Below are 52,485 nucleotides of genomic sequence, written 5' to 3' on the forward strand. Positions count from 1 at the left end.
ATTGCTAAATGAAGGAGGTCTTGTTATTAAATGGGAGCGTAAGATTAAAAACAAAGGTAATGCTGTTTATTAAATTTAGCTGCGTAGCAGCTTACCAAAAAATAAATCATCTGATTTTTATTTGTAGGTTGGGTTAAGTAACAGCGAAGCCCAACTTTATATATTACCGATAAGGGGAAAAGGGGAAAAGGTAAGGGGTAAAGGGAAAAAATTAAAAACTTTTCCCTACGAGTATAAAGCCCCTCTTTTTAAAGATGGAGAGCAAAAAAGAAGATTTTTGAGACACGCAGTACGATAAAAATCAGCGTCCATACTTGAAACCCCTGCTTTGAAGTATGGGGTTCCTTTTCCCCTTTTCCCTTTGCCCATTCCCCCTCTTCTTCATAATGCTTCAACCTGACATAGCTTTCGTTAAGCAATGACAGTAATATTTATATTACTCAGCATTGTCTGATTCAATAACTGGGCTATTTGAACTTGTGCAGCTTTACCAATCCCATCTGCGTCAAATAAAAGATTACCTGTAGTTTGATCGTAGATAAAGCGATCGCTTGCTGTTGTCGCACTAATTCTAAGTCACTACAAACTGGAATTGAGTGTATTATTATAAGATTGAACCAGTCCAAATATGCCTTGGAAACAAAGATAGCACATTTCCAAGACTAAAAAAGTTGTCAAGCGATTGGAGTAATTGGATCGTTGAGTTACTCTTGAATCTCAAACCTTTACTCAAATGTTAGCTGTGGTTAGATTTTCAAGTCAGTATCAGATCATCCTTGAACCAATCTCCCCTTTCCACATCCGGTGAAAGGCGATCGCAATATGGTTGTAGCAATAATAGTTACTATATTTCTGACTTTGGTTTCTATCTCACGATCCAAAGGTTGAAGAAGTGTCTGCACCTCGCCCAAAAAAGCCGTATTTTTACCCTCCTCGATTCTGCCAACACCCGGTCTTATCCAGACTATAAAGATATCACGTTAACCTGACGGCGGATTGTACACGAATGCAACTTCCGTCAAACGCTTTATTAGCTCGGACAAACTTCAGTGCCAATTCTGCCACTTGTAGGCATTCCGATATCTCTAGTACTGTTCCCAAAGTGTCTACTGACCAGTTAAGCATTTAAAGAAATGAAAAATCATTATAATGCTCCTCTCCAACGCAAAGAGGATCTGGAGAGAGGTTAGTTGAACTCACGTCAGTTTTTCAGCTTTGGGAATTTAGAATTTTGCCCAGTTTACACAGTTAGTTGTACTAGTCTTCTTTTTCACCAAAAGCCGTCTGTAAAACCACTGCAATACCACCGTCTTGGTGATATTTGTCTGCCCAGGCACGAATAACTTCATCCAATTCTTCCATAGCTTGCTCTATTTTTTCTGGGAGGATATCAAGTTCTTCCAGCAAGCGCATGGCGTTTCGTCGCCGTTCTGCCCAATTTTTCATCATGCGGAAATACCGAGCAGTATCTTCCACGGTGATGTGTGTACGTTCTTCATCATCTGTTGGGGTATAAGAAAGACGGGTAAGCGCGTAGAAGGGCATTCCCCAAGGAGAATCAATCCGCGTTACGGTTCCTGAGTAAAGCAGACGGCGCTTGATATGCTCACCCAAAGCTTCACTCAAAGGCATTTGGTGTTCGGGTGGTAAGTCTTCTTGCGATCGCTTGTGTAAAAATTCGATCAAATCCAGAAACTCAAAGGAGCTAACTAACTGAGCATCAGGTAAGTTACTAGGCAGTTTCTGCTCAATTTGTCTTTTTTCTTCACTTGTCAGACTAGTGCCAGGAACGCGCGATCGCCCCGGTTGCCAAGGATATTTTTCTAGCCAGACATAAGGCAATTGAATCAGATAGCGAGGTTCTTGGGAACCCAGCATTTTTAACAGTTTGCCTTCTGTTAGCGCCTGCCTGACTTCTTCTACAATAATTTTTACCCGTTTCGGCTCCAGGTGGTGCAAATGTCCTGTCATCCGCAGGTTTTGTCCCTGCTCTAGATAGGTCATGTAAATTGCACACTTTGCTGCTGTTGCGGCTGCATCTAAAAATGCCCCATGCCTGTGCCCACTCGTCCGCATGGCACTAAAAGCCAGATAAAGCATGATCTGATCCATCGCACTGGGATCAAGACGTTTGATCAGATCTATGTCGTTACTCATATTACAGACAATTGAATAGCACGTTTACAGAATTTTTAATCAAGTGAAAATAGGTAGTATACACCTGGCTGAAGGCTGTCTTTACTTCAAACTATATTAGTATGCGATAACGATGATATCGGTGGTAGCACAAACTACCATTTTCGCATATTTCCTGGTACAAAAGCAGAGTCGGTAGTTGTGACTATAACTGTCTAAAGCATTTAACCAGAAAATTAAAGACACTACCAAATTCAGCTTAACGGCGGTTTATGTCCCAACAGTCAACTATGCTGCAATTAATCTACAAAGCCTTTCAGTTATCTGGTTTTTTCATCTTTCAAGAGCAACAAGAGTAAAAACTAGTTTGCGCCGTTAATCTGGGATATGTGTTACTAGAAAAAGATGCTTTTTTTCAGCTTTGGCGAATTATTTGTAGTACACAATTGACTATAAATAATTGGGAATAGTCTCAAAACAAATCATTTACCAGGTGTAGCCACATTTAGAGGTTGAGCTATACAGCTTATTGTGAACTATCATTCCGTTCACAACCTCCTATGATGTCTCGGCACTATCAGCCGTTGGCTTGAGAAAAAATAGTAGACATCAAGTAGAGCAAATAATTCCAATTTCAAAACACCTGTTATTTTTCAAATATTGTTCATTATCATATCACTATTTTTTGTTCTTGAAATAAAATTTCGCATTTTAAATTTTCTAAATGATGACTATTTAAATACTTTGATTTCGCTTTTATCAAAGTTTGATGATGTTTTTATATCTACTCTTAAATTCAAGTTTTGTTTAGTTTGAGAAATTGATGATTGGACACTAAAAGTTGCGATTAATTACGGCAGAATCGCGTATCTATAAGGTTTTATCGCTCGTGCTAATAACCGAAAGATTAGTTAATAACCATACATAGAATAAAACATCTTAGGTTCAATCTAATGATTATTTAGAGATATTTTGGCAATAAATTTATATTTATTTCATGAGAAAATTTTAATTTTTCATGATTTAACTAATTTATTGGCTACTTTCAAGTATGTTTTTACCTCACTATTTTATATATTTGATAAACTTAAATTACGTAGATGGTTTGTTGCTATATAAAGGATAATTATCTGCAACAAGCTACGATATCAGCTTTTTTTCTAGGTGTCTTGGCGATACCTACGGTGGGCTACGCCTACGCAGATTAAGTTGACTAGTATAAAACGACAGAAATAAACATACCATCTTACGAAGCACAATTAGTAAGTGGGTGTGAATAATTAAATATTTGTAGTGACTTAGCGCCGTCTGAGGTCTTTTCCATAAGCGACAAATAAAACCGAAGTATAAGGGCTTTAGCCCTCACTATAAGAAAATTTAAGAAATTTACACTGCTTAACATAAGTTAGTTTATTCTTGCCTACTTATTTAGCTTCCCACACGGAAAAAAGAAGCAGTCCAGCTGCTTAATATCAACAAAGGGATTGTATTCTCAATAAGTTCCAAAATAGTTGCATTAAGAACTGCTTATTGATACAGATTTTGCGTGGGTGCAGTCTACCGTAGACATCGCTTTGAGTCTAGGAAACTACCAAATCTAACGAAAAATGCTGATTTTGTGGTTGGTTCTTAACATTGGTTGCGATCAAAAGTAATTAATTTAGATCCGCTTCTATAAAAAACGGGGCACTCTAAACATTTGTGCGACTTCTTCATCTCTTAGTTCCAAAATGTGCTGCAATGGTCTTAACTCCTTGTGAATCTTCTCTTTAAGCAAGTACTCGTGCTCAATTGCTGGAGTCAGTACTAACTCAAGTTGCTTACATATACGTGTTTTCCCTATCTGTATCAGGTCAAATTCCTAGAAATATATTACAAGTTAATTTCTTGTGAATACTATTTGCTGATCTATTAAGTGTGAGCTGCACTTATACAGCATTCTCAAATCATTCATAAAAACATAAATCCCCGACTTCTCTAGTAAGTCGGGGATCTTGTTTGTCACAGATGATTTAGAGAAGTTACAAGTAAGCGCATTAGCGTCAAGATTGATGCTGAGAGTGATGGGAGGTAAAGTAGCTCTCATCACCCTGAAGCTGATTGAACTCGCCATTTAATTCGTGGGACTAGAGGGTTTAACCTGATTTCGCATTGTTTCAAAGCTGAAAGCAGCAGCGCCAAAGGTTACAAATAACACTCCCAGAATTTGCACAATATCCAAATTCTCCTGAATAATTAACCCAGCAAAAATTACGGTTAAAACTGGGATGCTACCACCGATGAGCGCCGATCGTGAGGCTCCTAGTTTACTAATACCAACATTATTGAGCAAATAACCTGCAAGAGTCAGCACACCCAAAATAAACGCGCTCAAAACCAGCTCCAGTATTTTAGAGGGGTCAACTATTACCAAGTTCCAACTGCTTGGCAAAGGTAGCATCAAACAAATAAAGCTTAACAACAACATGGTAGTGAAGTTAATTAAAGTAAAAGTTACGGGATGCAGTTTGCTAGCACAGACTCGCGTCAGAATTATGTAGGCAGCAAAAGCCACACCTGAAAGAATAGCGGTGCTGCTTCCCATTGAAGTATTACCGATACCGATGCTGGGAGAACCCCATAAAACTAACAATTCACCGCAGCAAATCGCGGCGATCGCAGCGATGCGGAATAGAGTCGGGCGATCGCGAAACAGAAACCATGAAAATAGACCACTAACCATTGGATATATAAAGAACAGTGCGATCGCCATTCCAGTTGTGACTTGAGCGATCGCAATATAAATTAGTACCTGAGATAAAAACAAAAAGCACCCACTCACAATTGACAACACCAAAATCTGCTTGGTAGCTGCATTGGCAGGTGTGGCATTTCCTCGGACTGAAGCAGACAAATTTTCCAAGTCTTGCCACAGTCTTGGATGCAATATAGGAGATAAAAGTACCATCAGTGGTACGACTACCATAAACCGTAACGTCAAAATTAACAGAGTATTGCCCAAAGTCGGCGGTAGCAATTGCTCTACGTCTAATACTCCAAAAATCTGGGAACCTTCGTGGAAAATCACCTTGATGGCTACGTTATAAAGTGATGATATCACTGCCGATAAGACAATCAACAATAAACCGATTTGGAGTGTCGATGAGCTAGAAGAATTAGGCGATCGCAATTCCAGGGGTTTTGCTTTTGCTTGTGGTTCTAGTAGCGCAGTGGTTGATGAGGATTTAGCTTTGGTTTGCGATACGTTCTTGCGGCGGACAGCAATTGGTTCATTAGGATCTTTTGGAGAAGGTCGGATCATTCTCGGTTGTAGCAAAGATCCGAGCAAACCCTCTGATTTCGTTTCGTTTTCCGGCGATTCTTGATTTAAGACAGAAATTGGTTCGGTAGCATCATCCTTTGGTGGCGGAACTACAGCCGCAGTAGGTTTTGATGGCGTTTCCCTTGACGACAAATCCTTGCTGGGGACAGAAGTTGGATTCTTGACGCTTTCTTTAGTAATTGGCGGCTTTGATATTGTTTCCCTTGGCGACAAATCCTTGCTAGGGACAGAAATTGGATTCGCGACGCTTTCTTTAATAATCGGCGGCTCTGATGTTGTTTCCCTTGGCGACAAATCCTTGTTGGGCACAGAAATTGGATTCGCGACGCTTTCTTTAATAATCGGCGGCTCTGATGTCGTTTGCCTTGGTGAAAATTTATTAGAGGTCGGGGAAATTGGCTCAAGGGAATTTCTTACTACTTCCTCAAACTCTGGTAGGGATGTTTCAACAGAACTGTTTTTTTGTGGCTCCGTAAACTGCAAAACAGTAGGTTTACCTGCTGTTGCTGGTTTGCGTGAAGTTTCTTCTATAGTTTTTTCTAGTTCTCCATGCAGGCGATCGACAAACTCCGTCAAAATTGTTTCCCCTTGCTGCTGCTGGCTATACATCCGTGACAGCTGTTGGGAAAGATTACTTTGATAGTTCTTTAGCTCTTGTTGTAAAGAATTAAAGGTAATAGTAACGGTGTCATCCAGACTGTCAAACATGTGTTCGACTTTTTCATTAATTTCACCTACTACATTGCTGCTCACTTCAGCAGATTTCAGTGCAGCTTGTTCGTAAGATTTGCCCTCTATACCTTGATTTGCTAAAGTTGCTAGAGAGGATTGCAGTTGTGAAGATATATGCTTTGCCAGAACTTCTGCCAGTTGCCGAATTAACACTTGCTGCTCAGTAATTTGGCGCACTTGTTGTAAATGCTCTTTTTCCTCTACCAAGCTTTGAATCTCATCAGATAACCGATTTTTTTCTGACTGAAGCCGCTTTACGTCTTCCTGCAAAGCTCTGAGGACATTCTGCTGAAGATTTTCTAAGTCTTCAACTACAGCCCAAAGAGCATTTTCTGCTGCTCTAGATAGCTCCCCTCTGATTCTTGGGTTTGGGTTTTCTGGTTGCTTCTCGAATCGCCCCATTAGCTTCTAACCTCTAACACTTTGACGATAAAGCTGCTTTCGGTACACTTTATTGGCGGTCATCCTAATTTCCTGTATCTTGTCAGATAAATTAAAAATTTTAACAGTACTTCCGCATTTCAACGTAATTCTGTCATAGTAGACACAAGTTAGCAAAGCATTTAAGTTTGCCACACAGCTTACTACACCGTGTTATCTTCAGCATTGATAAGTATTTAACCATTAGATTTGGAATTTTGGTGAGGTAGCATCGGTCTTGGTGAGTCCACTTGCCGTCTTGGCGCTATTGCGTCGTTAGCGCAGCGTTAGCGAGCTTGCGTTCGCGCAGCGTCTCGTAGAGAGCCTCACCCGAAGGGCGATTCCCATTGTTAGCAACGCCAGAGTGTCTGGGAGATTGCCTAACCGAAGGGATTTTGGCTTGATCGCTACATCTAGAAGTTTCTTAGATAGAGACTTTTTGATTTTTGGTCAGTTTAATTTTCATAAATTATTTGCCAATGAAATTTTTACTTTTAAAGAAATCTCACTCCAAATAAATATTTATTATTTTGCTGCCAATAATAATTGTCAAAGATTTACAGATGCGTGTGCGTAGGCGACTCGTCGTTAGATATCCCCACCAAATTGTCTGACTTGCGAAACTAACTATAAATTTGTGTGGAATGTAACTTGTATGACAGTTTATCTCTCTAAATGGAGATTAAAGTATCTTCTGTGGAAATTCAAAGTTACGCTATCCCCTGCACAACATTCTAATGAATGAACAGCAATTCTGCAAAAGCACGCTTTTTTCGGCGTTGTTGCAGTCTGGGTTTTGCTTTGAATAAATTATAGTAGAAGAAAAGTTTGGAAAATATTAATAATTCTTAGAACAATAAAATCTGAGTGATGCTGAAAATAGCAGCGCTAAGGGCAGCACTCACAGGGATTGTAATTAGCCATGCGGCAGCAATGCCTTTTAGTGTTTGAAACTTAATCGACTTGAAATTTTGCACTAGTCCAATACCAACTACACCACCGACAAGAGCGTGGGAGGTGGAGACTGGTAAACCTAGCCGGGAAGCGATGAGGATGGTGGTAGCAGTTGCTAGTTCGGCACAAAATCCACTACTGGGTTGCAAGGCAATGATATTTTCGCCAATGGTAGCGATGACTTTTTTTCCCCAGACAGCTAAACCACCAACAATACCAGCACCACCAAGGATTAAAATCCAAAGGGGGATAGTTATACCATCGGTAGGTACGCTACCAGTGCGATTGATGTAAACGATCGCAGCTAAAGGAGCAATCGCATTTCCCACATCATTAGAACCATGAGCAAAAGCGACAAAGCAAGCACTTAGTAGTTGAAATCGGGCGAATAAGCGCTCAACGGGACTGGGGACTGGGGAACTCGGGGCCCCCTCTGGGGATAAGGGGCAATGGGGACTGGGGACTGGGGACTGGGGAGTGAAAAATACTTCTTTCGTTTGTTCTAACTGTCGCCAACTAATTATTGTGAGTCCAACTGCTGCTACTGCACCAGTTAAGAGTGGGATGTCATGAGAAGGGATTGTAAAACCAACTTGCTCAATTACAAAATTGGTTAGCGGTTCTGTTAGTGATGGTAAGACAATTACGCCGAAGACACCTAGCAGCGCAGTACTCAACCAGGGAATCCACTCTTGTAACTGTACTACTTGATTTGGTTGATCTAAAATCCAGTGCTTAATTTGACTGTAGAGTAAAGCAGCGATCGCACCACTAATTAACGGCGTTAAAATCCAGCCAATGGTAATTAAGCCAATTGATGACCAATCAATTGCATTTACTCCCAAAGCTACCCAACTAAATCCAGCGATCGCACCTACAACCGCATGAGAAGATGACACTGGTAAACCGCGTGATGTGGCAATTTGTAACCATATACCACACGATATTAGTACCGTTACCATTCCAACAACGAATATTTGGGGTGTAGCTGCAAATAACGCGGGATTAGCAATTTTCGTTGCTAGAGTTTCCGTTACCTCATGTCCAAACAACACAGCACCCGTAAACTCTAAAACCCCAGCAATTATTAGCGCTTGTTTGAGGGTGACAGCTTTGGAACCTACAGAGGTTCCCATCGCGTTAGCGACATCGTTTGCTCCGAGATTCCAGGCGACGTAAAAAGCTAGTAGAGCTACGAAAAGTAGGGTAATAAGCATTTTGTTGGGGGACAAGGGGAAAGTGAGAGAGATGAGGATGAAACTTGAGCTTTTAAGCGTGAACTTTGAACCTCTGAGCTTCGTTGTTGAATCTCAGAACTTTAAACTTCTAGTTTTAACATCCCATCTCCCTAATCTTCCTTTTAAGGATAAATTAAGATTTTATAAGTATCCGGTGTGGGTGCGATCGCCACTTCTACAGCTGCTGATAAATCTTTTAATGGATAGCGATCGCTAATCAATGCTTGTACGTCAATTCGCTGATTAAATACAATATCGGCTGATAGATTCTGAAGCCGATAAGATGAGCTATAACTGCCGATCAAGTCAATTTCCCGACGGTAGAGGATGTTCGGGTTAATGGGAATTTCCACCTCATCAGGAAATTCCGCGAAAAATAAGATTTTACCACCTTTGCGGGTACTATCAAGTGCTTGAAAGAAAGCTTTCTCACTCGGAACAGCTAGCAGTGTAACATCAACACCTAGTCCACCAGTTAAGGCAGAGATTTTGGCAGATAAATCGGGATCGCGAGCATCAAAAGCCGCTTCTGCACCAACACTCAAGGCTTTATCAATTCTAGAAGGTAGTAAATCGGTAGCGATCGCTTTTGCTCCGAAATACTTCACCAACATAATAAACATTAACCCAATTGGCCCAGCACCAGTAACTAACACAGTTTGTCCGGGAGCAATTTGGGCTTTTTTCACTGCCTTCAAGCAGCAGTTAGTTGGTTCTACAAAACTGGCTTCTTCAAAACTGATGTTATCCGGGATGGGAATCAACCCACCATTTTCCACAATATGTCCAGGAACCTTGACATAATCAGCAAAACCACCGCCACTGGCGTTAAAGCCTGCGGTAGTGGAGATGTTTTTGTAAACTTCGCACATGGAGAAATTATCATTTAGGCAGTAGGCGCAATGCATACAAGGGATGTGGTGCATCACTGCTACACGTTGTCCAACTTGCCAACCTTTGACATTATTGCCTAGTGCTGCGATCGTGCCGGCAGTTTCATGTCCAAAAATGCGCGGCGGTTCATATAGCGGATAACGGATTTTTTTTATATCTGACTGACACAACCCCACAACCTGTACCTGTACCAGAACTTCATCTGGTTCCAGACTTGGAACTGGGATATCTTCGTAAGACAGTTGATTAACGCCTCTAAATACCTGTGCTTTCACGTTGGTTTTTCCCCGCTCAACGATACTAGATGTAACATTAGCAGTCAACGTTAAGCTATCAAAAAAGAGAAACGGTTTTGAAGCACTAACAATAATTATTTGCAATAATCTCTAGAACATTGTGAGCTTTTCTCAAATATATTGAATATTTTTATCAATAAATTTTTGCAAGAGGCTTGATACACTAGTAAGCATGACTGGAAAAATCAAATGGAATCAGATATAGCAACTTTTGATTATTAGTTACAAAAATTATTAATTAGCAAATTAAGAGTTTATTCTATTTACAGGAAAATCAGGATGTCTAAACTGCCGGATGTTCTTTGGTTAAATACAAGCCCTAGTTTGCAATACTTTGCTCAACCACTACTTCGTTATCTGTCCGATCTAGTAATAATCCAAGAGTGGAAATATCGCCAAAGCCAAGATGAAGTAAGTTCCCTAGATGCTGCTGTTGTTCTGCTTCATGACTACCTGAAATCTTGCAATCGACCTGTTCACTTAATTGGTCATAGTACAGGAGGATTACTAGGGCTACTCTATAGCCGTCGCTATCCAGAAACAGTCAAATCTTTGACACTATTAGCCGTGGGTGTTGATGCGGCGGTTGATTGGCAAGCTCATTATTATATGCACCGTCAGTTTTTAAGTCGCCAAAAGCTTTTGACTGATATGGTTTATAACTTGTTTGGTTATCAGGATAAACGCACTCTCAAGAGTTTGACACATCTGCTGGAGCAAGACTTAGATTGTTCGCTCTCTCCTCATTCTCTGTTTGAGAGGGTGAGTATAAAGGCAAACAAAGTTGCAGTACCTTTGATGGTTTGCGGTAGCTTAAACGATATTATTGTGGAACCAGAGGCACTGCAAGGATGGCGATCGCCTCTGGTCTTGTTTAGAAGGAGGGCATTTCTTTCACTTTTCCCACTATCAGCTTGTAGCAGAACAGCTACTCGACTTCTGGAAGTTTATCCGGGTATCAGATTCGCTGTATTCCTGTTTGCGACTTTAGGCATAAATATAATGATAATACATCTCAAGAATGATTTGTTGAGCAAAACAAATGTGAGAGGTTAATAGTATCCTAAATTATTTGAGGCAAGTCTAGAAATGGTTGTAGCTTTAGATGATACCAAGCGTAAGGCGATCGCTACAGAGCTAGCAGATTTGAAAGCTATACAAGAGTTGCTAATTTCTAACGAACGAAAAGTACTACCTGCTGTAAGCAACGATCAAGAAATTAGCAAACGCCTAAACGACTTTCTCAAAGATGACCAAGAAAACCTGACAGTGATTGAGGGAGTTATTTCAAAATTTGGTGGTGGTGCAGCCCAGCCTAGAGACACTATCGGGCAGTACATTGAGCAAGTAAACCGGATAATAGATGGCGATGAGCTGACACTGTACCAAAAAGCTTCTATTCACGAAAGGATTAAGCACCAAGCCGTAATGACTGGTTTAATTATCCATAAAGCTGCTCAGGTAGTAGGTGATGACGTGAAAGAAGCTATTGGGCCGCTCAATCAAGTGAACTTTCAAAATCGCGCTCATCAAGAACAGTTGAAAGGTGTGTTAGAAGTTTTGGGTACAAGAGAACTTACAGGTCAAGACCCAGATCAAGGAGTTTGGGCGCGGACTCAAGATGCTGTTGCAGCTTTGAGGGGTGTGTTTGAGGGTTTGACAAAGTAAATCTAACTCAACACTGCCTTGACTTCTAGTAGCGTAAGTACTAATTGTTAAATAATCCTAATAATCTCTTTTGATTTCAGGAATCCGATCGCGATCGCACTCAGTTTGAGATAAAAACTGAAATGCGATCGCTTTTTTTTAGGAAAATATATCGGAATTCCAGTGAGGTTAAAGGATGGTTAATCAAACATACACGGCTGATGTCTTAGTTGTCGGTGGTGGAACCGGAGGGACTGCGGCTGCTATCCAAGCGGCGCGACGGGGAGCCAAAACCATTTTGGTGAGTGAATTTCCTTGGTTAGGAGGAATGCTAACTTCGGCTGGAGTGTCTGCACCCGATGGCAACGAATTAGAAGCCTTTCAAACGGGGTTATGGGGTGCATTTTTGCAGGAATTGCAACAACGACAGCCCGGAGGATTAGATAACAGCTGGGTAAGCTTTTTTAGTTACGATCCTCGGATTGGGGCAGAGATTTTTGCTGATTGGGTGCAGGAATTGCCGAATCTGCACTGGATTTCTGGACAAGTGCCAATGGAGGTTTACCGCCAAGGTGATTCGATTACTGGTGTCTGCTTTGCTGATTTTGCTGTCACAGCCAAGGTTATTCTCGACGCTACAGAGTTAGGAGATTTATTACCTTTAGCTGATATACCTTACCACTGGGGCTGGGAACTGCAATCAAAGTGGGGAGAACCCAGCGCCCCAGTGACTTTTAACTCTTTAACCCAGAAATATCCTGTGCAAGCGCCCACTTATATAGTGATTATGCAAGACTTTGGTGAATCAATTGCACCAGAGATTCTGGCTGCGCCTAACTATAAGCCATCTCAGTTTACAGGTGCTTGGGATGGCTATGGAGCAGAAACATTTTTAAATTATGGACGTTTGCCTGGTGGCCTGTTTATGATGAATTGGCCAATCTGTGGCAATGACTACGGCGAAGGAGTAGGGCGATTGATAGAGTCAGATGTATCCAGAGGCGAATTCATCCAAGAATCTCGCTGGCACAGCCAAAATTTTGCTCATTTTATCCAAAAACAGCTTGGTAGTCACTATGGTTTAGCAAAAAAAGTATTTCCTCACACCCATACAGCTTTTGCACTGCATCCCTATTACCGAGAAAGCCGCCGCTTGGTGGGGCTAACTACTGTCCGAGAACAGGATATTTTACCAATCGCCAAAGGTAGAGTTGCATCTATATTTAAGGATGCAATCGCAGTTGGTAACTACGCCAATGACCATCATTATCCTGGCGTTCAATTTCCACTACAACCAAAATCCATCCGTTGGGGAGGACGTTGGACGGGGACTCCTTTTACAATTCCTTACAGTTGTCTAATTCCAGCTACAACAGATGGTTTTTTGGTCTGTGAAAAGAATATTTCTGTCTCTCACATTGCCAATGGCGCTACCAGATTACAACCTGTGGTTATGGGAATTGGTCAAGCAGCAGGGATGGCAGCAGCAATATGCGTTGAGTTAAACTGCCAGCCGAGAGATTTACCTGTTAGGACGCTGCAAACGGCTTTATTAGAAGATAATCGCTCAAAAGTGCTCATTATTCCTTTGTTTAATCTTACTCCCAATCATTCGGATTGGCAGCACTGGCAACTGTATTACTTAGATAACCCACAAGCCTATCCAGTTAGTGGCGATTGTCCTGAATCTGCTTTTGATAAAGGATTAATTCAGGAAAGTAACTGTTTTAAAGGGATTTTTTACCGCAGGGAACAGCAGGAATACAAATTCACTGTCACAGCCCCAGCCGCATATCAAGGGCAGAGTTGGCAGCTTGTAACTTTGCGATCGCATATCGACAAGCAATTACGCGCTTATCCCCACGAACAATTAGTTACATTGTGGGGTCGTCACAATCACTCTGGTAATTGGTTATTAGTCGAACATTTAAACAGAGGATAAAAAGAGTTTATTTTCAGTAAAGCAGAATACTTTTTGATTAATTATCCGGATATTCTTCAAAAAGCTAAGTATCAGTGAACAGGAGAGTTCCAAAATAGACATCTGCTATGCGTGCTGCTATTTCACTTTTAATCTCTAGTCTGGTGTTCGGCCCCTTAGTTTTTAATTGCCAAGCAATGGTCAATCACTTATCAACAGGGCTGCCTTCCACGCCCACTTCGGAACAACGGCACTTGGCGGCATCTGAACAAGCTTCAGATGATGCGCCACGTCATCGCGGTAGTGGGCGTAGAGAAGTGACACAAAAAGCCCGAAATATCTATGCTGTGGTTTAACTACTGTAGAGTAATGCCTCTTTTCCCAAATGAACAGAATTACCAGAAAACAGGATGTTATGCTCACATCTGTTACACAGTTTTTCTGGCAGATATATATACAGTTGACACACGAAAGTCTTCAGCGATCGCTTAGTATTTCAGCTGCAAACTTTGTATATATAGTTGGTCTCAATCCTGCCACTCAAAAAGCAAATCAAATCAAGTGCTTTAATCGATAGCATCACCAACTCTTCAAAAGCTCTACAACTGTTGCTCATATTCGGTCGAAAGCTTTGCATTTCAATCCTCAACGGCTTTAGAAATAGACGTTACTTCTGCTATCAGTTAATCTAAAGCACATCTAATTCAGACATTTTGCTTGTTGAGGAAACAGTTTTAAGGCAACTTCACTTCATTCCCAAACAGATTTTCTCATACATTGAGTAACTGGCTATCTACATCGGGAAATAATTGCTTTTCGCTTTGGCGTTTGTTTAGCGTCCTTTGGCGAAGCATAAAATCTCTTTCGTTACATCTGAACTTATCTAGAGCATAGATTCGCACAAGTAGTATAGGTTTATTGCACTTGGCAGCGAATCTTACTATTCCTGACCTACTCTTGCCCCTGGTTCTTTTTTCTCACAGATGGGCCCGACAAAATAAATATTAAAAAGGATTTGCTAGCTTTTCTTAGTCCTTTTAATTATTCTACACCCAAGGGCAGATGCAAAATTTTGCATTTGCCCTTTTTGGGTATTTATTTAGAGAAAAGAGAATGAAAGGTTTTATCTCAAGCTGGCTTATGAGCAATGAAATACTTGCTCATAAAATGGACTTGCGTCTCAATATTCTCAAAGCCTACTTTCTGTAAACGTTCTAGCAAGTTATCACTGCTGTAATGCTTGTAATAGGGTTCATGGAATGTTTCGGGAAAAGAATCCATCATATATTCCAACTCAGGTGAATCACTCAACTGAATTGAGTCACAGATAATAAAGACTCCTCCTGGTTTTGTCACCCGGAAGCATTGCTCAATGACTGTCTGACGTACAGTTGCTGGTAACTCATGGAAAAGAAAAACAGAAGTTACAGCATGAAAATAGTTATCTAGATAGGGTAACTCTTCGGCATTTGCTTGTAAAAGTTGCGGCAATTCTCCTGGAATTTGGGATAGTAGTTCATTTGCTTTACGCAAATAAGCTGGTGACAAATCCGTACCAAACAGAGATGCTTGCGGCAAGGCTGCCCGAATCAACTTCAGAGTCCGCCCAGTTCCACAAGCTACATCCAAAATACGGGTTTGCCGTGGTGTAACTGAATCAATTGCTTTGAGTCCTTGCTTGAGGGGAGCGAGAATCCGCCGCCGCATTGCATCAGCTGCCCCACCAAAAACAATTTCTACTTGTAAGTCATATAAATTGGCTGACAAATCACTCAAGTAGCCATTACTTTGGTGATGGAAGTTCTGCACGTAGTAGCTGGGATAACCATCTGTATCAATTTCGGGCGAAAAATCTTGGTAATTCTGTTTTTGAACCCGCTCCCACATTTGAGGAAAATCTAGCCATAACAACGGATAGTAGCGGAAAAACTCATCCCAAGGGTTGTCAAACAGCAAACTTTCTGGATATACACCTTTTTCGGCATCTTGCCAGTCTGTTTCTAGCAACTGATTCAATCTCTGTTGAAGTTTGAGTAAAAGCTCATTGGGGATGGGTTTGGTCGTTTGCTCAAGTGTCGGATACACCAGGTTCCTCAACCGTGAACTTAATATTTTGTGAGCTAGACCAAAGTAATTTTTGCTCTGCTGAAAGGTTTGATAAGTCAGCTTAGTTAAACTCTCAGGCATAAAAATAGTTCAAGCTTTGATTAGTTTTATGTAAATAATTGTAACGAATAAATTAGCTCCCAGGAGAGATAAATCTGAAGCCAGATGATTTTAGCCATCAACAGTAGATTAAGAAAGATTTTTCCAGTTTTGGGGAAAAATGCCTGATATTGTCATCAAAGGCAAATATAAATTTATGTAAAAAGTAGCTTATGTTACAGATTTTTGTTATGCTAGTCTTGTGAAGAGAAAAAATTATATATTCACGAAATAGAGAGGACTATAGGTTATGTCTATCGCAGATAAATCTCGTGCATTAATGGCCCGCGAACATCAGCAAGTCAAGAATCGCCAACAATCAATCCTGATGCGGGCTGCACAAGAACTTGGTCTTCCTGAAGAAGCATCCCACAACTGGAACCCAATTCAAGGCAAGGTAGATGCTCATACTCGGATGATTTATGGGCCCAGTCATGCTTCCATGAGCTAAGTTTCAGGAATTCTAAGCTGGATTTGAAGTGAATATCTCAACTGACAAGTCTGAAAAAAAGCCACCCTCTACTTTAGGGTGGCAAAACTCATTACTTTTTAGTTAGATAGGACTCTTCATTAAGCATCGTAGTAGAGGTAAAACTCGTAGGGATGAGGGCGTAGCTGCAGCTGTTTAACTTCGTTACCTAGCTTGTAGTCAATCCAGTTTTCGATAAAGTCTTCCGTGAAGACGCCTGATTCTGTCAAAAAGGCGTGATCTTTTTCCAGTGCTTGCAACGCCAATTCTAAAGAACCTGGAGTTGAAGGAACTTTTGCCAGTTCTTCTGGAGAGAGTTCATAGATATTCTTATCTAAGGGTTCACCAGGATGGATTTTGTTCTTGATGCCATCGATACCAGCACAAAGCATTGCAGCAAATGCCAAATAGGGGTTAGATGTAGCATCTGGACAACGGAATTCCAAACGTTTGGCTTTGGGGTTAGTGCCAGATAGAGGAATACGGATAGAAGCAGAACGGTTCCCTTGGGAGTAAGCCAAGTTCACAGGAGCTTCATAACCAGGTACTAAACGCTTGTATGAGTTGGTACTAGGGTTGGTGATTGCCAACAGGGCTGGTGCGTGTTTGAGAAGACCACCAATGTAGTACAACCCCATATCGCTCAAACCAGCATACTTATCACCTGCAAACAGAGGTTGGCCGTCTCTCCAAATGGATTGGTGACAGTGCATTCCCGAACCGTTATCGCCAAAAATCGGTTTTGGCATGAAGGTGACGGTTTTGCCGTATTTCTTAGCAACATTCTTGATGACATATTTATAAATCATCAACCAGTCAGCCGCTTCGATCAACTTCCCAAACTTGAAACCAAGTTCGCACTGACCACCAGTAGCAACTTCGTGGTGATGCTTTTCAATGGGTACACCTAATTCTGCCATTGTCAACAGCATTTCTGTACGGATATCTTGGAAAGAATCCGTCGGTGCGACTGGGAAGTAACCTTCTTTGAAGCGTGGTTTGTAACCTAAGTTGGGTTTACTCTCTGTACCAGCTTTACCGGAATTCCAAGCACCTTCCTCGGAGTCTAAGAAGTAGTAGCCTTCGTTGGCGGTTTGGGCAAACCTAGCATTGTCAAAGATAAAGAACTCAGCTTCAGGCCCAAAGAAGGCGGTGTCACCAAGACCAGTGGAAACCAGGTAATCTATTGCTTTTTGGGCAATAACGCGTGGGCAACGGTTGTACCATTCACCCGTGCGGGGTTCTTTAATACTACAAATTATACTTAGTGTTGGCTCTTTCATGAATGGGTCGAACCAAGCAGTGTTGGGGTCGAGTACCATCGTCATGTCCGATTCGTTGATTGCTTTCCAGCCCCGAATGCTGGAACCGTCAAAAGGTACGCCATCGGTAAATGCAGTCTCATCAATTTGGTTTTGGTACAGTGTGAGGTGCTGCCAAGTCCCTACTGTATCGATGAATTTGAGATCAATCAGTTGAATTTTTTCATCTTGAATTCTCTTCAAGAGTTCTTGTGGTGTTGTCATTGTTACTCCTTCTCTACCAATTTCCTAAAGTAAACTAGAATCTTCCAAAGCATCGTAACCCTGCTGATCTCAATCAGACCGTGACACACCTGAAATATCTTAAATACTAGATATTAAGGATTTTTGTAGTTTATGTTACAGATATCTCGATTATCAGGTTATATTAACCTTTCGGCGATCATCTGTACAAAACTGGAAAGTTCATCATATAAGGGTCAACTTTGGCATAGAATCCATAGATAGTGGATAGATCGTTTTTGTGCCGAATCTATTTTTAATAGCACAAAACTTTACTGGTGCATAAGTGCAGCCAAATAAATATCAAACCATAAATAGCAATGATTGGGAGAAGAAGGAATGCGCGATGCGGTAACAAGTTTAATTAAGAATTATGACTTAGCTGGTCGGTATTTTGACCGGAATGCGATCGATAGCCTGAAGTCTTACTTTGATAGTGGTACAGCAAGAATACAAGCGGCGGCGGCAATCAATTCTAATGCGGCTGCACTTGTCAAGCAGGCTGGTTTGCAGTTATTTGAAGAACTGCCAGAATTGATTCGCCCTGGTGGAAATGCTTATACGACTCGTCGTTATGCAGCTTGTCTGCGAGATATGGACTACTATCTGCGCTATGCCACCTATGCGCTGGTTGCTGGAAATACCAATGTATTGGATGAACGAGTGCTACAAGGGCTGCGGGAAACTTACAATTCTCTAGGAGTACCTATTGGGCCTACGGTTCGCGGTATCCAAATTCTCAAGGATTTGATTAAGGAACAAGTGACAGCAGCAGGTGTGGTTAATACTGCTTTTGTAGATGAACCATTCGATCACATCACACGCGAGTTGAGCGAGATAGATATTTAGATTTTAAGCGGGCAAGGTGTCTGCTCCAACATAAACATAAATAGCGATCGCACTTTAATTTAATGGAGCGATCGCTTTTCTATCAAATCTACCAAGCATTTATAAAAGTTTTTTATCCAAGCTTTCGCTGCCAAAGGGCAACATAACGCCTCTCTAAAATAATTTGGTGCATCTCTACAGAGAATTGGTATTACGCAATTAGAACGTAAAACCAAGGTTTGAGATTGCTTCTCTACAAGACCAAGGCGAAGGCTATCGCTGCATATACCTTTCAAGCATACACGATCGCAATGACACAATTTTGTCACGGTGCGTAAGTTCTAGTTGTTAGAAAAATCAACTTGAGGGTTTCCAACCTGCTAACAAATTGGGGTAAGCTACGGGTGTAGGGAAGATTTTTTGGAAACCAGTTTGACGCTCTTGGGGCTTTTCTTTGCTCATATTCCAGAGGCTTTCATAGAAAAAGAAGGAGACTCCGGCAAAATTGCGATCGCGTACTTTTTGCACTTGTGTCTGAATCTGTTGCATCGGTATAGATTTGTTTTTCAATCCAGCCAAAATTCCCACACTCACTGGAATATGTTTCTTAGCCGCTTTCACTTCTGGATACTCTAATTCGTTGATAAAAACATTCAAGTCATCCCGATATACCTGCAAAACTAAGTCTTCGATGATTCCTAGCCGTTCCCACTTCTGCCAGTCTGCTAATAAGAAGTCGTAGGAAAGACGCTGAGGATTTGGCGCAACGGAAACTAGGCAATTTTTTTTAGTAGCTTTGATAGCTGTAAATACCCGCTTCATAAAGTCGGTGATTTTATTAGCTCTCCAGCGTACCCATTCTGGATCTTTAAAGTTTTTGGAGGGAGCTTTTCCTCTGTGTTCTTTTTTGTAAAGTGCGACCGTATAAGCATCGTATCCTAATTCTGATGGTAAGCCAAAATGGTCATCAAATTGAATACCATCGATATTGTAGTTTCTAACAATTTCAACGATTAAATTTTGGATAAACTGTTGTACTTCTGGGCGAAAGGGATTTAACCAAACGCGATTATGTATACCTTCTTTGACAATCCGAGTCCCATTACTGCGACTAGTAAGCCATTGGGGGCGATTTTTAGCTAATAGAGAATCAGCTGGGGCCATGAAACCAAATTCAAACCAGGGAATCACTGTTAACCCTTTTTGATGTCCGACATCAACAATTTCTTTGAGGATATCTCGCCCTTGTAGTCCGGGAGTGGGATCTAGCGATCGCCCGATAACTTTTTGGGCAACTTTGCTAGGATACAATGTATATCCCCAATTCCAAACCGCCGGATATATCGTGTTAAAATTGAGTTCATCAAGGCGTTGCAAAGATCCCTTGAGGCGATCGCGCTCAAATAACACATCACTATCAATATTTGTTAACCATACTCCCCTTAACTCAGATATTGGCTTTGACGGCAGATTTATTTGAGCGTTCAATGGTAACGACAACATCACCGTAGCGATCGCACTCAAGGTAAGCATAACGACAAACAAAAGAGACTTTCTACTTTGGCGAATATTCCACCAAGAAGAAAACTCAACCCACCACTTTACAAACCTTTTCATCATTATTTAAAATGTCGTGTCACTGAAGCAAACATCGACATGATAACTAATATTAATGCTTACCCTTTGTTTCCTGCTCTAAAAAGAGATTACCAATATCAAATAAAAGTTGTATAGTACCTCGATAGCCAACCTTGGTGAACTGACCATAATCTAAGCGGTCAAAAATGGGAATCCCTTGACGGTAGAGAGGAATTTTTAAGCGTTGAGCGATCGCTACTCCATGAGAGTTGGTAATTAGTAAATCCGACCCAACCGCCAGTTGCTCAAAGTCTTCCAAATCGCCGATAGTAACGCTAGGAATCGGAAGTTTTTCTAATAGAGGAAAGCGTGTTGTTGTCACTGCGGAGTGAATCTGAACTCCTAGCGATCGTAAAAAAGAAACTGTTGACCAAAGTAAATCTGGTTCCAGCGCCAAAGAAACTCGCTTGCAACCAAAGTAAAAATGATTCTCCAACATCACATGTTGTAACTGACGGCGTTGATGGCGGTATTTTTCTGGTACGCTGACACCACTAATATCCGCCAATGCTTGCAGGAATTTATCTACTGCTGCTAGCCCCGTCAATTCACCAAATACCTCATAAGGTATATTGAATCTCTGCTCCAAAATTTGCGCTCCAGCCCGCATACTATCACCTAGCGCCAAAGTGAATACAGAATTACCAATTGAGCGCAACTGTGCCAAAGTCGTGCCATTAGCTGTAATCGCACTAGAAGAATCTTCTATATGACTATCTAATGAGCCAGAAAGGTCAGGTACAACAATAGGTACAAGTCCAAAAGAGGTGACAATCTCTTTGATTTCCTGTACATCCCCTGGTGTGAAGGCAGAACTCGCCAAAATAGTAATTTGTGTGGGACAAGCGTCTTGCTTGGAGCTTTTTTGAGGAATTTCCCTGAGCATACTCTCAACTGCACCAGCAAAGCCATCCTGTAATGTACCTTTGAAATCTGGTGTAGAGACAAGCACAATTGGTAGATAATCCAATTCTGGGTGATGGTGGCGAATCTCCTTGACAAAGCGCCCCATATCATCACCTCTAGTTTCCACAAGTCCAGTGCTACAAAGACCGATAATTTCTGGTTTGGATCTCTGCACTAAAGTTAAAATTGCTTGTTCAACTCTTTCTTCGCCACCCAAAATGGTTGCAACTTCAGTCATCGCTGTACTGGAAAGGGGAATCGTCTGATGGAAATGCTGTACCAATACCGCCTTAGTTAAAGCAGTACAACCTTGAGAACCGTGTAATAAAGGCATAATTCCCTTTAACCCCAAAAAGGCTAAAACTGCGCCTACAGTTTGGCTTTGCTTCAGAGGATTAACTGCAACAGATGTACTTGTAACGCTAATAATCGCCATCAAATGTTCTCCTCAGAAGAATTATTCTGCTGACCACGGGGCTGGCTGATATACTTGCTCCCACACAGGGTTGTAAAAAGCGGCATACAGTTCTTGTGCTACTTCTAAAATTCCTATATACCCCGCATAAGGATGGTTGCGTTCTTGATTAATATCTAGGAATGGAATTCTAGCAGTGAGAGAGGTGTCTTGATGGCGTTTTTCAGCAATTAACATATCAGCTTGATTTTCGTTAATTATCTGTAAAATTTCTTCAGGAGTATTTTGTTCTAAAATTATGCCATCTTGAGCCAACAAACTTTTGACTCTAATTTTATCCTCCTCAGGATTATCCTTATTAAGGATAGTAATAACTTCCATCCCCAATTTCTTAGCAGCAAAGATAATCAACCAACTTTTGAAACTTCCAACAGAAAGGATAATGCGCTTACCTTGTAATCGGGTAATATACAGAGCGAGTTTTTCATTTATTGCAGCAGTTTCTTCTAAAATTAACTTTTCTGTACGTTCCTGCAAATCAGAATCACCTAACTTTGCCGCAATACTCCTTAGACATTGATTGATTGACTCTATCCCATAGATAGACTCTTCAATATAGGGAATGCCATATTTTTTTTCCATCCCTTTTGCTACATTGATTAGTGCTTTGGAGGAGAGTATGACGTTAAGTTGGGCACGATGAGCATAGCAAACTTCTTTGTAAACAGCATCGCCTGTAATTTTTGCCAAAACTCTAATACCCAATTTCTCCAATAACGGTAGAACATTCCATATTGCACCTGAGATGTTATGTTCACCTATTAAGTTGATGTCATTAGGTGTACTAGTCTCTGGTTCATCTGTTCCAATAACGTGTTCTAGCATTGCTTCACCAGCGACACGATTGCCCAAATTTTGGTTTCCAATGAATCCAGGACAATGTACAGGGATAGTAGGTATTCCTGTTTTTTCGGTAGCATTTTTGCAAACTCCTTCAATGTCATCTCCAATCAAGGCGGTGATGCAAGTGGAGTAAACAAATACCGCCGCAGGTTTGTAGCGTCTTTGTAATTCTAAAATGCCTTTGTACAGCTTTTTGGCTCCACCAAAGATAATATCGTTCTCATCGATATCGCTGGTAAAGCGTATTTTGTACAGCATCGAACCAGAGGAAAGACTGCTGTAACTTCCCCAAATACTGGTAGCACAGCCACTTGGCCCGTGAACTACATGAGCAGCATCGGTGATTGGTACTAAGGTAATCATTGCACTATCAAAAGCACAACTCCCTTGAGTAGTTCCAGGTTGGGGTAATTGGGTGGAGGACTTTTTTTTCTTTTGTTTCTGCTGCTGAGGAGCATCTTCAGAATTGGAGTCACTGAGCGAATCGTTGATTTTTCCTGGGGTGGGATTCATTGGTTTGGTGACAATAGGTAGAAGTTATCAGGTGTTAAGTGAATTTCCAAAAGCTTTCATAGGTTTTCATTTATTAATCGTGTATCTAAAGGATGGAATAAAAGGGAATGAGAAAGAGAATTTCCCATCCCCTAAAACATAAACACCAACTGGGTAAGAGAAGGAGAAAATAAAAACACACACTAGACTATTAAAGTATTAATGTTGCTGTATAGTCCTTGATAGATTAGTGTTGTCACGGTGAAGTTTAAACAAACAAAAGTTAAGATTGGCGATTCGATTACCTCCATTTTAAATGATTTTTCAAAAGTGATGAGTGCTGAGTCCTGAGTAAGAAGTAATGAATAAGTAGTATTAATGAATCTTCCCATTCTTAGCCGAGGTATTCGCTACTCAAAACTAATTTGATGCTTAGTCGGTCTAATTTTACTTTTTACTCAGCACGGACTAAACCTTAGCTATCCGCTAATGTTACTCAGCACTCAGAACTGTTTCGGTGAGAGGGTGGGCTATTTTTGCCCACCTAATATTTACTCTGTATTTAGCACCTGAGTCTAAACAAGAATCTTACTTCTTTTAACTACCGGAAACTATTTCTACATTTCCTTTTTTCAGAGCTTCTAGTGCTTCGCCTTGGGCATCTTCTAGCTTCTTCTCACCATCGGCTTGAGCGTTGGCAGCACTTATCAGTTTTGCAGCATTTTCTTCGCTTTCGAGAATACCAAATTCAATCAACAAATCTTCTAGCTCGTCCATCTCAATAGGTGTAGGAACGGCAAAATTTGTATTATTGATAATCTTGTCTGCTAGTGTCCGGTATTCATTAGCTTGATTGCTATCGGGTGCGTACTCGTTGACAGTCATCCGGCGCAATTCTGCGTGTTGCACAATGTTGTCACGCGGCACGAAGTGAATCATCTGAGTACTCAATCTAGCAGCGAGTGTGCTAATCAGTTCGTCTTCTCTATCAGTATTACGACTATTACAAATTAGACCTGCCAAGCGCACGCCACCAGTATGGGCGTACTTAAGAACACCACGAGAGATGTTATTAGCAGCAAACATCGCCATCATTTCACCGGAGGTAACGATGTAAATTTCTTGGGCTTTACCTTCACGGATTGGCATCGCAAAACCACCACATACAACGTCGCCCAAAACGTCGTAAGATATGAAATCTACGTCTGAGTAAGCGCCGTTTTCTTCCAAGAAGTTGATGGCGGTGATGATACCACGACCGGCACAACCTACACCAGGTTCAGGACCACCAGATTCCACGCATTTGATATCTCGGAAACCATTGATAACCACTTCTTCAAGTTCAATATCTTCCACAGCACCTCGTTCAGCAGCGAGGTGCAACACGGTGGTTTGAGCTTTACAGTGCAGAATCAAACGCGTAGAGTCAGCTTTCGGGTCACATCCGACAATCAAGATGCGTTTACCCACTTCTGCCATCGCAGCAAGAGTATTTTGGGAAGTGGTAGATTTACCGATACCGCCTTTACCGTAGAAAGCAATTTGTCTAATTTTTTCGTCGGACATGATGATTGATCCTGTAATTGTTTGTTTGGTGGGTCTTTTGGTTTATGAGGCGTTGGCACAAAGTGCCGGAGGTACTCGTACTGTAAAATTACAGCAGTGAGCTGATGTAGAACGTTGTTGGAGGCGCTCGTTCTACAGCAAAAAAAGTCTGTATCCAGAACATATTTAAGTTTTGGTCAGTTCTCGTTGGCCATTAGTCATTGTTTTTTCTGACTAATTGCTAGAGCGATAAAACATCACTCAAGGAATATTGCAAGTATTACCATCCGCTTACTCAAATAATTTCTCTAGGGGTAGTAATACCAATAGGAAAAAAGAAAGCTACAGATTCCAAGCCGGAAACTAAAATTCAATCGTAATTACGAATTCAGCATCATCAGTTGTTGTAATCTCCTGAAGGTTGCTCATACCTAAAGAGTAGTTGCAGCAGGATTTAAATTTACGCTAAGTTTTCCTTTAACCACACAACCAACCATTGCAATCTACTCTAAACAGTCGCTACAACTTCCCCGATTTTGCTGATATCGTAACCGCCAAGAATTTCAAATTGAGAGTGAACCATCCGATGTCCCAAAGTACTGAGCAACTGCTGTACAGGTGCTTCTTCCAAATATTCCTTGAGAATCACTAAATCATATCGTGACTGTTTTAAAGGGATAAATCCCAGCCCAAAAGCGGTAGCTACAGAGCTTGTACTCATACCAGCATCGGCAATTCCTCTGACTACAGCTTGGGCAACATCTTGGTGATTTTTGAGTATATTGTCAAAGCCCTGAACAGCATTGAACGGTATCTGCTCTTTTTGGAGTGTTTGTTCCAAAAGCATCCGACTACCGGAACCTATTTCGCGGTTGACAATAGTCGCTCTCCCTGCAACTAAGTCAGTAACTGTTCTAATTCCCATTGGGTTCCCTGACTTCAATAAAAGCCCTTCCTCCCAGACACCAAGGGTAATCAGAACTGCTTCCCTGCCAGCTAGAACATCTCGAACAAAGGGAGTATTATACTCACCAGTCTCAGGATCGTACAAATGCATCCCAGCAATGTGCGCTTCACCTCTGCATAAACTGTGCAATGCAGCCATGCTATTGGCAAAGTTATATTGGACTCGCAGTTGGGGATGCCAGCGTTCGGTGGCTCTTGCCCATAGTGAAATCACAGGGGCACAACCAGCAATCACAACGGTGTTGTGAAGTGTGTCGAGATTATCGTCTAAAAGACGGACTCGAATTTTATTTGTACCTGTGCAAGTTTCACCCTCACCATCAGCCGGAATCATCTCTTGGCGAAAAGCATCCTTACCAATCAAGGGATAAGCTATCCATTGTCCTCCCACACGAGCCATGCTAACTCGTAGTTGCTGACCATTAGGAATAGGTTTGGCAAGAACAGCTTCAATTTCAGGTAAATCCCGCTCTAACCAGAATAGATCCTCAACTTGACAGCCAAGCGCTTTGGCCAAGCGAAGTGTTATGGCTACTGAGGGAGCATATTGCCCCGACTCTACACCACTAATAGTTTGACGAGTCACATTAGCGATGTTAGCCAAATCTTGTTGGCTCATACCTAAGCGAGTTCTAATGGACTTCAAGTTATTACGGAGGTCACTATCCTGCTTCATTGGCTTTGTCTTTTAGTTTCAAAAAGCCGTAGCGGATTTAACAAAATCTCTACCAAGGCGAAAGTGTAGTCTTTGAGTTTATATCATTTCTCTTTGAAGACTTTTTGTACTTTCGCTATCTTGATTCCCTATATAAAAAGACTATCACAGAAATTGCCAATTTGCTTGCGAAGCGCAAATTATTTTTGCAGGTGTTTGCTTTTTACCTGCTATATTGGCTTAAAAGCCTTAAATTCCAAGAACCAGAGCATTATATTTAGTAAAAAGTTATTACCAATTAAATTGGTAATTAGTAGTATTTAATACAGTTTTAGAGATTAGTTTCAGCTTTGATGCTTGATAGGCGAGTAATACAAACAGTAGAAAACATACCAACCAATTTCGCTTTTTGGGGTAAATTTTGCCCTGACGAAAAATTACCTATTTGACTAAAGTGAATATGCACATAGCATCAGCAAAAAATTGCTACTCTGATTTTTTGCACAATTAGGTGTTTTTCAAAGTATGTAATAGATGACATGAGATTACTGTTCTTAGCACTAAAGCAATGGAGAGAGTAATGATTACTGAAGAGGATTTAGCCCAGCAATTTAACGTAATTATCGAACACGCTCATCCACAGGTATGGAAACTGTTAAGCCAATGTTATGTGAAGATGATCAATCCTCATCCTCACTTAACAAGAGTAAATATAAAAACATGCATTCGCCATACAAAATACATTGCTATTTATTGCCCTGATAAATTGATGAGTGCTGTAGTAGAACAAAAAAACCTACTCAGAGAAGTAGCAGAATACTTGGGGCTATTTGAGGTTGTTTGCTTGAATGCCAATAATTTGATGCGCGATCCACTTTCAAATATTAAGCAAACTTATCCTCACTTGTGGTTAGATTTATTGTGGATTGTCACTCAAGAAAAATAACCCAGTAAACCTGATTTTTTGCAAATTGAATCTTGCAGAAAAATCAAAAATACCCATCTTCACCGCAGCTTCATTACTTTTGGAGCTTGCCAAAACCTTATGACTCAACCATGCTTACATCCAGATGATTTGCCTTCACCTAAAACAATCAAGGTGAGTGAAATACTATTCAGACAGCTTGAAGAAGCAACCAAAAAAAGCTTTTTCTTAGCGTGCGATCGCATGACACGGATTTTGTTATCAAGTTGTCATTGGTATTTCCAAATCAATAGTGGCGTTTTGACGTTGATCGTGATTTGTAATAATATGGAAAGTTATCGCAATATCATGAAAACTGTTCCCCAATTTGCTAACCAGTTAAAACAGTTTGCCAATAGAGCGAAAATTACTGTCAGTTCTCCAATTGACAAAGGTGTACCGTGGGTACTCAGCATAGATAATGTCTTACCTGAAGGAGACTTGCCCAGTACCTGATAAATCAACCAGAAAAATCGCGATCGCCTCTTTTGCTGAACATTGGCGATCGCGCCAAAAAATTCCGTCAAGCCTCTCCCAAACCACGGTAAGCTGTTTAAATGGTTTAGGAGAGGCTTATTTGCTTGATTGGAGGGATAGAAAGAGGAGTTACGGGCGTTTGTGAAAATACTTTAGGAAAAACAAGTTGAGCTAGAAAGAGCCATATTCATTAGTATCTAATCCTTGTGGTTCCGGTTGGGAGATGTTGGGGAAATATTTGGGGTAAAACTGGGGTAATCTAAAAGAGTCAAGATGTTTACAACGTAGCTGTGTTAAATAAAAATTATGTCGTCCGATCAAAGTAGATATTATCCCAAGACGACGATGGTCTTCTAAATAAGCATTAGCTTCTATAAATTGCCATTTGACACGCGGGTGTAGATCCGTTAAACGGATTTTGCGCTCCTTTATACCCTATATTGTCAAGTTAGGCGCTTATATCTTGCATATAGATAACTTTTAACCCTCACGACTGGAGAGCAAAATCTTGGGCATAGAATTACGCAGTTTCGTATTTCTCGACAGCCTGCAACCTCAACATGCAGCATATATGGGAACAGTAGCCCAAGGCTTCTTACCATTACCAGGAGATACATCACTGTGGATTGAAATCTCTCCTGGTATAGAAATTAATAAGATTACGGATATAGCCCTGAAATCTGCCTCTGTGCGTCCGGCAGTACTGGTAGTTGAACGACTATACGGACTATTAGAAGTTCATTCTAGCTCCCAAGGCGAAACCAGAGCTGCTGGTCAAGCTATTTTGGCGGCACTGGGAGTCCAAAGAGAGGAATGTCTGAAACCACGGGTTGTTTCTAGTCAGATTATCCGCAATATCGATGCTTATCAAACACAACTGATTAATCGCACGCGCCGGGGACAGCTGCTACTAGCAGGTCAAACGCTGTATGTATTAGAAGTAGAGCCTGCTGCTTACGCTGCACTGGCTGCCAATGAAGCGGAGAAAGCAGCAAGGATTAACATTCTTGAAGTTCAAGCTGTAGGTAGTTTTGGACGGCTTTACTTAGGTGGACAAGAACAGGATATTCTAGCAGGAGCAGCAGGAGCATTAACGGCCATTGAAAGTGTTGCCGGTCGGGTAAATTCTCTGGGTGGGCGTCAGGAGTAAAAAAGAGAAAATGGCAAATCGAGAGCATCTAACTTTACTCAAAGCAGGTGCAGTTACATGGATTGAGTGGAGAAAGAAAAATCCCCAGATTGAACCAGACCTCAGCGCTGCTGATTTGCAAGGCGGTAACTTCAGAGGCGCGAACCTCCAAGGGGTAAACTTGAGAAGAGTTGATTTGGGTAATGCTTTACTTGTGCGGGCAAATCTCAGTGGTGCTGAACTCAGTAGTGCTAACCTCTATAAAGCCTTCCTGAATGAAGCTAACTTGAGTGCAGCTAACTTCAGTGTTGCTAACTTGAGTGGCGCTGTACTTACTGAGGCAGATTTGAGTCATGCCAATCTGATTGGAGCTGACTTGAGTCAGGTGGATCTTAGAGGTGCTGCGATCGCATCTGCTAATTTAATTGGTACTGACTTAAGAGGCGCTAACTTGAGAGATGCTGATTTAGGTGCAGCGAAGTTGATTCGCGCTAACCTCACTTTTGCCAACCTTATTGAAGCTAACTTGATTGCAGCTGACCTCAGTGAGGCGAGTTTATACGAGGCAGAAGTTTTAGGGGCTTATCTTTACAAAGCCGATCTATACAAAGCTAATCTGACCAAGGCTCACTTCAGTGGTGCATACCTGTTGCAAGCTAACCTAAGTGAAGCTGACTTGAGTCAAGCTGACTTAAGTTGGACTAACCTTAGAGGCGCAAATCTGGCAGGGGCAAATCTTAGAGGAACGAACCTTAGAGGAGCCGACATTCGGGGAGCTAACCTCAAGGGCGTAAATCTTCAAGAAGCAATTATGCCTAACACTTCAACACAACATTAGTTTACAAGAACAAGGAATTGACGTTCAAATTCATTTTTTGGGGCATTTTTTCCCACAATAAATATATAAATTTTATATAAAGTTTAATTTTATTAAGCTCAAAATGTTTTGGATAATCTATCAATTTAACTTATGTATTTTCAGAGGTATTTCTTTAATATAAAAAGTATTTTTTCCCAAGAAAAATTGATATTGAAACAGAACTTAATAAAAATATCGTATTCAGCTAAAAAGTTTTATAGTTTTTACTAAAAAAATAGTAGATTTTTACAAATGCTTAATTAAACTTTATAAATATTTTTAATATTACTAAAAACTAAATCATTTGCATTTTTAAGATTTGGTAAAGAATTTGACGTAACCTTTCATTCCTGATAATAAATAATCATAAGAAAGTTAAAATAAATTAGTTTTGATTCGATTACTGGTCATTTGCATATCAACTTACCAAATCAATAACTAATATTTTTTCAGGATATTGGTATTAATTAGGTTAGCAAAGGCATCTGTATTTAAACTTAGGTTGTAGTTAATCAATATTGAACTTATCAAGAGTTCTTTGACTAAGGTCGAACTTACATATTAGTTAGTAGAAGTTAAAGAAAAATAATAAATATGGAAGGAAGTTATTTACGGTAATACATCTACTGACACAATAAATGGGACTTCGGGAGATGCAACGATGTATAGTTGGGCTAATAGTGGTAACGCTATTTTTTCCCTCATCAAGAAGATTTAGAAACCAAATAAACTGACTATTTTATCAAGAAACTCATGAATAATACTAAATTCTTTAATCAAGTGAAAAGCAGGTTTATTGGCAAGTTTGTTACTAAAACGCTGTTATTTGCAATAACACTGTTATTCACGATAGTTTTATTAAATCATAGCACTACTGGACTAAATGTTGTACCACAAACCCTGCGTCATGATATTAAGGTTCGCAATATTATTAATACATTATCAGTCTCTCCTTCTGTTCGGATTGTAAAAGATCCACGAAACAATACCCTTTATTACCTCAAACGAAATGGTGAGATTTATCAAGTCGATTTAGGTTATTCTACTAAAACACTTGCGTACAATTCTAGTAATCATAATTTAAGTGAAACTCAAGGTATGGCCGTTGGCCCTAACGGCACAATTTATTTAGTTGGCAATGCAGACGTTGTAAATAACCAGACTAAAGCAATTATTGTTAAAGGTGTAATTAATTCGAGTACAGGAAAGCGTATATGGTCTATTTTAGCTCAGAGTGCAGACTATCCGAAAAGCAAAACAGCTTATGACCATCAGTTCAACGGTGTAGTTGTTAGCCTGGATGGTAACTTTATCTATGTGAATAGCGGTTCTCGTACCGATCATGGTGAGGTACAGTCTGTTGATGGTCTATATCCCAATACTCGCGAAGTCGGATTAACCGCCTGTATACTCCGTCTTCCTACTAATAGCAATAATCTATTTCTGGCAAACAATCGAGCAACTTTAAAGACATCTGGCTATATTTTTGCAGAAGGAATACGCAATACTTTCGATATGGCTTTTGCACCCAATGGGGATTTATTTGGCACAGAAAATGGCCCAGATCGTGATATGTCAGAAGAATTAAATTGGCTACGTTTGGGTGGCAATTACGGCTTTCCTTGGCGTATTGGTGGGACAGACAATCCCCAACAATTTCCCAAATATAATCCTGCCACTGACCGATTGCTAAGCCCTCAATTTAACGCCGTTAAAAAGGGTTACTATCGTAACGATCCAACCTTTCCTATTCGACCTACTGAAAATTTGATTGAACCAATTCCTAATTTTGGCCCAGACGCAGATAATTACCGCGATCCTGTAGATGGAAAAATCCAAGATGCCAGTGTTCTTGGACAAAGTGTTAGCACTTTTACAACACACCGTTCTCCTTTAGGATTAGTTTTTGATACAAAAGCAGTTATGAGTCCAGAATTTAACAAAGATGGATTTATGTTGAGTTGGACACCAGGCGATCCCACTGGCGAAACACTAGTAGGCCCTTTTAAAGATGCTAGCCAAGACTTACTGCATTTAAACTTAACTAAAGTAGGGAATACTAACTATAAACTTAACGCTACGCGCCTTGTCACAGGTTTTAGTAATCCTATTGATGCTGAAATTATTGGCAATAAGATTTATGTTTTAGAATATGGTGGAAATCAAGGAATTTGGGAAGTTTCTATACCTACCAAGTAAAACATTAGACCTCTTGCACGAATACAAAACTAGTCCATTCTGCGGGAAATGAGCTACATCCCCCAACCCCTTCTCCCAATTTTGAGAGAAGGGGAATAAAAATATAGCTTTGGCTCTTTGGTTTAAAATCAATGACAAAATGTCCAACCCACAAAAAATGTCTACAATTTCAACTTTTCATCGCGAATCGAATAATCTAACAACTCCATCGGGTGAATAACTGAAATCTTCTTACCTTGCAATTGCAAATGTTTAGTAATTTGTAAAGTACACCCAGGATTAGCAGAAGCAATTAACTCAGCACCAGTATTTAACAAATTCTGCACTTTTTGCTGACCCAATTCTTCAGAAACTTCTGGTTGCAGCATATTATAAACCCCGGCACTGCCACAACATAAAGCTGCATCTATTGGTTCTCTCAACTTCACTCCTGGAATTTGTCGCAACACCTGACGTGGTTGGACGCTAATCTTTTGTCCGTGCAATAAATGACAAGCATCTTGATAAACTAAATTCAATGGTTTATCAGTTAACTGTGAAAGTTTCGCGGTTAATCCAACAGTTGCTAAAAACTCTTGAGCATCTTTAACTTTAGCTGCAAAATCCTTTGCCTTTTGCCGATATTCTAAGTCATCTTCTAAAATGTGACCGTACTCTTTTAAAGTATGACCGCAACCAGCAGCATTAATAATTACGAAATCTACATCTGTCTCGGCAAAACTATCAATCATTTGTCTTGCCAAAGCTTTCGCCTGTTCTGTTTGTCCTTGATGTTCGGGAAGTGCTGCACAACAACCTTGAGATTTGGGAATCACAACTTCACAACCATTCGCTGTTAAAACGCGAACTGTCGCTTCATTCACGGGTGAGAAAAACAGCCGTTGAACGCAACCCAAAATCATCCCAACACGATACCGTTTTTTACCTTTAGCAGGAATTACACTCGGCAAATTATCTTGAAAAGATTTGAGAGTAATTTCTGGCAGAATTGATTCCATTGCTGCCAAACGGGGCGATATTTTATTCAGTAAACCCGTAGCCCGAAAGAATTTAGGCAACCCTAACTTTTGATAAATCAACAACGGAACTAATAAAACCCGTAAAAGATTGGGATAGGGAAACAGAGAAAATATCAGTTGACGAAAAAATTTGTCTGGCAAACTGCGGGGATAATTACGTTCAACTTGATGACGAGTTGCCGAAATTAACTTGTCATATTGCACGCCAGAAGGACAGGTACTCACACAAGCTAGACATCCTAAACAAGAATCAAAATGTTCTACTGTTGCCGTATTGAGAGCAATTTCACCCTGATTAATTGCATCCATTAAATAGATACGTCCTCTAGGAGAATCCATCTCCTTGCCAAGCACCCGATAACTGGGACAAGTCGAGAGACAAAATCCACAATGTACACAACTATCAATCAACTTCGGGTCAGGTGGATGACTCTCATCAAAGCCATTCAAATTCTTTAAACTTGCCGTATTATTAACAGAATTTTCTGAAACTTGCATATTTCTCTTTTTCCCCTCTCTATCTTGGCGTTCTCTGTGTCTGTGCGGTTTGTTTCTTAAATTCCACCCACAAACCGACCAGGACTTAAAATATTCTTACTATCAAACTGTTCCTTAATACGGCGCATCAATGGCAAAGCATTCCCCGTATAACCCCAAATATCTATTTGTTCTTTAACCGCCATTGGTGCTGACAAAATTGTTAAAAAACCTTTATTAGCTTGAGTGCGCTCGCTTCCAACAAAACCTAGCCTATCACGCACTTCCAAAACCTGATTTTTATCCTCTAATTGTAACAAACCCAAACCACTACCAATATGAATCAAACCTAACTCCACCTGAGTTAAAATCTCTACGGCAGCAGTAGGTAATACTCCTATTTTGCAGGTAATTATAGAATCTGTGGCAGTAAAATGTATTCGTTTTTGCAATCTCTGCCATAGACTGTCTTCATCACTATCGGCAAAAATTGCCCCATCTAAACCCAACTTTTCCCCAACTTCCAAAACTCGGTTTGACTGTTCCTTAACACTCTCACTAATACTTTGAAAGCGGGCAATTAATCCTAGTCCTTCACCTAATCCTAAACTAGACACCAATTTAGTTGATAGCAAATCCGCCTGAACTGGTGTTAACGCCGAACCTCGAAGGATATCAGCTGCTTGGGATACAGCCTCAGCTTTCCCAGTTAGTACCACCGTTCCCGATGCCTCTGCTAGCGGATACAGGCGAAAAGTTAGTTGACTAAGAAAGCCTAATGTGCCATAAGACCCTGTAAGCAACTTCATTAAGTCATAGCCGGCGACATTTTTAACTACTCTTCCCCCAGCTTTGGCGATTTGTCCATCAGCGCGGACAAAGGTAATACCTAGTAACTGGTCGCGTACACTACCATAGCGTTGCCGTAAAGAACCTGTATCACCTGTAGCCACAATACCACCAATGGTTGCCGACTCTGGTGCTGTGGGGTCAAGGGCAAGAAATTGCCGCGACTTTGCCAAAAGTGCTTCGAGAGCGGAAAATTTCATCCCCGCTTCTACGGTGACAGTCAAATCGCCAACGGTGTGTTCAATCAGTTGGTTAATGCGTTCTGTACTAACTACAACATCAACACCCTTAACTAAACCGCCCCAGCTGAGTTTACTGCCACTACCACAGGGGAGGACGCGCCAGTTGTTTGCGTGAGCTGTGGCGATGACTGCGGCTAGCTGTTCTTGGGTACGCGGATAGACAATACAACAGGGAAGCTTTCCAGAAGCCATAGCCTGTTGAATACGTTTTTGCTGACCGAGTTCGATATTTTCCCAAAGGCAAACAGCATTTTCTTCGCCGACGATAGATGCAAAATCAGAAGCACAGACGGCTTGCGGCTTGTCGTTAGACATCGCTTTCATTTAGTTTATTTTTTACACCCTACATCTAATTTAACGTGAGTTCGACACGGTGAATTGTCTGTGGTAGTAGATTAGGGATGATAAAATTGCATATTTCCGAAGCTTTGTCAGTATATCCCTCTCAAGACCAATTAAAAATATGTTAAAGGATGTAAAAGTTTTTAATATTATTAAGTATTATAATTGTTTAACTAATGTGTAAGTCACACAATTATGGTCAGTAAAGTAGTTATTGTAGATGCTATACTTCGCGATAAATCACGTCGCTACGAATGGTCTATTTGTCGCATTTTTTTTAATTTCTCTTATTTATATAGCTTTGATTAGCTTTAAAAAAAATGTAGCAGATGGGTATAAATTACCCTACTGCTACAAGCAAACGGAGGTATAAACTTGATAATTTAATTGGCATGAACCAATTCTTGAGGTGCTGCGGCATCATATTCTACAGCTTTAACAAATTCCTTGAGAACATCTTTGAGTCTTTGCTCAATTTCCTCATCTAATAGGACGCTGTTATCAGCTTGTCGTTGAACTTGTTTGTCTACCGCATAAATAGTGGCTAGGATATGCCGCGCTCCTAATTCAGATAACACAGGTTTGAGCGCATATTCAATTGCCAATAAATGAGCAATCGTTCCACCCAAAGCAATTGGTAACACGGGTTTACCTGTTAATGATTTTTGTGGCAGCAAATCTAGAAATGTTTTTAGCACTCCTGTGTAAGCAGCTTTGTAAATTGGGGTGGCAATAATTACACCATCTGCCTTTGCTAATAAAGCTTTTGGTTGTTCTAAAGCTTGGCTATCGTATCGTCCAAAAACTAAATCTTCAGCAGGCAAATCCCGAACTGAAATAATATCTACGTGCAAGCCTTCTTGTTGTAAAAGGTTGGCAGTGTATTCAACAACACCATAGGTTCTAGATGGATGAGTTGGACTACCTGCGATCGCTAAGATATTTGTCATTCAATTAAACTCCCAATTTCTCAAACGGGTTCAGTATGTTTTGCAGTTTTGGTCTCCATCGCTGATGCTGTGTTGACCCGATCGCTCAGACGTTTGTAGGGACGGCGCAAACTCATACTCTCTACTTCCCAAATGTAGCCATGAATAACTACATCCTGGGGAATTAAAGCAGAATTACGCAGTAATTGCACTTGCTGTGTGCAGATTTCATCTACATCAGTAAACGTTTTGATCCATTTAGAAAAAACGCCTTTTGGTAGCTTCAATTCTGGCAAAGCAGGATCTACACTAACTTGATCCACGTCAATACCTTGATTTCGCAATACCTCACTGAGAAAGTCTCCTGATGCTGTCATCATGCCACATTCGGTATGATTGATGACGATGATTTCTTTAGTGCCAAAAAACTGTGTAGTTAACATCGCTGACCGAATCGCATCATCTGTAACTAACCCCCCAGCATTACGGAAAATATGAGCATCTCCTTCACCAATTCCTAATGCTTTTTCCACTGGTAAACGTTCATCCATGCAAGCTAGTACCCACAAGCGTTTATTGTTAGGTACTCCCAATTGACGACGCAATGCCCACGTTTCTTTTTCTGAGATTTTTTGGTCGATTTGTTGGTACAGCATGGCTGTTAATCTCCTAGTTCATAACTACTAGGATATGGACGTTGCTCTTTCTTGAGGCTTTTGCTTAGGGAAATCTTCATTTGCCACAATTTCACCAAATGGACTTAAGACGTGTTGCTTCTCCACGGCAGGTAAATTCTCTAATGGCAGATGGGGAAATAGAAGTTCTGCAACTCGATAAGCTTCCTCTAGGTGGGGATAGCCAGAGAGGATAAAGGACTCAATACCTAAAGAAGCATATTCCAATATCCTAGCCGCTACGGTTTGGGGATCGCCGACTAAGGCCGTTCCCGCACCACCCCGGACTAAACCGACTCCTGCCCATAGGTTCGGGCTAATCTCTAATGCTTCACGATTACCGTGGTGTAATTGAGTCATCCGTTGTTGTCCAACAGAATCCATGCGAGCGTAAGCTTTTTGGGCTTTAGCGATCGCTTCGTCATCTACATACTTAATCAATTGATTCGCCGCATCCCAAGCTTCACTCTCGGTTTCGCGCACAATAATATGTAGGCGAATCCCAAATCGCACAGTTCGCCCTTCTGATAAGGCAAGTCTGCGAACTGCTGCAATCTTCTCGGCTACTTGCGCCGGTGGTTCGCCCCAAGTAAGATAGACATCTATATGTTTGGCAGCAATTTTTTGGGCAATGGCAGAGGAACCGCCAAACCACAAGGGCGGATATGGCTTTTGAACGGGTGGAAACAGCAGTTTACCATCCTGAATGTTGAGATAGTCGCCTTGAAGATTGGCTTGTTCACCACTAGCGATCGCTCGCCATACTGTTAAAAATTCATCTGTTAATTCATAGCGTTGATCGTGATCCAAATGCAAGCCATCCCCAGCTAACTCCACAGGATCGCCACCTGTCACGACATTTATCAGCAAGCGTCCCCCAGAGAGGCGATCAAAAGTCGCCGCCATCCGCGCTGCTACTCCAGGCGATACTAAGCCGGGACGAATTGCCACCAAAAAACGCATCTGTCGCGTCAGTGATACCAACGTTGACGCTACAATCCAAGCATCTTCGCAAGAGCGGCCTGTAGGTAGTAATGCCCCTGTATAACCAAGGTCATCCACCGCTTGAGCAATCTGCCGCAGATAAGGAAAGCTTACTGCCCGTCCACCTGTAGCAGTTGCTAGGTAACGTCCGTCGCCATGAGTTGGGATGAACCATAGTAGCTGCATGAATCCTATCCTTTAAATACGGTAAATCGGTGGAAATACCGTTCTTTATTTATAGTCTTTAGAGTATCACATATTCTATTTAAGTAAGCAAGAAGTTTTTCTAAAAACTCCGGTATTCCTATCAAATAAATGTATATTGAACACCGCTCAATAAGCTAGGCATGGAGAAGAGACAAGGTAGACAAGGAACAAGGGAAAAACAAGTCAGAGGGGAGAGGTGACAGGTGACAGGTTATAGGGAATAATCTGTACCCTGTAACCTATAACCTATGTGTGGCAAATCATTGGTGTTTGCGATCGCAATTTTGGCATCGAGTCTGGTTATGGTGGGATAACTGGCATAGATAACCAAACTGACACCTCACTAATCATGGCGTTGGCGCAATCACCAGAACTCATACCAAGCCATCTTAGCTTTGGCTACCCGCGCCAGGAGGGGTAATTTTAAATCAGAATTAACCTTTAGAGTGCCGCCATGTTTTTTTACTATAATTTGCCGTGCGATCGCTAAGTTTTTATTCACAGGATCAAAACTCTAGTAATTGACTAAAAAGCCACAAAAAAGGCGAATTTTTGTGTATGCTCTGTGACTAAGTGCTTTAGCGATACATTTCCAGGAGCAAAGATGGAACGCGCCATTTCTGTGTTGGGAATTTTAGTTTTTATTGGTATATCCTACGCCTTCTCTGTTAATCGTCGTGCAGTGCGTTGGCGAATAGTAGCGTGGGGTTTGGGATTGGAATTTGTGTTTGCGCTCGTGATTCTTAAAACTTCTTGGGGTTTAACTGTGTTTAAATCTCTGGGAGATATTGTCAGCCAATTTTTGGCATTTTCTGATGTTGGTGCAAAATTTGTCTTTGGAGAAAATTTTAAAGATCATTTCTTTGCTTTCCAAGTGCTGCCGACAATTATCTTTTTCTCTGCCTTCATTAGCGTCTTATATTACTACGGCATTTTACAGCGAGTCGTAAACGTGATGGCGTGGGTAATGATGAAAACAATGAAAACATCGGGTTCTGAATCTTTATCTTGTGCAGGTAACATCTTTTTGGGGCCAACAGAGTCGGCGCTGATGGTTAAACCTTATATAGCAAATATGACGCAATCGGAACTCCATGCGTTGATGACGGGTGGTTTTGCCACAATTGCCGGTGGAGTACTAGGAGCGTATCTTTCCTTTGGCATTCCAGCAGAACACCTGATTGCTGCTTTCTTTATGACTGCTCCCACATCTATGGTGGTATCAAAATTACTTTACCCAGAAACAGAAGTATCAGAGACGGTTGGCAAAGCAAAAGCGGATGTAAAAACCAATTATGTAAATGTAATTGATGCTGCTACTACCGGAGCAATTGACGGCGTGAAGCTAGCAGTTAATGTTGGGGTAATGATTATCGCCTTTTTAGGATTATTGGCTGCCCTGAATGCACTTTTGGGATGGTTAGGGTCATTTGTGGGCTTACAGCAGCTTTCATTGCAGTGGATTTTGTCTTTTATTATGGCTCCCGTGGCGTGGCTAATGGGCGTACCTTGGGCTGATTGTCGGCAAGTTGGAGCTTTATTAGGTACAAAAACAATTTTGAATGAGTTTATTGCTTTTTTGGATTTAAAGGCACTAATTGAGAGTGGAAAAATCTCCCAACGCGCAGTAATTATTACAACTTACGCATTATGTAACTTTGCAAATATCGGTTCAATTGGCATTACTATTGGCGGTATTACTGGCATAGCACCTAATCGCCAACATGACTTAGCTCGCATGGGTGTCAGGTCAATGATTGGCGGATTATTAGCGGGTTTTATCACTGCTTGTATTGCTGGGATGTTGATTTGAAAAATAATTCTCTAAATATAGATTTTATAAAATGAGTCAACTGACAGTAATTTAGCAATGCCTTACTCATCTGTAGAGTAGAACTGTTGGGCGTAAAAACGGGCATACCGTCCCTCCTGTCTCAGGAGGGAGTTGTGGGTACCAGCTTCAACCACCTGTCCTTGTTCGATTACAAGAATGCAGTCAGCCCGACGAACGCTGCTCAAGCGATGGGCGATAATAAACACGGTACGGTTTTGCATGACTCGTTCTAGTGCTTCTTGAACTAATGCTTCTGATTCAGAATCTAGGGCAGAGGTGGCCTCATCTAGGATAAGAATTCGCGGATCGTTGGCAACTGCTCTAGCGATCGCTAGTCTTTGGCGCTGTCCTCCCGATAGGTTAACTCCACGCTCTCCCACCCAGGTATGATAACCCTGAGAAAACTGGGTGATAAAAGAGTCAGCGTTGGCAATCTTTGCTGCTTCTTGAATCGCTGCTAAATCTAATTTTTCCTGACCATAACCGATATTTTCAGCGATCGTTCCCGAAAAAAGGGTAATATCTTGGGGAACAATCCCAATTTGATGGCGCAAGCTGGTAAGTGTGACATCACGGATATCAATATCATCAACCAGAATTTGACCCGTCTGAGGGTCATAAAAGCGAAGTAAAAGGTTAATTAACGTTGATTTGCCTGCTCCAGAAGAACCAACCAAGGCAATCACATTACCAGGAGAAGCGTCTAAGCAGAGATCCTTAAGAACTGGCTGCCCCCGATTGTAGGCGAAATCGACATGACGATACTCTACCTTGCCCATAACTCTTGGCATTATCTGAGCATTCGATTTTTCGCTGATACTAGGCTCCTTCGCCATTAATTCAAAGATGCGTTCAACAGAAGCTTCGGTCTGTTTGTACTCGTTGTAATTACTAATCATCATGTCGATTGGCTGAATCAGTATAGCCACAGCAGCTAAGAAACTGATAAACCCTTGAGCTGTCAGCTGATTCTGAGAAATCTGCCATCCTCCTAATAAAAACAGCAGTATAATACTAACTGCTTCCAAAAAACCAACAACGGGAAACTGAATGGATTTGAGTTGTAAAGCGCGATACTTAGCTTGGCGATTGATTTCTGCTTCTTGATTGAATCGCTTCACTTCATATTCTTGAGCTGCAAAAGCCTGAACGACGCGAATCCCGCTAAATACTTCAGTTAGCATCGCCGACAAATTGGAAACCTGATTTTGGCTCTGGCGAGATAGCACGAGTAATCGCTGACCAAATTGCCCAATCAACCAAGCCATTAAAGGAGCCAAAATCAAACCCGCAAGAGTGAGCGGCCAATTCAGGTAGAGCATATAGATGGGAATTCCAATTAACTGCAACAAATTGGAAAGAAACTGATGGGATAACTTATCCACAATCTCGCCCACGCGATCGATGTCTTCGGTCAGGCGATAAGTCAGGTCTCCTGTCTGTGTGGTTTCAAAGTAATCTAATCCAAGTTTGTGCAGGTGAGCATAAACGCGCTTACGCAAGTTTAAAACCATGTTCAGAGTAGCAGCGATCATAAAGACATTCTGCCCGTATTGACAAAGCCCTCGAACCAAGAATACTAAAGTGGCTAGTCCGAGCCAGTAGGCAATCTGGTTAACATTTCCCTGGCCAAGATGAAAAGAGACCTGACCTGCTAAATAGGGCACTGCTAAGGTGAATAACACAAATCCTAAGATACAAGCTAATCCCCGAATTAACAGCGACCATTGGGGCCACAGATAAGGCAACAGTTGCCAGTAACTAGAGCGGACTTTCATAGGTAAGTAATAATTCAAGAGTCAGGAGTCAGGAGTCAGAATTCAGAATTCAGAATTCAGGAGTCATAATTGAGGTGCATTACGGCGTTAGCCTACCACACGATGTTACCCAACCGTGCTGACTCTTGAATTCTGACGCAATTTCTACTCAGTTTCTCCTAGAGAGTTTAGTAGAAAGCGGGCAATTCTCTCAGATGCACCAGGTGGGCCAAATCGCTCAGGGCCATTTTCTTTGCACTTAGCGAGGTAGTCTGAATCTTCTAAAGTTTCAACTACTCGTTTAGCTGCTTGCTTGAGAATCTCAGGGGTTGCTGGCTTAGTGCCGATGGTTTGGGCAGAAATGCCCAACAGCCGTGTTTGCGCTTCTGCAAATTGATAGGTAAATTGAGGGCCCTCTCCGGGAATCTGGATGATGGGTTTCCCGATCGCTACAGCTTCCTCCACTGCCAAACCTGCCATACCAATAACGAGAGTAGAGTAACATAGGATGTCACTGAAGGCATCTGAATAACATCTCACTTCCACAAGCGGTGATTTTTCAACAGAACTTCCTGGGGGAGAATAGGTAAGTATGCCTTGATTCAGTTGCCAACCTTGACTTTTAGCAATGTCGTCTAATTGCGCCATCAAATCCGGTATCAAGGCTGCACGAAATTGTAATCCTGACTCAGGCATCACCTTGGCGATTTCTACTACCAGTTGCAACTGCAAACAAAAATTTCGCGCAGCTTCAGGCATCCGTGACCCTGGTAGGAGAGCGATCGCTCTATCGTCCGGTTTCAGGTGCAAGTCTTTGCCAGTAGGGACAAGCCAATCTAAAGCCGGAATGCCAGCACACTGAGCTTTAGTTAAACCTTGCCGTTGGAGGTCATAAGCCGTATAGGAATCCTTGGTGAAAACTGCCAGACATCTGGAAGAATTAAGGTCGTGCCACAGCACTGGATTGAGACGCAATCGCCCTTCGTAGAGGGCAGAAAGACAAGAGATAAAGGAGACGAAGGGGCGCTTTGTTAAGTAAGCAAATGTTTGGGAGACAAAATCTCCAGTAGACATAATTAAATCGCAGTTGGGAGCATACTGTAATACTGCTTGTAATTGTCGCCACGTTAACCCAATCAATCCCGATTGAAAATCTTTCAGCAAATAGAGGCGCTTCATGTAAAAGAATCCCCCGGAGGGCATTGTTTGTGTGGGCCCGATAATAGGAATGTCTAAGCTACGGTAAGCTTTTCCTTCCCCCACAATCGGCATTGCCGCCATCTCAATAGAAGGACACAATTGGCGCAGAGTCTGAATAACATGAGAGGTATGGTTGTCCTCTCCATGGCCGTTACTGATAAACAAGATTCGCTTAGAAGGCATCTTGGGGTTTGGATAGGTCTAAAATGCTTGTTTGGTGAGATTTTTAACCTACATTGGGTGAGTAGGCTAAGAGATTGATCGTATTTTTACTCTTGAGAGTTTGTAATTTTATAGACAAATCTACAAAGTTACTTTTTCAGGTGTAAACCGGAATGGAATTACTGCTAATCCCTGTTTTTGCAGACGCTAATCTATCAGAGAATACAGTATTAGGAGTGCAAGCGCTATGGATACATTGATCTGAGTTCATAAATTGAACGAGCTATTTTAAGTACTGATCGCAGTAAGACAAGGAACAGAGGAAATGATTTTTTGAAAGTCTGTCCCCTTGTCACCAAATCCTCTTGTCCTCTTCAATGACGACAAAGTTATAAAAAAGTTGTATCCCAATAAACATGGAACACACCATTTCTGCGTTGATAATTTTAATTTTTATCGGTATATCCTACGTCTTCTCTGTTAATCGTCGTGAAGTGTGTTGGCAAATAGTGGAATGGGGTTTGAATGTCAGTACACCGAAAAGTTCTGCGTTAACGTTCGTGTTGGCGTTGGCGTTGGCGAAGCCTCTCTTCGAGAGGCTCACCGTTCGCAGAGCGTCTCCGACAGGAGAAGGTATCACTTTGTGACTGATACTTGTAAACACAATTATTCTTCAACAAAGCGTATTCTTAAATATATTTTTGAAAAACTTTTTGGGGAACTTCAAGTAAGTAAAACTAATAAATTATCTTAAAAGCTAAGGATAGCTATCACAGTAAAACATTGTTCTGGTGCTATGTCTTGAAATTTTTGTCAAGTATTAGGGTGAATAAGCAAAATTTTTGACTTATAAAATTAATTTGACGATTACTGCAACTATCTCGTTTTAACTGATAAGCAAACGTTATAAGAAGTGGTTAACTGTTTAGCAGAAAATGTTCTAATTAAAACTCAAGATAATTGCGAACAACAAAATATATTTGAAATTTTAATTTGAGCAGCTACTCAAATAGACAGCATTGAAAACACTACTAAAGTCTTAAAAAACTAGAAATCGGCTTTTGTACATTCCATAATAAATGGTATTATAAACTACCATTTATTAGCCCTAACAGAACTTTTTGGTCTATTGATATTGGATGTTGGATGTTGAATGCTGGATTTAGAATTGGAAATCTCAAATTGATTACACCTGATGAACTAATTTCCAACTTACCATCATCAAAATGGCATAAATGATAAAGCGTAGTGGGCGCTGGGGAGCTCTCTGGCAGATTTTAGCACCTAATAAGACGCCAGGTACAGAACCTAACCAGATAGGCAGTACCAAACTCCAATCAACTGTTCCTAGGCTCAGATGACCAAGGGCTGTAAACAGCAGTAAAATCGCTGCGTGTGAAATATCTGTACCCACTAACTTCCGGGCATCAAGGCGGAAAAACCCAATCAGCACTAGAGCAAACATTGAACCTGATGAGACGCTAGTTAGACCAACCAAACAGCCTAAAATTGCTCCCAAAGTAATTGTCACAAATCGACCAAAGTTAGTTTTTAAGTCTAACTTTGGCAGTTCGGGTAAATTAAATTTTGGGAAAAAAGTCAATAACAACAATTGCACTAGTGCTAACACTGTGACTAGCAAAATCATCCCACCAAGCAAACGGAACAAGATATTATCCAGGCTATACTCACCTGCATTTTTAATGACATGCAAAATCCCTACTCCGAACAATGAGCCTGGAACACTCCCAAATGCCAGCCATTTGACAACTTCTGTGTCAAGGGTTTTCTGTTCCCAATGTTTAACGCTACCAACAATTTTCATCAAGGTGGCGGCCACAACATCAGAACTCACAGCAATAGAAGGCGGAACCTGAAAAATAAAAATCAACATTGGGGTGATGAGAGAGGCTCCACCAATTCCCGTCAAACCAACGATGATACCAACAAAAAAGCTTAAGAACGGTAGTAATAAATAGTGCATACTCTTTGGGGTTTCAACAATTAGTTATCAGTTATCAGAGTCCTGTTGAATCTCTCACTTCTATAAGTGAGCGGCGTCAGTAGGGGTTGATTAAATCCACAACCGAAGCCTTGATAACTTTTCACTGACTTAATTACGAGCAGCTAGAGAGCAGCAACTCAGCCAAACTTATAGCCCAGTGCTAGACAGGGCTAGTTATGACAAGTTATTGTCTTTCTTAGGGATTCTTGGACAACTTAAAACCTGTGTGGAAGTTTTTGTAAGCATCACAACTGGCATTTAGCTCAAACAGACTTTGATAACTGCTTATTGGTCAGTTGCTCTGCTAAACTCAACTTCTAGCTAGGTTTTTCTGCGGTTTTACATATTAAAACCTCATAAGACGATGCACTTACCGTATTTTACTCGTAAACACGATCAAACGTCCAGCGTATTCGCGTTGTATATCGCTCAATTATCTGGATAATACACCGCAGTCCGTGAAACTCACTACGGACTTGTTGCTCAGAAATTTACTTACAAGTTAATAAGCATAGGGATAATTCCAAATTTTATTTTTGCAATCCAGTCAAAATCCTATTTTGTAAAGGTCAAATCGCTAACATTGCTACTGAAATTCATAATTACTTATGGTAGGGGTAGCATCAAAGCTAACGGCGTTTATAACCAGTGAAGTCTGCATTGGCTGGACAAAATTGACAGCACTGCATGGTTTAGATCGTGCTCAAACTTTAACTATTGTTCTATCTAGCACCCTGACAATTAGGCGCGATCGCAAATGGCAAAGAGTTTAGTTCTTTACTCAGTGTTGAAAAAAGCTTGACTTGCAAGCAACTATCATGCTAGAGTTATCAAACCACTCGGTCGGTAATATTTTATTTACAACAATTTTTAATTCAATAAACTTCCTACTATCAAAATTGCTGTAATGTCCAAAGGCGAAGAAACAAAAACTAGAATTCTTCAGCAAGCAGCCGAACTGTTTAATCAACAGGGGTATGCAGGTTCATCAATGTCAGACATTATGCGTGTAACTGGATTGCAGAAAGGAGGAATTTACAATCACTTCCAAAGCAAAGACGATCTCGCACTACAGGCATTTGATTTTGCGATCGCTCGCATTAAGCAGCATACTAGATTTGCATTACGAAGCAAACACCACGCAGTAGAACGTCTGCAAACAATCATTGAGGTATTTAGTAGCTTCGCAGAAAATCCACCAATTAAGGGAGGGTGTCCACTGCTGAATACTGCTGTGGAAAGTGATGATGCTCATCCGGCGTTGCGAGAACGTGCTCAACAAGCGATGAACTCTTGGCTGCATCTAATTTGTCAAATTATTGAAAAAGGAATTGAAAAGGGTGAAATTCGCCCGGAAGTGAGTGCTGATGAAATCGCTACCATCATCATCGCAACACTGGAAGGAGGCATAATGATCAGCAAGCTTTATGGAGATTCAATTCATATCCATAGGGTAATTAATCACCTGACTCAATACTTGGAAACTTCTCTTTAATTGAACATAACAAACAATATTAATAAAAAATATCAAGAAAAATAATGATAGTAAATAACAACTTACACAGGCCATTAGAAGTAGTATTAGCAATTCCTGTAAAAACATACGACATTGATTTTATGGGAATTGTGAGTAATATCGTGTATATCAGATGGCTAGAGGATTTACGTCTAAAGTTTTTAGATGAACATTGGCAACTCAATCAACAAATTGAGCTAGGATATACACCGATTCTAGCCGGAACTGAAATTGAATATAAACGTCCGATAAAGATTATTGATCGGGTGATTGGACGTTTATGGCTGAGTAGTTTGGGACGCTTAAAGTGGACTGTGCAAGCTGAAATTTTATCTAACAATGAGTTAGCAGCAGTGGCTAGCCAGAAGGGTGGTTTTGTCAGTATGCAAAATAATCGTCTTGTTCCCATTCCAGAGGAATTACAGAAGAAATATTTACAGTATCAACAAGAGATTCAGAAAATTTAATAATTAGGAATACTTCAATATTTTTTTGAGTTTTTATAGACTGTTCGGTTTGTTTATCAATATAATCTGGACTATAATACCGATTCTTGATGAATACGCGAAATAACTCCACTGCCTGCGGTACTCTCTTGGTAAAAGCAAATTTGGAGAGGTCTCTAAAAACTTACTAATTTCTTGATGGTTCTCCTCAATCCCCTCTCTGTAAGCGGGGCTAGCATGTACACAAGTCGAAAAAAGCTCGATTTACTATTCCTCTCATTCCCATGTAGAGTATGGGAACGAGGAAAACTTCATTAAGCTTAAGTGTTTAAGACTTGTGTGTGCAGCGTAGACAAGCAAGGAGGGGAAACGAAGTGTAGTTTAAACTCTTTGGGGTTATTCCGGTTTAATAAGCGATCAAGCGGACATGATACGAGAGGTCAAATATTTACAAATATTGTGTTGAGTGGGCAAACAGCCAAATTTTTTATTGTTAATCTCGTAAATATACGGGAACTTATTGTTTTGAGTTTTGGTCACTTTATGTCACTTTGAATAGCAAAGCGGTTCTGACTCCAATTAATTAGGTATAGTCAAACTCAGGCATTGCAGCCTTATATGTCGTCCAATTTAACTGAATGCTAACTCTTCGGTAAACCACTGTACCCATCCAAAGGTATGTACAAATACTGTTATCCGTTGTCAGTTTTTCCTGAATTGTCTTTATATATACAATAATTACACTTTGTTAGTCAGATTAACGCAGACTTAAAGTACTTTCAAATCGCTAAAATGGATGTTTGTTTATGGAAAAATTTCGTCATATTCAACCAAATATTACCATAATTCTTTATATGTATACCAAAATTCTATGAAAGCTATATCAAACAACACTTCAAACACTTTTGCATCCAAAAACCTCTATACTAGACTAGACTTTGATAAATTTGAGAGTTTTGTTAATTGCAACACCAAAAACTAGCAATTTTTAAATGAAATACTAGCGTATCTTATAGTCTATAGTTTTTAAGGTTTAGTCAAAACTATATCCAGTATCATCAAAAAACTGCAAACTTCATGTGGTGCCAAAATCAAGTGGGGAGTGAAAACATGAATTTACGTAGAGATGCATTGCAAATCCTCAAAGAAACTAGCCGAACTTTTTATATCCCAATTAGTGTTTTACCGCCAGGATTACAAGAAGCAGTAGCATCAGCATATTTGTGTATGCGTGCCATTGATGAAATTGAAGATCATCCCGAACTAGATAACGCTACTAAAGCAAAGCTGCTAAGAACGATTAGCCTAACATTACAGGCAGGAGTTGATGGCTTTGCGGTAGATGCTTTCTTTGCAGGCTTTAGTGGGTATGAGAATTCATTAGAAGAAGTCACTTTGAGGATTAGAGAATGGTCACTGCTAGCACCAGACACCATTGCACCTCGAATTTGGGATGCCACTGCTGCAATGGCAGACCGGATGGCTTATTGGGCAGAAAAAAACTGGAAAATTTACACAGAATCTGATTTAGATCGTTATACCTTTGGAGTTGCAGGTGCAGTGGGACTGTTACTTTCTGACTTGTGGACTTGGTATGATGGAACACAAACGAACCGTACCCAGGCAATTGGTTTTGGTCGGGGTTTACAAGCAGTCAATATCTTGCGTAACCATACTGAAGATTTGGGGCGTGGGGTAGAATTCTTCCCAGAAGGTTGGAGTGCAGAAAATATGCAAGAGTATGCTCGGCGTAATCTAGCCTTAGCAGAAGCTTATATCAAAGACCTTCCTACTGGGGGACCAGCCTTAGATTTTTGTCAAATCCCCTTCACCTTGGCAAACGGCACTCTTGACGCCCTTGCTAATGGTAAAGAGAAACTCAGCCGCAGTGATGTTTTTGCACTTATCGAACAGCTGATTAGTGTGAACATGAAAGCTAGCTAATAATCTCTCAATGACTAATGGAGATGATTCTAAATTGCCTCCAAATTTGGGCATCCAAAATTCTACAGCGATTTTCTGTAGGGTAGCCAGTGCAGTCTTCTCCCTTGGCGCTAGCCTCTCCCTTTGGGAGAAGGGGAGACGCTAAAAGCGATGGGGTTTCCCCAATCAATATAGTAACTGGCGTTGGGCACTGCCCTCCAATACCTTTAAATACCAATTCTCCCATGCAAACAAACCAGATTAAAGCTGATTTACCCAATGGGACAATGGCACGATGCACGTCATAAGCCTTGAGAGATTAATTGGTAGAAAGTAGTATAAACAGTATTTACCAATGTAAGTATAATAAATAATCTTATTTAGCGATCGCTTTAGGTAATATCAACTAAACTTTAGGAACTCTTCATAGGATTTCCAGCAAAAATTACCTTGCAAGAGTTGATTAATGTCTAAATAATTGAAAGGGAGTATAACACTCCCCGTGATTATTCGTGCAGCGAGTTGAGAGTGCATGAGCTACTGTTTAAATCCTACTTGTTCCAATCCAGAAAATTTGGTATATAGCCAAAGGTGTCAGTCTTGTGGCTCGCAACTACTGTTGCGCGATCGCTATCAGGCAATCAAACCATTAGGTCAGGGTGGCTTTGGAGCGACCTTCCTAGCCAACGATCAAGGCTTACCAGGAGAACCGAGTTGCGTAATCAAACAATTACGCCCATCAGGAAGCGCCCCACACGTTTTGCAGATGGCCAGAGAACTTTTTGAACGAGAAGCCAAAACTCTAGGTAAGATTGGCAATCATCCCCAAGTACCAAGATTGTTAGACTATTTTGAAGATAGCGAACAATTCTACTTAGTTCAAGAATATATCAGTGGCGATACCTTGCAAGAGGAGGTCAAACTTAATGGTATTTCGAGTGAAACTGGAGTAAAGCAATTTTTGAGCGAGATTTTGCCACTGTTGCAATATATCCACGAGCAAAAGGTGATTCACCGTGATATCAAGCCAGCCAACTTAATTCGCCGCACTCAAGATGCCAGAATGGTACTCATCGACTTTGGTGCCGTCAAAAACCAAATTAGCCAAAGTGCGACAAGTCCATCAGGACAGACAGCATTAACTGCGTATGCTATTGGTACTCCTGGTTTTGCACCTCCAGAGCAAATGGCTATGCGTCCAGTCTACGCCAGTGATATTTATGCACTGGGGATAACATGCATTTATTTACTGACTAGCAAAACTCCTAAAGATTTAGATTACAATCCCAACACTGGCGAGATGATGTGGGAGCACCTTGTGCAAGTGAGCGATCACTTAAGCAATGTGTTGCGAAAAATGTTAGAGGTGTCTGTACGTAATCGCTATCAGTCAGCAGCAGATGTTCTTAGAGCATTGGAAATAGAACCATACTTAGATAGTTTAGCTAAGGGTTTACTGATTAAATCTGATAATGGATCTAAAGAGAGAACACATAACCACCTGGAAAATTCTGCTGTTTTATGTAACAACCCTTCTGCTACCAGTACTGGAGTGGCACAGGTTGCAGCTGCAATTCGTGCTAGACGAGCCAAGACAGCGGAAGCCGCAGGATTACACCAAAGTTCTGGGATGGCCAAATCAACAACTTTCGCTAACAACAGCAATAGTTCACAAGTTCAAAATTCTAAAGTTGGGCGGAAGTTAGATACCCAAGGTTTATTAACAGCTTATCTCAAGGGAAGACGAGATTTTGCCTTACACAATTTAAATTTCCTGAATCTACAAGGTGCTGATTTATCTCAAACAAATTTTCATTCTGCTCAATTGCAAAAAACCAATCTTCAGGGAGCTAATCTTCACAATAGTGACTTTGGCAGAGCCAGTCTCACTCGAGCAAATCTTAAAGATGCTAATTTGAGCAAAGCATACTTTAATCATGCTGATTTAGAAGGAGCAGACTTGCGAGGTGCAGACCTTAGCAATGCTTATCTCAGTAATGCTAACCTCCGAGGAGCTAATCTGTGTGGTGCTAATCTCACCAGTGCCAAAATTTCTGATGAGCAGCTAGCACTAGCTAAAACAAATTGGATGACCGTGCGTCCCAATGGTAAACGAGGTTTGTTGTGATTTGAAAGTGTGAACTACCCCAGTGTATAGACAGATGGAGTTTCCCAATTGTCGGGAATAACCTCTTTTGTCTCTATACTTCTATCCGAATATTCTTTTATATTAGATTCTAGACTGACGGATAAACCCTTTTTCTTGAAATCAATTATTTGAGATTGGCAGAATAGCCTTATACCAATTCACAATTCGCTTTTTCACCCATTCGCAATTAAAAAATTTAGATACAGCAAAGCTTTCAAGGTTTACATCTGTATCAAATTTTTCATGAAATGGTATCAATTCTCTGCTTTGAAGTTCTCCATTTTTATTAATAATTTGAAAACGCTTATTTTCTCACATTTGGTAAAGTTAGCCATGATTATTCTCGATAAAAACTTAGATTTATTCAGAATTAATCAAATTATATATAATGTTTATTTTGCGCGTTAGCTGTCATGCTCACGAATATTAAGAAATATCCAAATTTCTACTAAAAACACGTAGGTAATTGTCAATTATTAATGAAATCTTTATAATTTTTATCTGTTACAAATAACAAATTATTATTTACAATAAACAATCAAGCATCATAAAAATTTGATAAAAATATTTTTATGTTTTTTATAGGTATAAATAACAAGAAATCTCACACCTAAAATTTTTAAAATAAAATGATTTTAAAGCACTAAATTTTTCAAATGACAAAAAAGCAAAAATCAATTATACCTGATTGTAGGCTGAAAAAGTATATTAAAACCGAAATTAGGTAGTATAAGGTTTACGTATAATGACTGACTTTGCACAAACGGAAATAGAACGCCGATTAACTTTATATCAAGTATTTCTCAAATTGTATGAACATCACAGCAGCCTTCTAGATGAAATTCTTCAGCTAGAAAACCTATCTCAACCGTCGTTGAGGAGAGTTAAGGCGGCTTACGTACATGGTGTGGTGGATAATACTGCTGTTTATTTGATGACTAACTTGAGTGACAATCAGACTCAGAGTTTACGACAGCCACAACAAATCTGGACAATAGGTCGTAATCGCAACAGTGGTATTTACATTGCTGACAATCATTTGTCTCGTCGCCATGCTGCTATTCAGCATATTGACGAGCAAGGCTTTTACTTAATTGATTTCAACAGTACCAATGGCTCGTTTGTGAATGGTAATCGCGCTCTTAGGCCGATCAAGCTTAAAGATGGCGATCGCATCCGTCTAGGAAATATGACTTTTGATTTTTTTGCGAATTATACCTACCGTGTTCTGCCAACTGTGGCAATGGATTTATTGATGCAGCTTGTGCATAGAAGGAATAATCATACAGTAGATTATTCTCAAAATAGACAAAAATCTCTGACTGAAAAACCAGATTCTAATTTAGAGGCTTTCAGAAATTTTGGAATAGTTGAGAAGGTTGAAAATTCTTATGACAACTTCAGTTCAGAACAGAAATCAGAAATTTTAGACCGCCTATTTACCACACAAATGTCGTCTAATCCCAGCCAGCTCAAAAATTGCAACTTCTAGCAGTTTTCAATTACTTTGCTGAGTGCTGTTAACGGTAGCTTGACATGCAGACAAATATTGAAAGTTAAAAAGTAATAAAGAATAGGGAACTCGTCAAAATATATAAAAAAAATTAAGAATTTGATTAAATATCATAGCAATCATTTTGAAGTGGCGTCTCTAGCTCAAAATAAAAACAAAGCGATTCAGAGATTGATCTGACAAGTTATACTCTATCCTGGCAACAGGAGGATACTCAAGGTCTACCAGCAGTAGCACCGCTACGCATCTACGCCAAAAAAAACCCCCAGTGAGCGTTAGCCAACCAGGGGAGTTAGTTATCAGGGTGCATCTACCAATTAAATGTTCTCAGGTTGAAGACCATACTCCGGATAAATTTGGACAAAGGTCAGTTATTTTTTAAATAAAAAACCCCCAGTCGGTGTTAACCCAATACGGTTCAGTTAAGGCTATGCAGTGCTTGAAACAACAAACACAGGAGGATTAGTTCTTGTTCCAGTACCTCTGTGTTTAACTTTTTTAGA

42 protein-coding genes are annotated in these 52,485 nt (G+C 40.6%); 21 read left to right on the top strand and 21 right to left on the bottom strand.

The features are described from left to right. Window positions 1–776: 776 nt before the first annotated feature. Window positions 777–989: a hypothetical protein gene (locus tag V7K79_RS28375; RefSeq protein ID WP_335052667.1), complete on the top strand. Its 213-nt coding sequence runs from the start codon at window positions 777–779 to the stop codon at window positions 987–989. A gap of 268 nt (window positions 990–1,257) precedes the next feature. Here V7K79_RS28375 and hetR read toward each other — a convergent pair whose 3' ends face one another. From hetR to V7K79_RS28395, 4 genes are all read right to left on the bottom strand, one after another. Beyond that, window positions 1,258–2,157, bottom strand: a complete 900-nt coding sequence (gene hetR, locus V7K79_RS28380) for a heterocyst differentiation master regulator HetR (protein WP_335052669.1) — start codon at window positions 2,155–2,157, stop codon at window positions 1,258–1,260. Window positions 2,158–4,249: 2,092 nt separating this feature from the next. After that, window positions 4,250–6,592 (bottom strand): EamA family transporter, encoded by a 2,343-nt coding sequence (locus V7K79_RS28385; protein WP_335052671.1) that lies wholly within the window; start codon window positions 6,590–6,592, stop codon window positions 4,250–4,252. Window positions 6,593–7,458: 866 nt separating this feature from the next. Beyond that, window positions 7,459–8,781: an inorganic phosphate transporter gene (locus V7K79_RS28390; RefSeq protein WP_335052673.1), complete on the bottom strand. Its 1,323-nt coding sequence runs from the start codon at window positions 8,779–8,781 to the stop codon at window positions 7,459–7,461. Between the two features lie 143 nt (window positions 8,782–8,924). Next, window positions 8,925–9,971, bottom strand: coding sequence for a zinc-dependent dehydrogenase (locus tag V7K79_RS28395; RefSeq protein ID WP_335052745.1), 1,047 nt, complete (start codon window positions 9,969–9,971; stop codon window positions 8,925–8,927). A gap of 300 nt (window positions 9,972–10,271) precedes the next feature. Between V7K79_RS28395 and V7K79_RS28400 the strand changes: the two genes are divergently transcribed. The 4 genes from V7K79_RS28400 to patX all read left to right on the top strand — a co-directional run bounded on the left by V7K79_RS28400 (window position 10,272) and on the right by patX (window position 13,916). After that, window positions 10,272–11,048: an alpha/beta fold hydrolase gene (locus V7K79_RS28400; RefSeq protein ID WP_335052675.1), complete on the top strand. Its 777-nt coding sequence runs from the start codon at window positions 10,272–10,274 to the stop codon at window positions 11,046–11,048. Window positions 11,049–11,081: 33 nt separating this feature from the next. Beyond that, the gene (locus V7K79_RS28405; RefSeq protein WP_335052677.1) at window positions 11,082–11,660 is read left to right on the top strand and encodes a hemerythrin HHE cation-binding protein; all 579 of its coding nucleotides are present in this window, start codon (window positions 11,082–11,084) and stop codon (window positions 11,658–11,660) included. Between the two features lie 175 nt (window positions 11,661–11,835). Next, the gene (locus tag V7K79_RS28410) at window positions 11,836–13,581 is read left to right on the top strand and encodes an FAD-dependent oxidoreductase (protein ID WP_335052679.1); all 1,746 of its coding nucleotides are present in this window, start codon (window positions 11,836–11,838) and stop codon (window positions 13,579–13,581) included. Between the two features lie 107 nt (window positions 13,582–13,688). Further along, window positions 13,689–13,916 (top strand): heterocyst-inhibiting protein PatX, encoded by a 228-nt coding sequence (gene patX / locus V7K79_RS28415; protein WP_335052681.1) that lies wholly within the window; start codon window positions 13,689–13,691, stop codon window positions 13,914–13,916. 772 nt (window positions 13,917–14,688) lie between these two features. On the opposite strand, the gene V7K79_RS28420 is transcribed toward patX, so the two are convergent. Beyond that, a complete protein-coding gene (locus tag V7K79_RS28420) occupies window positions 14,689–15,747 on the bottom strand; it encodes a class I SAM-dependent methyltransferase (RefSeq protein WP_335052683.1) in 1,059 nt (352 codons plus the stop codon). Window positions 15,748–16,015: 268 nt separating this feature from the next. On the opposite strand from V7K79_RS28420, the gene V7K79_RS28425 reads away from it, so the two are divergent. Next, window positions 16,016–16,216, top strand: coding sequence for a hypothetical protein (locus tag V7K79_RS28425; RefSeq protein ID WP_335052685.1), 201 nt, complete (start codon window positions 16,016–16,018; stop codon window positions 16,214–16,216). A gap of 119 nt (window positions 16,217–16,335) precedes the next feature. Here the strand turns inward: V7K79_RS28425 and glnA are convergent, their stop codons facing one another. Next, window positions 16,336–17,760: a type I glutamate--ammonia ligase gene (gene glnA / locus V7K79_RS28430; protein WP_335052687.1), complete on the bottom strand. Its 1,425-nt coding sequence runs from the start codon at window positions 17,758–17,760 to the stop codon at window positions 16,336–16,338. 357 nt (window positions 17,761–18,117) lie between these two features. On the opposite strand from glnA, the gene apcB reads away from it, so the two are divergent. Beyond that, complete coding sequence (gene apcB / locus V7K79_RS28435) at window positions 18,118–18,627, top strand: allophycocyanin subunit beta (protein ID WP_335052689.1); 510 nt, start codon at window positions 18,118–18,120, stop codon at window positions 18,625–18,627. A 59-nt stretch (window positions 18,628–18,686) separates the two neighbouring features. Here apcB and V7K79_RS28440 read toward each other — a convergent pair whose 3' ends face one another. From V7K79_RS28440 to V7K79_RS28465, 6 genes are all read right to left on the bottom strand, one after another. Further along, a complete protein-coding gene (locus V7K79_RS28440; RefSeq protein WP_335052691.1) occupies window positions 18,687–18,935 on the bottom strand; it encodes a hypothetical protein in 249 nt (82 codons plus the stop codon). Between the two features lie 28 nt (window positions 18,936–18,963). After that, a complete protein-coding gene (locus tag V7K79_RS28445) occupies window positions 18,964–20,223 on the bottom strand; it encodes a glycoside hydrolase family 10 protein (RefSeq protein WP_335052747.1) in 1,260 nt (419 codons plus the stop codon). A 52-nt stretch (window positions 20,224–20,275) separates the two neighbouring features. Beyond that, window positions 20,276–21,586 carry a nitrogenase iron-molybdenum cofactor biosynthesis protein NifN gene (gene nifN, locus V7K79_RS28450; protein ID WP_335052693.1) on the bottom strand — a complete coding sequence of 437 codons (1,311 nt, stop codon included), beginning with the start codon at window positions 21,584–21,586 and terminating at the stop codon, window positions 20,276–20,278. Between the two features lie 21 nt (window positions 21,587–21,607). Beyond that, window positions 21,608–22,981 (bottom strand): nitrogenase iron-molybdenum cofactor biosynthesis protein NifE, encoded by a 1,374-nt coding sequence (gene nifE, locus V7K79_RS28455; RefSeq protein ID WP_335052694.1) that lies wholly within the window; start codon window positions 22,979–22,981, stop codon window positions 21,608–21,610. 576 nt (window positions 22,982–23,557) lie between these two features. Beyond that, window positions 23,558–24,526, bottom strand: coding sequence for a nitrogenase iron protein (gene nifH, locus V7K79_RS28460; protein WP_335052695.1), 969 nt, complete (start codon window positions 24,524–24,526; stop codon window positions 23,558–23,560). A gap of 487 nt (window positions 24,527–25,013) precedes the next feature. Continuing rightward, window positions 25,014–26,147 (bottom strand): substrate-binding domain-containing protein, encoded by a 1,134-nt coding sequence (locus V7K79_RS28465; RefSeq protein ID WP_335052697.1) that lies wholly within the window; start codon window positions 26,145–26,147, stop codon window positions 25,014–25,016. Between the two features lie 559 nt (window positions 26,148–26,706). On the opposite strand from V7K79_RS28465, the gene V7K79_RS28470 reads away from it, so the two are divergent. From V7K79_RS28470 to V7K79_RS28490, 5 genes are all read left to right on the top strand, one after another. Then, a complete protein-coding gene (locus V7K79_RS28470) occupies window positions 26,707–27,072 on the top strand; it encodes a hypothetical protein (RefSeq protein WP_335052699.1) in 366 nt (121 codons plus the stop codon). Window positions 27,073–27,171: 99 nt separating this feature from the next. Beyond that, window positions 27,172–27,546 (top strand): hypothetical protein, encoded by a 375-nt coding sequence (locus V7K79_RS28475; RefSeq protein WP_335052701.1) that lies wholly within the window; start codon window positions 27,172–27,174, stop codon window positions 27,544–27,546. A 529-nt stretch (window positions 27,547–28,075) separates the two neighbouring features. Next, window positions 28,076–28,717, top strand: a complete 642-nt coding sequence (locus tag V7K79_RS28480; RefSeq protein WP_335052703.1) for a hypothetical protein — start codon at window positions 28,076–28,078, stop codon at window positions 28,715–28,717. 10 nt (window positions 28,718–28,727) lie between these two features. After that, complete coding sequence (locus tag V7K79_RS28485) at window positions 28,728–29,534, top strand: pentapeptide repeat-containing protein (protein ID WP_335052705.1); 807 nt, start codon at window positions 28,728–28,730, stop codon at window positions 29,532–29,534. A gap of 774 nt (window positions 29,535–30,308) precedes the next feature. Further along, the gene (locus V7K79_RS28490) at window positions 30,309–31,754 is read left to right on the top strand and encodes a PQQ-dependent sugar dehydrogenase (protein ID WP_335052708.1); all 1,446 of its coding nucleotides are present in this window, start codon (window positions 30,309–30,311) and stop codon (window positions 31,752–31,754) included. Between the two features lie 161 nt (window positions 31,755–31,915). Here the strand turns inward: V7K79_RS28490 and V7K79_RS28495 are convergent, their stop codons facing one another. The 5 genes from V7K79_RS28495 to ssuD all read right to left on the bottom strand — a co-directional run bounded on the left by V7K79_RS28495 (window position 31,916) and on the right by ssuD (window position 37,456). Beyond that, complete coding sequence (locus tag V7K79_RS28495) at window positions 31,916–33,271, bottom strand: (Fe-S)-binding protein (RefSeq protein WP_335052710.1); 1,356 nt, start codon at window positions 33,269–33,271, stop codon at window positions 31,916–31,918. Window positions 33,272–33,327: 56 nt separating this feature from the next. Continuing rightward, window positions 33,328–34,665, bottom strand: a complete 1,338-nt coding sequence (locus V7K79_RS28500; RefSeq protein WP_335052712.1) for an FAD-binding oxidoreductase — start codon at window positions 34,663–34,665, stop codon at window positions 33,328–33,330. Window positions 34,666–35,066: 401 nt separating this feature from the next. Beyond that, window positions 35,067–35,633, bottom strand: coding sequence for an NADPH-dependent FMN reductase (ssuE, locus tag V7K79_RS28505; protein ID WP_335052714.1), 567 nt, complete (start codon window positions 35,631–35,633; stop codon window positions 35,067–35,069). 20 nt (window positions 35,634–35,653) lie between these two features. Further along, complete coding sequence (locus V7K79_RS28510; RefSeq protein ID WP_335052716.1) at window positions 35,654–36,268, bottom strand: beta-class carbonic anhydrase; 615 nt, start codon at window positions 36,266–36,268, stop codon at window positions 35,654–35,656. 27 nt (window positions 36,269–36,295) lie between these two features. Continuing rightward, the gene (gene ssuD / locus V7K79_RS28515) at window positions 36,296–37,456 is read right to left on the bottom strand and encodes an FMNH2-dependent alkanesulfonate monooxygenase (RefSeq protein WP_335052718.1); all 1,161 of its coding nucleotides are present in this window, start codon (window positions 37,454–37,456) and stop codon (window positions 36,296–36,298) included. 271 nt (window positions 37,457–37,727) lie between these two features. Between ssuD and V7K79_RS28520 the strand changes: the two genes are divergently transcribed. Further along, window positions 37,728–37,898, top strand: a complete 171-nt coding sequence (locus V7K79_RS28520; protein WP_335052720.1) for a hypothetical protein — start codon at window positions 37,728–37,730, stop codon at window positions 37,896–37,898. Window positions 37,899–38,081: 183 nt separating this feature from the next. Then, a complete protein-coding gene (locus V7K79_RS28525; protein WP_335052722.1) occupies window positions 38,082–39,290 on the top strand; it encodes a NupC/NupG family nucleoside CNT transporter in 1,209 nt (402 codons plus the stop codon). Window positions 39,291–39,352: 62 nt separating this feature from the next. On the opposite strand, the gene V7K79_RS28530 is transcribed toward V7K79_RS28525, so the two are convergent. Then, a complete protein-coding gene (locus V7K79_RS28530) occupies window positions 39,353–41,089 on the bottom strand; it encodes an ABC transporter ATP-binding protein (protein ID WP_335052724.1) in 1,737 nt (578 codons plus the stop codon). Window positions 41,090–41,233: 144 nt separating this feature from the next. Next, window positions 41,234–42,451, bottom strand: coding sequence for a lipid-A-disaccharide synthase-related protein (locus V7K79_RS28535; protein WP_335052726.1), 1,218 nt, complete (start codon window positions 42,449–42,451; stop codon window positions 41,234–41,236). A 395-nt stretch (window positions 42,452–42,846) separates the two neighbouring features. Between V7K79_RS28535 and V7K79_RS28540 the strand changes: the two genes are divergently transcribed. Continuing rightward, window positions 42,847–43,077, top strand: coding sequence for a hypothetical protein (locus V7K79_RS28540; RefSeq protein WP_335052728.1), 231 nt, complete (start codon window positions 42,847–42,849; stop codon window positions 43,075–43,077). A gap of 539 nt (window positions 43,078–43,616) precedes the next feature. Here the strand turns inward: V7K79_RS28540 and V7K79_RS28545 are convergent. Further along, a complete protein-coding gene (locus tag V7K79_RS28545) occupies window positions 43,617–44,414 on the bottom strand; it encodes a sulfite exporter TauE/SafE family protein (RefSeq protein ID WP_335052730.1) in 798 nt (265 codons plus the stop codon). Window positions 44,415–45,043: 629 nt separating this feature from the next. Between V7K79_RS28545 and V7K79_RS30090 the strand changes: the two genes are divergently transcribed. The 4 genes from V7K79_RS30090 (at window position 45,044) to V7K79_RS28565 (ending at window position 48,341) form a co-directional block, all read left to right on the top strand. Beyond that, window positions 45,044–45,208: a hypothetical protein gene (locus V7K79_RS30090; RefSeq protein WP_442938979.1), complete on the top strand. Its 165-nt coding sequence runs from the start codon at window positions 45,044–45,046 to the stop codon at window positions 45,206–45,208. 134 nt (window positions 45,209–45,342) lie between these two features. Next, on the top strand, window positions 45,343–45,930 hold the full coding sequence (locus tag V7K79_RS28555; protein WP_335052732.1) for a TetR/AcrR family transcriptional regulator: 588 nt from the start codon (window positions 45,343–45,345) through the stop codon (window positions 45,928–45,930). Window positions 45,931–45,974: 44 nt separating this feature from the next. Beyond that, the gene (locus V7K79_RS28560) at window positions 45,975–46,418 is read left to right on the top strand and encodes an acyl-CoA thioesterase (protein WP_335052734.1); all 444 of its coding nucleotides are present in this window, start codon (window positions 45,975–45,977) and stop codon (window positions 46,416–46,418) included. A gap of 1,089 nt (window positions 46,419–47,507) precedes the next feature. Next, window positions 47,508–48,341, top strand: a complete 834-nt coding sequence (locus V7K79_RS28565; protein WP_292858494.1) for a phytoene/squalene synthase family protein — start codon at window positions 47,508–47,510, stop codon at window positions 48,339–48,341. A 7-nt stretch (window positions 48,342–48,348) separates the two neighbouring features. Here V7K79_RS28565 and V7K79_RS28570 read toward each other — a convergent pair whose 3' ends face one another. After that, window positions 48,349–48,621 (bottom strand): hypothetical protein, encoded by a 273-nt coding sequence (locus tag V7K79_RS28570; RefSeq protein WP_335052740.1) that lies wholly within the window; start codon window positions 48,619–48,621, stop codon window positions 48,349–48,351. A gap of 231 nt (window positions 48,622–48,852) precedes the next feature. Between V7K79_RS28570 and V7K79_RS28575 the strand changes: the two genes are divergently transcribed. Both V7K79_RS28575 and V7K79_RS28580 read left to right on the top strand, forming a co-directional pair. Next, window positions 48,853–50,448 carry a serine/threonine-protein kinase gene (locus V7K79_RS28575; RefSeq protein ID WP_335052742.1) on the top strand — a complete coding sequence of 532 codons (1,596 nt, stop codon included), beginning with the start codon at window positions 48,853–48,855 and terminating at the stop codon, window positions 50,446–50,448. Window positions 50,449–51,214: 766 nt separating this feature from the next. Further along, on the top strand, window positions 51,215–51,961 hold the full coding sequence (locus V7K79_RS28580; RefSeq protein ID WP_335052744.1) for an FHA domain-containing protein: 747 nt from the start codon (window positions 51,215–51,217) through the stop codon (window positions 51,959–51,961). The last annotated feature ends 524 nt before the right edge of the window (window positions 51,962–52,485 follow it).

The organism is Nostoc sp., from assembly GCF_036917575.1.
Classification (GTDB): Bacteria; Cyanobacteriota; Cyanobacteriia; order Cyanobacteriales; family Nostocaceae; genus Nostoc.

Excerpts from the sequence above, each read along its gene's own strand:
- nifN (WP_335052693.1), bottom strand. The coding sequence starts at position 21,586 with ATGGCGATTATTAGCGTTACAAGTACATCTGTTGCAGTTAATCCTCTG.
- V7K79_RS28465 (WP_335052697.1), bottom strand. The coding sequence starts at position 26,147 with ATGAAGCAGGATAGTGACCTCCGTAATAACTTGAAGTCCATTAGAACT.
- nifH (WP_335052695.1), bottom strand. The coding sequence starts at position 24,526 with ATGTCCGACGAAAAAATTAGACAAATTGCTTTCTACGGTAAAGGCGGT.
- V7K79_RS28580 (WP_335052744.1), top strand. The coding sequence starts at position 51,215 with ATGACTGACTTTGCACAAACGGAAATAGAACGCCGATTAACTTTATAT.
- V7K79_RS28495 (WP_335052710.1), bottom strand. The coding sequence starts at position 33,271 with ATGCAAGTTTCAGAAAATTCTGTTAATAATACGGCAAGTTTAAAGAAT.
- glnA (WP_335052687.1), bottom strand. The coding sequence starts at position 17,760 with ATGACAACACCACAAGAACTCTTGAAGAGAATTCAAGATGAAAAAATT.
- patX (WP_335052681.1), top strand. The coding sequence starts at position 13,689 with ATGCGTGCTGCTATTTCACTTTTAATCTCTAGTCTGGTGTTCGGCCCC.
- V7K79_RS28545 (WP_335052730.1), bottom strand. The coding sequence starts at position 44,414 with ATGCACTATTTATTACTACCGTTCTTAAGCTTTTTTGTTGGTATCATC.
- ssuD (WP_335052718.1), bottom strand. The coding sequence starts at position 37,456 with ATGCAGCTACTATGGTTCATCCCAACTCATGGCGACGGACGTTACCTA.
- V7K79_RS28445 (WP_335052747.1), bottom strand. The coding sequence starts at position 20,223 with ATGAAAAGGTTTGTAAAGTGGTGGGTTGAGTTTTCTTCTTGGTGGAAT.
- V7K79_RS28560 (WP_335052734.1), top strand. The coding sequence starts at position 45,975 with ATGATAGTAAATAACAACTTACACAGGCCATTAGAAGTAGTATTAGCA.
- V7K79_RS28470 (WP_335052699.1), top strand. The coding sequence starts at position 26,707 with ATGATTACTGAAGAGGATTTAGCCCAGCAATTTAACGTAATTATCGAA.
- V7K79_RS28525 (WP_335052722.1), top strand. The coding sequence starts at position 38,082 with ATGGAACGCGCCATTTCTGTGTTGGGAATTTTAGTTTTTATTGGTATA.
- V7K79_RS28475 (WP_335052701.1), top strand. The coding sequence starts at position 27,172 with ATGACTCAACCATGCTTACATCCAGATGATTTGCCTTCACCTAAAACA.
- V7K79_RS28410 (WP_335052679.1), top strand. The coding sequence starts at position 11,836 with ATGGTTAATCAAACATACACGGCTGATGTCTTAGTTGTCGGTGGTGGA.
- V7K79_RS28530 (WP_335052724.1), bottom strand. The coding sequence starts at position 41,089 with ATGAAAGTCCGCTCTAGTTACTGGCAACTGTTGCCTTATCTGTGGCCC.
- V7K79_RS28425 (WP_335052685.1), top strand. The coding sequence starts at position 16,016 with ATGTCTATCGCAGATAAATCTCGTGCATTAATGGCCCGCGAACATCAG.
- V7K79_RS28555 (WP_335052732.1), top strand. The coding sequence starts at position 45,343 with ATGTCCAAAGGCGAAGAAACAAAAACTAGAATTCTTCAGCAAGCAGCC.
- V7K79_RS28500 (WP_335052712.1), bottom strand. The coding sequence starts at position 34,665 with ATGAAAGCGATGTCTAACGACAAGCCGCAAGCCGTCTGTGCTTCTGAT.
- V7K79_RS28575 (WP_335052742.1), top strand. The coding sequence starts at position 48,853 with ATGAGCTACTGTTTAAATCCTACTTGTTCCAATCCAGAAAATTTGGTA.
- V7K79_RS28390 (WP_335052673.1), bottom strand. The coding sequence starts at position 8,781 with ATGCTTATTACCCTACTTTTCGTAGCTCTACTAGCTTTTTACGTCGCC.
- hetR (WP_335052669.1), bottom strand. The coding sequence starts at position 2,157 with ATGAGTAACGACATAGATCTGATCAAACGTCTTGATCCCAGTGCGATG.
- V7K79_RS28485 (WP_335052705.1), top strand. The coding sequence starts at position 28,728 with ATGGCAAATCGAGAGCATCTAACTTTACTCAAAGCAGGTGCAGTTACA.
- V7K79_RS28510 (WP_335052716.1), bottom strand. The coding sequence starts at position 36,268 with ATGCTGTACCAACAAATCGACCAAAAAATCTCAGAAAAAGAAACGTGG.
- apcB (WP_335052689.1), top strand. The coding sequence starts at position 18,118 with ATGCGCGATGCGGTAACAAGTTTAATTAAGAATTATGACTTAGCTGGT.
- V7K79_RS28420 (WP_335052683.1), bottom strand. The coding sequence starts at position 15,747 with ATGCCTGAGAGTTTAACTAAGCTGACTTATCAAACCTTTCAGCAGAGC.
- V7K79_RS28535 (WP_335052726.1), bottom strand. The coding sequence starts at position 42,451 with ATGCCTTCTAAGCGAATCTTGTTTATCAGTAACGGCCATGGAGAGGAC.
- V7K79_RS30090 (WP_442938979.1), top strand. The coding sequence starts at position 45,044 with ATGGTAGGGGTAGCATCAAAGCTAACGGCGTTTATAACCAGTGAAGTC.
- V7K79_RS28565 (WP_292858494.1), top strand. The coding sequence starts at position 47,508 with ATGAATTTACGTAGAGATGCATTGCAAATCCTCAAAGAAACTAGCCGA.
- V7K79_RS28540 (WP_335052728.1), top strand. The coding sequence starts at position 42,847 with ATGGAACACACCATTTCTGCGTTGATAATTTTAATTTTTATCGGTATA.
- V7K79_RS28400 (WP_335052675.1), top strand. The coding sequence starts at position 10,272 with ATGTCTAAACTGCCGGATGTTCTTTGGTTAAATACAAGCCCTAGTTTG.
- V7K79_RS28405 (WP_335052677.1), top strand. The coding sequence starts at position 11,082 with ATGGTTGTAGCTTTAGATGATACCAAGCGTAAGGCGATCGCTACAGAG.
- nifE (WP_335052694.1), bottom strand. The coding sequence starts at position 22,981 with ATGAATCCCACCCCAGGAAAAATCAACGATTCGCTCAGTGACTCCAAT.
- V7K79_RS28385 (WP_335052671.1), bottom strand. The coding sequence starts at position 6,592 with ATGGGGCGATTCGAGAAGCAACCAGAAAACCCAAACCCAAGAATCAGA.
- V7K79_RS28490 (WP_335052708.1), top strand. The coding sequence starts at position 30,309 with ATGAATAATACTAAATTCTTTAATCAAGTGAAAAGCAGGTTTATTGGC.
- ssuE (WP_335052714.1), bottom strand. The coding sequence starts at position 35,633 with ATGACAAATATCTTAGCGATCGCAGGTAGTCCAACTCATCCATCTAGA.